This is a genomic window from Microbacterium sp. SCPM-O-B-15248 (M128), from assembly GCF_058214835.1.
The window spans coordinates 170,402-226,062 of sequence record NZ_JBYQLI010000005.1; the positions used below are offsets into that span (position 1 = coordinate 170,402).

Annotated in this window: 57 protein-coding genes (2 of these 57 running past the window's edge); 40 read left to right on the forward strand and 17 right to left on the reverse strand. The window is 69.9% G+C overall.

What is annotated here, in order from left to right; translation table 11 throughout:
- Positions 1-1,147, forward strand: partial view of a class II 3-deoxy-7-phosphoheptulonate synthase gene (locus AC3E6M_RS10665; RefSeq protein WP_490529858.1) — the 3' portion only. It extends 191 nt beyond the left edge of the window; the window shows 1,147 of its 1,338 coding nt (coding positions 192-1,338); its start codon lies off the left edge, out of view; it ends in the stop codon at positions 1,145-1,147.
- Between the two features lie 66 nt (positions 1,148-1,213).
- Here the strand turns inward: AC3E6M_RS10665 and pknB are convergent, their stop codons facing one another.
- The gene (gene pknB, locus AC3E6M_RS10670; RefSeq protein WP_138174855.1) at positions 1,214-3,157 is read right to left on the reverse strand and encodes a Stk1 family PASTA domain-containing Ser/Thr kinase; all 1,944 of its coding nucleotides are present in this window, start codon (positions 3,155-3,157) and stop codon (positions 1,214-1,216) included.
- Between the two features lie 54 nt (positions 3,158-3,211).
- Entirely contained in the window at positions 3,212-4,201 is a 990-nt protein-coding gene (locus AC3E6M_RS10675; protein WP_490529859.1) for a LysM peptidoglycan-binding domain-containing protein, read from the reverse strand.
- 136 nt (positions 4,202-4,337) lie between these two features.
- Here AC3E6M_RS10675 and AC3E6M_RS10680 point away from each other — a divergent pair, with 136 nt between their 5' ends.
- Positions 4,338-4,682, forward strand: a complete 345-nt coding sequence (locus AC3E6M_RS10680; RefSeq protein WP_138174859.1) for an Rv2175c family DNA-binding protein — start codon at positions 4,338-4,340, stop codon at positions 4,680-4,682.
- A 15-nt stretch (positions 4,683-4,697) separates the two neighbouring features.
- Here the strand turns inward: AC3E6M_RS10680 and AC3E6M_RS10685 are convergent, their stop codons facing one another.
- Positions 4,698-5,789 carry a polyprenyl synthetase family protein gene (locus AC3E6M_RS10685; protein WP_490529860.1) on the reverse strand — a complete coding sequence of 364 codons (1,092 nt, stop codon included), beginning with the start codon at positions 5,787-5,789 and terminating at the stop codon, positions 4,698-4,700.
- Positions 5,790-5,853: 64 nt separating this feature from the next.
- Here AC3E6M_RS10685 and AC3E6M_RS10690 point away from each other — a divergent pair, with 64 nt between their 5' ends.
- From AC3E6M_RS10690 to AC3E6M_RS10780, 19 genes are all read left to right on the forward strand, one after another.
- Complete coding sequence (locus tag AC3E6M_RS10690; RefSeq protein ID WP_490529861.1) at positions 5,854-6,240, forward strand: SCO2097 family morphological protein; 387 nt, start codon at positions 5,854-5,856, stop codon at positions 6,238-6,240.
- A 352-nt stretch (positions 6,241-6,592) separates the two neighbouring features.
- The gene (mraZ, locus tag AC3E6M_RS10695; protein WP_128216332.1) at positions 6,593-7,024 is read left to right on the forward strand and encodes a division/cell wall cluster transcriptional repressor MraZ; all 432 of its coding nucleotides are present in this window, start codon (positions 6,593-6,595) and stop codon (positions 7,022-7,024) included.
- 96 nt (positions 7,025-7,120) lie between these two features.
- Positions 7,121-8,074, forward strand: a complete 954-nt coding sequence (rsmH, locus tag AC3E6M_RS10700; protein WP_490529862.1) for a 16S rRNA (cytosine(1402)-N(4))-methyltransferase RsmH — start codon at positions 7,121-7,123, stop codon at positions 8,072-8,074.
- A complete protein-coding gene (gene ftsL / locus AC3E6M_RS10705; RefSeq protein ID WP_138174867.1) occupies positions 8,071-8,700 on the forward strand; it encodes a cell division protein FtsL in 630 nt (209 codons plus the stop codon). Before rsmH ends, ftsL begins: the two co-directional genes overlap by 4 nt.
- A gap of 4 nt (positions 8,701-8,704) precedes the next feature.
- A complete protein-coding gene (locus AC3E6M_RS10710; RefSeq protein ID WP_138174869.1) occupies positions 8,705-10,498 on the forward strand; it encodes a peptidoglycan D,D-transpeptidase FtsI family protein in 1,794 nt (597 codons plus the stop codon).
- A 52-nt stretch (positions 10,499-10,550) separates the two neighbouring features.
- Positions 10,551-11,963: a UDP-N-acetylmuramoyl-tripeptide--D-alanyl-D-alanine ligase gene (locus AC3E6M_RS10715; RefSeq protein ID WP_490529863.1), complete on the forward strand. Its 1,413-nt coding sequence runs from the start codon at positions 10,551-10,553 to the stop codon at positions 11,961-11,963.
- A complete protein-coding gene (gene mraY, locus AC3E6M_RS10720; protein ID WP_138174873.1) occupies positions 11,960-13,066 on the forward strand; it encodes a phospho-N-acetylmuramoyl-pentapeptide-transferase in 1,107 nt (368 codons plus the stop codon). The genes AC3E6M_RS10715 and mraY overlap by 4 nt, the downstream gene beginning before the upstream one ends.
- Entirely contained in the window at positions 13,048-14,589 is a 1,542-nt protein-coding gene (gene murD / locus AC3E6M_RS10725; protein ID WP_490529865.1) for a UDP-N-acetylmuramoyl-L-alanine--D-glutamate ligase, read from the forward strand. Before mraY ends, murD begins: the two co-directional genes overlap by 19 nt.
- 11 nt (positions 14,590-14,600) lie before the next feature.
- Entirely contained in the window at positions 14,601-15,839 is a 1,239-nt protein-coding gene (gene ftsW, locus AC3E6M_RS10730; RefSeq protein WP_138174875.1) for a putative lipid II flippase FtsW, read from the forward strand.
- Positions 15,840-15,924: 85 nt separating this feature from the next.
- The gene (locus AC3E6M_RS10735; protein WP_138174877.1) at positions 15,925-16,998 is read left to right on the forward strand and encodes a UDP-N-acetylglucosamine--N-acetylmuramyl-(pentapeptide) pyrophosphoryl-undecaprenol N-acetylglucosamine transferase; all 1,074 of its coding nucleotides are present in this window, start codon (positions 15,925-15,927) and stop codon (positions 16,996-16,998) included.
- Positions 16,999-17,051: 53 nt separating this feature from the next.
- Entirely contained in the window at positions 17,052-18,458 is a 1,407-nt protein-coding gene (gene murC, locus AC3E6M_RS10740) for a UDP-N-acetylmuramate--L-alanine ligase (protein WP_490529866.1), read from the forward strand.
- Between the two features lie 3 nt (positions 18,459-18,461).
- Entirely contained in the window at positions 18,462-19,427 is a 966-nt protein-coding gene (locus AC3E6M_RS10745; RefSeq protein ID WP_490529867.1) for a cell division protein FtsQ/DivIB, read from the forward strand.
- Between the two features lie 151 nt (positions 19,428-19,578).
- Positions 19,579-20,757: a cell division protein FtsZ gene (ftsZ, locus tag AC3E6M_RS10750; RefSeq protein WP_138174883.1), complete on the forward strand. Its 1,179-nt coding sequence runs from the start codon at positions 19,579-19,581 to the stop codon at positions 20,755-20,757.
- A 66-nt stretch (positions 20,758-20,823) separates the two neighbouring features.
- Entirely contained in the window at positions 20,824-21,507 is a 684-nt protein-coding gene (locus tag AC3E6M_RS10755; protein ID WP_138174885.1) for a YggS family pyridoxal phosphate-dependent enzyme, read from the forward strand.
- A gap of 31 nt (positions 21,508-21,538) precedes the next feature.
- On the forward strand, positions 21,539-22,009 hold the full coding sequence (locus AC3E6M_RS10760) for a cell division protein SepF (protein WP_138174887.1): 471 nt from the start codon (positions 21,539-21,541) through the stop codon (positions 22,007-22,009).
- Between the two features lie 6 nt (positions 22,010-22,015).
- Positions 22,016-22,318, forward strand: coding sequence for a YggT family protein (locus tag AC3E6M_RS10765; protein ID WP_138174889.1), 303 nt, complete (start codon positions 22,016-22,018; stop codon positions 22,316-22,318).
- A gap of 122 nt (positions 22,319-22,440) precedes the next feature.
- Entirely contained in the window at positions 22,441-23,055 is a 615-nt protein-coding gene (locus tag AC3E6M_RS10770) for a DivIVA domain-containing protein (RefSeq protein WP_394529542.1), read from the forward strand.
- A 9-nt stretch (positions 23,056-23,064) separates the two neighbouring features.
- A complete protein-coding gene (gene lspA / locus AC3E6M_RS10775) occupies positions 23,065-23,658 on the forward strand; it encodes a signal peptidase II (RefSeq protein ID WP_490529868.1) in 594 nt (197 codons plus the stop codon).
- A 1-nt stretch (position 23,659) separates the two neighbouring features.
- Complete coding sequence (locus AC3E6M_RS10780) at positions 23,660-24,583, forward strand: RluA family pseudouridine synthase (protein ID WP_292900352.1); 924 nt, start codon at positions 23,660-23,662, stop codon at positions 24,581-24,583.
- A gap of 18 nt (positions 24,584-24,601) precedes the next feature.
- Here AC3E6M_RS10780 and AC3E6M_RS10785 read toward each other — a convergent pair whose 3' ends face one another.
- On the reverse strand, positions 24,602-25,075 hold the full coding sequence (locus AC3E6M_RS10785) for an NUDIX domain-containing protein (protein WP_138172537.1): 474 nt from the start codon (positions 25,073-25,075) through the stop codon (positions 24,602-24,604).
- A 99-nt stretch (positions 25,076-25,174) separates the two neighbouring features.
- On the opposite strand from AC3E6M_RS10785, the gene dnaE reads away from it, so the two are divergent.
- From dnaE to AC3E6M_RS10810, 5 genes are all read left to right on the forward strand, one after another.
- Positions 25,175-28,639: a DNA polymerase III subunit alpha gene (gene dnaE / locus AC3E6M_RS10790; RefSeq protein WP_490529906.1), complete on the forward strand. Its 3,465-nt coding sequence runs from the start codon at positions 25,175-25,177 to the stop codon at positions 28,637-28,639.
- Between the two features lie 96 nt (positions 28,640-28,735).
- A complete protein-coding gene (locus AC3E6M_RS10795; RefSeq protein ID WP_490529869.1) occupies positions 28,736-30,034 on the forward strand; it encodes a hypothetical protein in 1,299 nt (432 codons plus the stop codon).
- Positions 30,035-30,097: 63 nt separating this feature from the next.
- Positions 30,098-31,399, forward strand: a complete 1,302-nt coding sequence (hisD, locus tag AC3E6M_RS10800; protein ID WP_490529870.1) for a histidinol dehydrogenase — start codon at positions 30,098-30,100, stop codon at positions 31,397-31,399.
- Positions 31,400-31,411: 12 nt separating this feature from the next.
- Entirely contained in the window at positions 31,412-31,903 is a 492-nt protein-coding gene (gene nrdR, locus AC3E6M_RS10805) for a transcriptional regulator NrdR (protein WP_138172534.1), read from the forward strand.
- Positions 31,904-31,913: 10 nt separating this feature from the next.
- Positions 31,914-32,939, forward strand: a complete 1,026-nt coding sequence (locus tag AC3E6M_RS10810) for a quinone-dependent dihydroorotate dehydrogenase (RefSeq protein ID WP_490529871.1) — start codon at positions 31,914-31,916, stop codon at positions 32,937-32,939.
- Positions 32,940-32,987: 48 nt separating this feature from the next.
- On the opposite strand, the gene AC3E6M_RS10815 is transcribed toward AC3E6M_RS10810, so the two are convergent.
- Entirely contained in the window at positions 32,988-33,560 is a 573-nt protein-coding gene (locus tag AC3E6M_RS10815) for a DUF3043 domain-containing protein (protein WP_252370868.1), read from the reverse strand.
- A gap of 46 nt (positions 33,561-33,606) precedes the next feature.
- On the opposite strand from AC3E6M_RS10815, the gene AC3E6M_RS10820 reads away from it, so the two are divergent.
- The 6 genes from AC3E6M_RS10820 (at position 33,607) to AC3E6M_RS10845 (ending at position 39,466) form a co-directional block, all read left to right on the forward strand.
- Positions 33,607-35,001: a dipeptidase gene (locus tag AC3E6M_RS10820; RefSeq protein ID WP_490529872.1), complete on the forward strand. Its 1,395-nt coding sequence runs from the start codon at positions 33,607-33,609 to the stop codon at positions 34,999-35,001.
- A 71-nt stretch (positions 35,002-35,072) separates the two neighbouring features.
- On the forward strand, positions 35,073-35,438 hold the full coding sequence (erpA, locus tag AC3E6M_RS10825; protein ID WP_138172530.1) for an iron-sulfur cluster insertion protein ErpA: 366 nt from the start codon (positions 35,073-35,075) through the stop codon (positions 35,436-35,438).
- 167 nt (positions 35,439-35,605) lie between these two features.
- Complete coding sequence (gene ctaC / locus AC3E6M_RS10830; RefSeq protein WP_138172529.1) at positions 35,606-36,487, forward strand: aa3-type cytochrome oxidase subunit II; 882 nt, start codon at positions 35,606-35,608, stop codon at positions 36,485-36,487.
- 2 nt (positions 36,488-36,489) lie between these two features.
- Positions 36,490-38,253 carry an aa3-type cytochrome oxidase subunit I gene (ctaD, locus tag AC3E6M_RS10835; protein ID WP_138172528.1) on the forward strand — a complete coding sequence of 588 codons (1,764 nt, stop codon included), beginning with the start codon at positions 36,490-36,492 and terminating at the stop codon, positions 38,251-38,253.
- A gap of 3 nt (positions 38,254-38,256) precedes the next feature.
- Positions 38,257-38,673, forward strand: coding sequence for a cytochrome c oxidase subunit 4 (locus tag AC3E6M_RS10840; RefSeq protein ID WP_138172527.1), 417 nt, complete (start codon positions 38,257-38,259; stop codon positions 38,671-38,673).
- A 4-nt stretch (positions 38,674-38,677) separates the two neighbouring features.
- Positions 38,678-39,466 carry a PP2C family protein-serine/threonine phosphatase gene (locus tag AC3E6M_RS10845; RefSeq protein WP_138172526.1) on the forward strand — a complete coding sequence of 263 codons (789 nt, stop codon included), beginning with the start codon at positions 38,678-38,680 and terminating at the stop codon, positions 39,464-39,466.
- A gap of 36 nt (positions 39,467-39,502) precedes the next feature.
- Here the strand turns inward: AC3E6M_RS10845 and AC3E6M_RS10850 are convergent, their stop codons facing one another.
- The 6 genes from AC3E6M_RS10850 to ctaE form a co-directional block, all read right to left on the reverse strand.
- Entirely contained in the window at positions 39,503-40,447 is a 945-nt protein-coding gene (locus AC3E6M_RS10850; RefSeq protein WP_490529873.1) for an alpha/beta fold hydrolase, read from the reverse strand.
- 41 nt (positions 40,448-40,488) lie between these two features.
- Positions 40,489-40,896: a rhodanese-like domain-containing protein gene (locus AC3E6M_RS10855; RefSeq protein ID WP_490529874.1), complete on the reverse strand. Its 408-nt coding sequence runs from the start codon at positions 40,894-40,896 to the stop codon at positions 40,489-40,491.
- Between the two features lie 177 nt (positions 40,897-41,073).
- Positions 41,074-42,912, reverse strand: coding sequence for a cytochrome bc1 complex cytochrome b subunit (qcrB, locus tag AC3E6M_RS10860; protein ID WP_138172523.1), 1,839 nt, complete (start codon positions 42,910-42,912; stop codon positions 41,074-41,076).
- Positions 42,909-43,967 (reverse strand): cytochrome bc1 complex Rieske iron-sulfur subunit, encoded by a 1,059-nt coding sequence (gene qcrA / locus AC3E6M_RS10865; RefSeq protein ID WP_138172522.1) that lies wholly within the window; start codon positions 43,965-43,967, stop codon positions 42,909-42,911. Before qcrA ends, qcrB begins: the two co-directional genes overlap by 4 nt.
- 38 nt (positions 43,968-44,005) lie before the next feature.
- On the reverse strand, positions 44,006-44,815 hold the full coding sequence (gene qcrC, locus AC3E6M_RS10870; protein WP_138172521.1) for a cytochrome bc1 complex diheme cytochrome c subunit: 810 nt from the start codon (positions 44,813-44,815) through the stop codon (positions 44,006-44,008).
- A 16-nt stretch (positions 44,816-44,831) separates the two neighbouring features.
- On the reverse strand, positions 44,832-45,467 hold the full coding sequence (gene ctaE, locus AC3E6M_RS10875; protein WP_138172520.1) for an aa3-type cytochrome oxidase subunit III: 636 nt from the start codon (positions 45,465-45,467) through the stop codon (positions 44,832-44,834).
- A gap of 169 nt (positions 45,468-45,636) precedes the next feature.
- Between ctaE and trpD the strand changes: the two genes are divergently transcribed.
- Complete coding sequence (gene trpD, locus AC3E6M_RS10880; protein ID WP_490529875.1) at positions 45,637-46,698, forward strand: anthranilate phosphoribosyltransferase; 1,062 nt, start codon at positions 45,637-45,639, stop codon at positions 46,696-46,698.
- A gap of 2 nt (positions 46,699-46,700) precedes the next feature.
- Entirely contained in the window at positions 46,701-47,693 is a 993-nt protein-coding gene (locus tag AC3E6M_RS10885) for a PHP domain-containing protein (protein WP_490529876.1), read from the forward strand.
- An 11-nt stretch (positions 47,694-47,704) separates the two neighbouring features.
- On the opposite strand, the gene AC3E6M_RS10890 is transcribed toward AC3E6M_RS10885, so the two are convergent.
- Positions 47,705-48,622, reverse strand: coding sequence for a 5'-3' exonuclease (locus tag AC3E6M_RS10890; protein WP_490529877.1), 918 nt, complete (start codon positions 48,620-48,622; stop codon positions 47,705-47,707).
- Positions 48,623-48,705: 83 nt separating this feature from the next.
- Here AC3E6M_RS10890 and AC3E6M_RS10895 point away from each other — a divergent pair, with 83 nt between their 5' ends.
- Together AC3E6M_RS10895 and AC3E6M_RS10900 are read left to right on the forward strand one after the other, a co-directional pair.
- Positions 48,706-49,104 carry a YchJ family protein gene (locus AC3E6M_RS10895; protein WP_490529878.1) on the forward strand — a complete coding sequence of 133 codons (399 nt, stop codon included), beginning with the start codon at positions 48,706-48,708 and terminating at the stop codon, positions 49,102-49,104.
- Positions 49,105-49,244: 140 nt separating this feature from the next.
- Positions 49,245-49,910 carry an SDR family oxidoreductase gene (locus AC3E6M_RS10900; protein ID WP_138172515.1) on the forward strand — a complete coding sequence of 222 codons (666 nt, stop codon included), beginning with the start codon at positions 49,245-49,247 and terminating at the stop codon, positions 49,908-49,910.
- A gap of 49 nt (positions 49,911-49,959) precedes the next feature.
- Here the strand turns inward: AC3E6M_RS10900 and AC3E6M_RS10905 are convergent, their stop codons facing one another.
- Genes AC3E6M_RS10905 through AC3E6M_RS10915 form a run of 3 tightly spaced genes read right to left on the reverse strand, consistent with a single transcriptional unit; the run spans position 49,960 to position 52,114 of the window.
- Positions 49,960-50,616: an LON peptidase substrate-binding domain-containing protein gene (locus tag AC3E6M_RS10905; RefSeq protein ID WP_490529879.1), complete on the reverse strand. Its 657-nt coding sequence runs from the start codon at positions 50,614-50,616 to the stop codon at positions 49,960-49,962.
- A gap of 59 nt (positions 50,617-50,675) precedes the next feature.
- The gene (locus AC3E6M_RS10910; RefSeq protein WP_138172513.1) at positions 50,676-51,719 is read right to left on the reverse strand and encodes an FUSC family protein; all 1,044 of its coding nucleotides are present in this window, start codon (positions 51,717-51,719) and stop codon (positions 50,676-50,678) included.
- Between the two features lie 26 nt (positions 51,720-51,745).
- Positions 51,746-52,114 (reverse strand): winged helix-turn-helix transcriptional regulator, encoded by a 369-nt coding sequence (locus tag AC3E6M_RS10915; protein WP_292900374.1) that lies wholly within the window; start codon positions 52,112-52,114, stop codon positions 51,746-51,748.
- Between the two features lie 92 nt (positions 52,115-52,206).
- On the opposite strand from AC3E6M_RS10915, the gene AC3E6M_RS10920 reads away from it, so the two are divergent.
- Entirely contained in the window at positions 52,207-53,064 is an 858-nt protein-coding gene (locus AC3E6M_RS10920; RefSeq protein ID WP_138172511.1) for an SDR family oxidoreductase, read from the forward strand.
- Between the two features lie 16 nt (positions 53,065-53,080).
- Here the strand turns inward: AC3E6M_RS10920 and AC3E6M_RS10925 are convergent, their stop codons facing one another.
- Positions 53,081-53,431, reverse strand: a complete 351-nt coding sequence (locus AC3E6M_RS10925; RefSeq protein ID WP_138172510.1) for a DUF2834 domain-containing protein — start codon at positions 53,429-53,431, stop codon at positions 53,081-53,083.
- Positions 53,432-53,506: 75 nt separating this feature from the next.
- Between AC3E6M_RS10925 and AC3E6M_RS10930 the strand changes: the two genes are divergently transcribed.
- The 3 genes from AC3E6M_RS10930 (at position 53,507) to AC3E6M_RS10940 (ending at position 55,465) form a co-directional block, all read left to right on the forward strand.
- Entirely contained in the window at positions 53,507-53,848 is a 342-nt protein-coding gene (locus tag AC3E6M_RS10930) for a TraR/DksA family transcriptional regulator (RefSeq protein WP_138172509.1), read from the forward strand.
- Positions 53,849-53,868: 20 nt separating this feature from the next.
- Positions 53,869-54,084, forward strand: a complete 216-nt coding sequence (locus tag AC3E6M_RS10935) for an SCO4848 family membrane protein (RefSeq protein ID WP_138172508.1) — start codon at positions 53,869-53,871, stop codon at positions 54,082-54,084.
- Between the two features lie 127 nt (positions 54,085-54,211).
- Complete coding sequence (locus AC3E6M_RS10940; RefSeq protein WP_138172507.1) at positions 54,212-55,465, forward strand: MFS transporter; 1,254 nt, start codon at positions 54,212-54,214, stop codon at positions 55,463-55,465.
- Here AC3E6M_RS10940 and AC3E6M_RS10945 read toward each other — a convergent pair.
- Positions 55,447-55,661, reverse strand: the end of a protein-coding gene (locus AC3E6M_RS10945; RefSeq protein WP_490529880.1) for a YidC/Oxa1 family membrane protein insertase. The gene runs 517 nt beyond the window's last position; 215 of the gene's 732 nt are visible here — the last part of the coding sequence; the start codon falls outside the window, past its right edge — the gene reads right to left on this strand; it ends in the stop codon at positions 55,447-55,449. The two genes, AC3E6M_RS10940 and AC3E6M_RS10945, sit on opposite strands and share 19 nt — an antisense overlap.

The following is a 55,661-nucleotide window of genomic DNA, read 5'->3' on the forward strand; positions in this document are numbered from 1 at the left end:
CCTGCAGGGCGGCGACTGCGCCGAGACCTTCGCGGGCGCGACAGCCGAGCAGATCCGCAACCGCATCAAGACCGTCCTGCAGATGGCGGTCGTGCTCACCTACGGGGCGTCGATGCCGGTGGTGAAGATGGGGCGTATGGCGGGTCAATTCGCCAAGCCTCGCTCGAGCGACACCGAGACCCGGGGCGACGTGACGCTGCCGGCGTACCGCGGCGACATCGTCAACGGCTACGACTTCACCGAGGAGTCCCGCAAGGCCGACCCCGCGCGTCTGCTCAAGGGCTACCACACCGCCGCCTCGACGCTGAACCTCATCCGCGCTTTCACGCAGGGCGGGTTCGCCGACCTGCGCGAGGTGCACAGCTGGAACAAGGGTTTCGCGAGCAACCCCGCCAACCAGGCGTACGAGCGCATGGCGGCCGAGATCGACCGTGCGATCAAGTTCATGGAGGCCGCGGGCGCCAACTTCGACGAGCTCACGCGCGTCGAGTTCTACACGGGCCACGAGGGACTCCTCATGGACTACGAGCGCCCCATGACCCGCATCGACTCGCGCACGGGCCTGCCCTACAACACCTCGTCGCACTTCCAGTGGATCGGTGAGCGCACGCGCGAGCTCGACGGCGCGCACGTCGACTACTTCTCGAAGATCCGCAACCCCATCGGTGTGAAGCTCGGCCCGAGCACGACGCCCGAGGCGGCGCTGGCCCTCATCGACAAGCTCGACCCCGAGCGCGAGCCGGGTCGTCTGACGTTCATCACGCGCATGGGTGCCGGCAAGATCCGCGACGCCCTGCCGCCGCTGCTCGAGGCCGTCCGCGATGCGGGCGCCACGCCGCTGTGGGTCACCGACCCGATGCACGGCAACGGCATCACGACACCGACCGGCTACAAGACGCGCCGCTTCGACGACGTCGTCGACGAGGTGCGCGGGTTCTTCGACGCGCACCGCCAGGTGGGGACGCACCCCGGTGGCATCCACGTCGAACTGACCGGCGACGACGTGACCGAGTGCCTCGGCGGATCCGAGATGATCGACGAGGCCACCCTCGCGACGCGGTACGAGAGCCTGTGCGACCCGCGCCTGAACCACCGTCAGAGCCTGGAGCTGGCGTTCCTCGTCGCCGAGGAACTCGAGAACCGCTGACGCCCGACACCGAGATGCCCCCGACCGGAAAGGTCGGGGGCATCGTCGTGTGCGCGTGCGCGAGGGCTAGAGCGTCGGCGTCAGGGTGATCGTGCTGCCCTGGGGCGCCGTGGTGCCGGCCTTGGGGTTCGTCGCGCGCACCTTGTAGATGTCCCAGTACTTGAAGCCGAGCGGCAGGGTGCCGTCGTCGATGCCGGCGTTGACCTGGAAGCCGAGTCCCTCGAGCGTGCCGACGGCGTCGCGGATCGACATCCCCACGACGTTGTCGGGGATCTGCACCGGTCGAGGTCCGATGGACACGCGGAGGGTGACGGTGTCACCGGGGCGCCAGTTGCCGCCACCGTCGCGATCGCCGATACCGATCACCGTGCCGGAGGGCACCGAGTTGCTGTACTCCTCGGACCTGGTGGTCTGTAGCTGCACCTCGCTCAACGCCCGCTCGGCCTGGGCCGCCGTGAGGCCGGCGACGTCGGGGATCGGTCCGAGCGAGACCGTGAGCGCGGCGGAGTCGCCCTCGAGGACCGTGCAGCCCTGGGTGCAGTCGACGGCTTCGCCGCCGGCGCGCGGGGTGATGCTCGCGGACAGTACCGTGCCGGACGCGGCGTCGGTGAACTCCTGCGTCGTCCCGGACACGCCGACGAAGACGGACCCCAGGATGCCGGTGACTTCGTCGCTGCTCTTGCCGGCCAGCTCGGGGAGGTCGTGCGAGGCCGGTCCGATCGACACGAACACCGTCACCACGGTGCCCTTGTCGAGGCGGGCGTCGACATCGGGATCGGAGCCGACGGTCGTGCCCGCGGGGATCTCTCGGTCGGTGACCTCCTGGGCCTGGGCGCTCAGCTGCCGGTCGGTCAGGAGGGCTTCGGCGTCGGCGTAGCTCATGCGCGAGACGTCGGGGACGGCCACGAGAGATCCCGGACCGGAACCGAACCACCACCCGGTGGTGGCCGCACCGGCGGCGAGCATCAGGACGAGGGCGAACAGCCAGATGCCGCGCGTCGTGCGACGACGCGTGCGCTGGCGCAGGCGCGTGGCGTTGTCGACGTCGTCGGTCGGGGCGGCGCTGACCGCGGCGGTCTGCGGAAGGATCTTCGTCAACTCGCGGGAGTCCGCGGCGCTCGCGGTGACCCCCACGGAGACCGCGCGGGCGACCTGGGGCGCCAGCCCCAGCTCTTTCTCGACCTCGCGCACGCGGTCGAGCATCGCGGAGGCGTCGAGCGGCCGCTCGGCGGGCTCGCGCTCGGTGGCCCACAGCACGAGCTCGTCGAGCTGTTCGGGGACGCCGGGGTTCTTGGCGCTGGGGCGCGGCACCGAGTCGGTCGCGTGCTGATAGGCGATCTGCATCGGCTGCTCGCCCTTGTAGGGCTGCTCGCCGACGAGCATCTCGTACAGCATGATGCCGAGCGAGTAGATGTCGCTGCGGGCGTCCGCGGTGCCGCGGGTGACGAGTTCGGGCGCGAGGTACGCGATCGTGCCCATCAACTGCGCGCCGCTGGCGGTGTTGGCGGTGGTCGCCCGCGCGAGACCGAAGTCGCCGATCTTGATGCGGCCGTCCTCGGCGAGGAGCACGTTCTCGGGCTTGACGTCGCGGTGCACGATCCCGGCCCGGTGCGCCGCGGCGAGCCCCGAGAGGATGGCATCCATGATCGTCAGGGTCTGGTCGACCGTGAGGCGACGGTGCTCGCGCAGGAGTTCGCGCAACGTGATGCCGGGCAGGTACTCCATGACCAGGTAGGCCATCTCGCCGTCCTGGCCCTGGTCGAAGACGTTGACCACGTGCGGGTCGGACAGGCGGGCGGCCGAGCGCGCCTCCTGGATGAAGCGGCTCTGGAACACGGTGTCGTCGCTGAGGTGGCCGTGCATGACCTTCAAAGCGACCCGGCGTTCCAGGCGCAGGTCGGTGGCGACGTACACCGTCGCCATGCCGCCGCGCGCGATGCGCGCGCGGACCCGGTACCGGCCGTCGACGAGACGGCCGATCAGCGGGTCGGCCTGCTGACTCGTGCTCACGTGTCGAGTCTACGGAGCGCCCCCTGGGAGCCCCGGGAACGGCTCACCTTCGGGTCAGCCGAGAACGGCGATCCAGACGGATGCCGGAGACTCCCACTGCGCGTAGCGGTCGGGGTACGCCGATATCTGCACGGCCTGAGCGGCGTCGGCGTAGCCGAGACCCTCCCAGCCGGGGATGTCGAGCAGGCCGCGGGTCGCGGAGCCGTTCGGATCGGACGCGCCGCCGTAGAACACGCGCGTGGAGCGTTCGCGGTCCATGATCTGGTCGGGGCTGCCCCATCCGGAGCTCGGACGCTGCTGGAACAGGCCCAGCGAGTCCCGGTCGCCCCAGTCGAGGTTGCGGAGCCAGGACTCTTGCATCGCCGTGCCGAGGGCGATCGCGATCCCGCGGTCGGACACGCCGAGTTCGCGACCGATGCGGATGATCAGCCGGGCGTTCTCGCTCTGCTCCGCGTCGAGTCCGGGAGCCGTGGCGGGGCTCACGGATGCCGGTGCGGCGGCGCCCGTGCCGGCGGCGGGGATCTGCAACGTCTCGCCGGGGTAGATGATCGAGGCGCGGGTCAAGCCGTTCGCGGCGAGGACCGCGTCGAGGGAGACGCCGTTGGCCGCCGCGATCGCCGAGACGGTGTCCCCGACGCGCACCTCGTGCGTGCGGTCGCTCGTCGCCGGTGCGGGCGCCTCGGCCGGGGGCGGCGTCGGCGCGGCCGGGACGAGGGTCAGCACTTGACCGGGCCGGATGACGCCGGAGGCGTCGAGTCCGTTCGCCGTCAGCACCGCGGCCGTGTCGAGTCCGTGCGCCCGGGCGATGGCCCAGACGGTGTCGCCGGGCTGCACCGTGTAGGACGCGGGGGCCGCAGCGACCGCGAGCACGGGGGTGCTCAGGATGCGCGGGGCGGGCGGTGTCGTCGTCAACACCGGCGGCGCCGGGGGAGCGGCGTGCGCGGCGTTCTCACCCGAGAGGGCGAGGGCGATCGTGCCGGCCACGGCGGCGGGCCAGACGGTTCGGGCGCGAGGGCGCGCGAGAGGGGCGGGGAGTCGTCGCATGGTGGGGGATCCGTTCTTCCGACTGCCCGACACGGTCGCATGGCACGGGACGGATGTCAACGCATGAGGTGGGTGTGACGGATGTGAATGACGCGGTCGGGATGCCGACGCCCGCGGGGGATGAGATAGTGGCATCGTGACCGAGACGCCCCGCTACGCGACCGATTGGCTGACCCTTCCCGACCTCGTCGATGTCCTCGGGGAGACACTCGGGCGCGTCCGTCGCCTGCTCGACGACGGTTACCTCGTCGGCTCGCGCCGCGACGGCGTGCTGCGGGTCCCCGCGGTGTTCATCGTCGACGGTCGTCCTCTTCCGTCGCTGCGCGGCACCATCATCGTGCTGCACGACGCGGGGTTCGATCCCGATGAGACGATCGATTGGCTCCTGACGCCCGAGGAGACGATCGGGGTCGCTCCGATCGAGGCCCTGCTGGCCGGGCGCAAGAGCGAAGTACGTCGCGTCGCCGCGACTCTCGCCTGAGCGGACGCGGACCCGTCAGGACGTCCGCTGCGTGGCGGCACGAGCGAGGGTGCGCAGTTCCTCCACGGCACCGGCGCCCAGACGCGCGCCGTCGAGCGCGATCTCGGCCCGACGTTCGTAGTCGGTGATGAGCTCCTCGGTGCGCGCGAGCGCGCCGGTCTCGACGATGGTCTGCTGCAGATCGATGATGCGGTCGGCATCCAGTGTTCTGTCTCCGAGCATGGCGTCCAGAGCGGACCGCCGTTCCGCGGACAGGGCCTGACGGGCGTAGGCGACCAAGACGGTGCGCTTGCCCTCGCGCAGGTCGTCGCCCGAGGGCTTGCCGGTCACGACGCTGTCGCCGAAGACGCCCAGGACGTCGTCGCGCAGCTGGAACGCCATGCCGATGTCGTGCCCGAACCGCCCCAGGGCGTCGAGCTGAGCCTCATCGGCACCGGCGAGGGCCGCACCGATCTGCAACGGCTTCTGGATGCTGTAGCGCGCCGACTTGTACGAGGCCACGCGGAGGGCTCGCTCGGCGTGGGCGTCGTCGTCGTGCACGGCGTAGGCGGACTCCTCGGCGACGTCGAGGAACTGCCCGATCGTGACGTCGCGACGCATCTGCGCGTACTGCCGCCGCGTCGCACCGGCCGTCGGCAGCCCGTCGAGCGACTCCTCGAGCAGATCGTCGCTCCACGCCACGAGGAGGTCTCCCAGGAGCACGGCCGCCGACCGCCCGAAGGCTCCGGCGTCGCCCGCCCAGCCGGCGGCGAGGTGGACCGCCTCGAGGGCGCGGTGGGCGGCGGGGTTGCCGCGGCGGGTGTCGGAGTTGTCGATCAGGTCGTCGTGCACGAGAGCCGCGGCCTGGAACACCTCGAGGGACGCGGCGACCCCGATCGCGGCATCGTCGGGAGCGGCCGGACCGGAGGGCGAGAGCTCGTCGACGGCGCGGCGCCCCGACAGGAGGAAGCGTGCCCGCAGCCGTTTTCCGCCCTGCAACGATGCGGCCCCGGCGCGAGCCATCTTCTCCGCCTCGGACCCCAGGGCGGAGGCGTACGATATCTGTTCAGACACGAAGTTGTCGAGTCGCTGGGAAACAGCCTCGATCGGTTCCGGGGAGGTCGGCACGGGCCTAGCCTAGTGATCCACGCCCCGCGTAGAATCGATCGCACTGAGCAATAGAGGGGGATGCATGCCACTCTCCGAACAGGAGCAGCGCCTGCTGGACGAGATGGAGCGCCATCTCATGAGTAACGACGCCGACGTCGTCACGGCTCCGAATCGCGCGCTCAGTTATCGCAACATCGTGCTCGGCTCGATCCTCGTGCTCGCCGGTCTGGGGGCGCTCATCGCGGGCGTGTCCATCGGGTTCAACACCGGCGTCGTGGGGATCGCCGTGGGCGTGGTCGGATTCCTGCTCATGGTGGGCGGTGTCGTGTTCGCCGTGACGCCGACCCGCAATTCCTCTCGCGTCGCGACCGCGCCGCCGTCCGCTCCCTCTCGCGGTTCCCGAGCATCGGGCGGTTCGTTCATGGACCGCATGAACGAGCGCTGGGATCGCCGCAACGACGGGCGCTGACCCTCCTCCTCTCTCGAAAGACACCGGCTCCGCGGAGCCGGTGTTTTTTTGTGCCCGCGCGCTGACCGAATCCGCGTGATCGCTCACCGTGTCGATCCGACGCGCCGAGACGCGGGGGAGTGCCCCCGGATCTCGATCGCCTCCCTTTTCCTCCACCGGCGGGTCCCGTCGTGCGCGGTCGGTCGCTGCGGCCCCGAAAACACGGGAGTGTCCCGGCCGTCGCCGGAGGGAGGGCGGACTGTCCGCGCTGCGGTTCTCGTCGAGAAGATCCCGTTTTTCGATAGCAAAGTGGAGGATGGTGGAGTAAAGTGGGGGAAACTTCGCAGGCCGGACGAAGGGGGTGGATGCCCGAATGCTGCTCGGCACGCACACTCCCAAGCTCGACGACAAAGGGCGCGTCATCCTGCCCGCGAAGTTCCGTGACGATCTCGGCGCCGGCGTGGTGATCACCCGGGGGCAGGACCGCTGCCTCTACGTGTTCAGCACCGAGGAGTTCGAGCGCGTTCACGAGCGGATCCGCGAGGCGCCGCTCAGCAACAAGCAGGCCCGCGACTTCTTGCGCATGTTCCTCTCCGGGGCCAGCGCCGAGAAGCCCGATGGGCAGAACCGCATCACCGTCCCCCCGGCGCTGCGCGCCTACGCGGGACTGGACCGCGAGCTGGTCGTCACCGGCGTCGGCGCCCACGCCGAGATCTGGGACGCCACGGCCTGGAACACCTACGCCGAGAGCAACGAAGAGACGTACGCCGAGATGGAGCAGGAGGTGATCCCGGGACTGTTCTGATCGCCGGCTGTGATTCCCAGCCGCACGCCCTGACGCACTTCCCCGGCGCCAGGTCGAGCGGATGGGGATCAGAGCCCGCGACCTCGCCCCGTCATCATGGACATCCGCGACATCCACACTCCGGTTCTCCTCGAGCGCTGCGCCGAGCTGCTCGCCCCCGCCCTCCAGCGCGAGGGCGCGGTCTTCGTCGACGCGACCCTCGGCATGGGTGGCCATTCCGAGGCCTTCCTCGAGCGCTTCCCGACGGCCCGGCTGATCGGACTCGACCGCGACACCGATGCGCTGCGCATCGCGGGGGAGCGCCTCGCGCGCTTCGAGGGGCGAACCACTTTCGTGCACACGGTCTACGACGGCATCGCCGCGGCGGTGGCCTCGGCCGGCGTGCAGAAGGTCGACGGCATCCTGTTCGATCTGGGCGTCTCCTCGCTCCAGCTCGACGAGGCCTCCCGCGGCTTCGCCTACGCCCAGGACGCTCCGCTCGACATGCGCATGGACCAGACCTCCGGCGTCACCGCCGCCGAGGTGCTCGCCACCTACGGCGAGGGCGACCTGCGCCGCATCTTCGAGCGCTACGGCGAAGAGAAGCTCGCCGGACGCTACGCCCGCGCGATCATCGCGGCCCGCCAGCAGGCTCCGCTGGAGCGCTCCGGGCAGCTGGTCGAGGTGCTGCAAGCGGCGACGCCCGCGGCCGTCCTGCGCGAGCGGCACCCCGCCAAGCGCGTCTTCCAGGCGCTGCGCATCGAGGTCAACGCCGAACTGTCGGTCCTCGAACGTGCGATCCCCGCGGCGTTGTCGGTGCTCGGCGTCGGCGGCCGCATCGTCGTGCTGTCGTACCAATCGCTCGAGGACCGCCTCGTCAAGCGCGTGTTCGCCGAGGCCTCGGCATCCACCGCCCCCCGTGGGCTGCCCGTCGAGCTTCCCGAGCACGCGCCGAAGTTCCGGTTGCTCGTGCGCGGGGCCGAACTCGCCGGCGACGACGAACGCGCGGCGAACCCGCGAGCCACCCCCGTGCGACTGCGCGCGGCCGAGAGGATCCAGGAGGACGCATGAGCGCTCCCCAGCCCATCGACGCGTCCTTCCTGCCGGAGTTCCCCGTCCCGGTGCGCGAGCCGCGGCGCCTGCACGTCGTGGACGCCCCCGCCCGCCGGCGCGTGCCGCGCCGCGCGTTCGGCGTCATCGCGGTGCTGGGGGCCGTCATGATCGCGCTCGTGCAGATGGGCCTGTCGATCCTCACGACGCAGAGCTCGTTCGAGATCGCCTCGCTCACGCAGCAGCAGCGCGACCTGACGTACCAGAAGCAGATCCTCTACGACGAGGTCGCGGGCTTGAACTCGCCGCAGTACCTCGCCGCCAACGCCGCCGCACTCGGCATGGTCATCGACGAGACGCCGACGTACCTGCGCCTGAGCGACGGCGCCGTGATCGGTGCCGGGAAGCCCGCCGAGGGGGCCTCGTCGGTGGATGCCATGGGCCGGGGATCGGTGCGCAACGCCCTGATCTCGGGCGTCCCGCTGGTCACCGACCCGAAGAAGGCCGCCGAGCCCGCGCCGGCCGCCCCGGGGGGAACCGACGCCGCCGCCGGGACCACCACCGTCACGGACGGAACGACTCCGGCCACGGGTTCGGCGACACCCCCTCCGATCAGCGACGGTCTGCCGACGCCCGCGACACGATAAGCCCATGACGACGACACTCTCCCGCTCTCCGCGGCGTCGCACCGTGATCGCGCTGGCGGTCGTGCTCATCGTCCTGATCGCTTTCGTCGTCCGCCTGGTGGACATCCAGGTCGTCAACGCGCGCGAGCACGTGGACGACTCGCTGGCGATGGGCCTGCAGAACTCCCGCACCGAGTACGCCTCGCGCGGGGCGATCGTCGACGAGAACGGGGTGACGCTCGCCTCGAGCGTCCACCGCTACGACGTCGAGATCGATCCGCACCTCGCCGTCCAGGGCGTCGCCGACCGCAGCGGAGACGACGTCGACGCCACGCGGACCTGGCCCGAGATCGCCGCGCAGATCGCGGCGATCACCGGGCAGGACGCCGCCGCCGTCGAGAAGATCGTCACCGACGCGGTCGCGGAGAACCCCGACTCGCGGTGGGCGCAGATCACCAAGGACGTCTCGACCGAGCAGTACCGCGCCCTCGCGGAACTCGGACTGCCCTTCTTGAGCTTCCCGCCGCAGGCGGGGCGCGTGTACCCGGACGGTGCCGTGGGCGGCAACCTCATCGGCTTCGTCGGCAGCGACGGCCAGGCCCTGGCGGGTCTGGAGCTGGCCGACAACGACTGCCTCTCGTCACAGAACGGCAAGGTCGTCTACCAGCAGGGCCGTGACGGCGTCGTGCTGCCGGGCACCGAGGTCGAGACCGAACCCGCGGTCGACGGCGGCACCCTGAAGCTCACGATCGACCGCGACCTGCAGTGGTACATGGGCCAGCTCATCGCCGAGCAGGTGCAGAACACCGGGTCGCTGCGCGGCACGATCACCGTCGTGGAGGCGAAGACCGGCAAGGTGCGCGCGCTGGCGGAGTACCCCACCGTCGACCCCAACGACCCCACGTCCACGCCCGCCGCCGATCGGGGCAGCAACGCCTTCTCGAGCCCCTTCGAGCCCGGGTCGACCTTCAAGGCCCTCACCGCCGCGATCGGCCTGGACAGCGGATCGTTCACCACCGACACGACGGTCACCGCGTCCTCCCGCGAAACCCTGGGCGGCGACGCGCGGGTCTCCGACTCGTTCTCGCACCCGGCGAACACCTACACGCTCACCGGTGTCCTCATCGACTCCTCGAACGTGGGTATCTCCAAGTTCGGCGAGAAGATCCCGAGGGACACCCGGTACGACTACCTGCAGAAGTTCGGGCTCGGGACCCCCAGCGCCATCGGCTTCCCGGGCGAGTCCGGCGGCATCCTTCACCCGGCCGACAAATGGGACGATCAGACGTTCTACAACACGACCTTCGGCCAGGGACTGTCGGTGACCGTTCCCCAGCTCGTCGGGGCGTACCAGACGATCGCCAACGGGGGAGTGCGGATGCCGCTCTCTCTCGTCGAGAGCTGCACGGCCGCCGACGGGACCGTCACCGATGTCCCCTCCGGCGAGGGACAGCGCGTGGTCTCGGCCGACACCGCCTCGAAGGTCTCGCTCATGCTGGAGAACGTTGCGACCCAGGGCACGCTCGCCTCGCAGGTCGCCGTGCCCGGCTACCGGGTCGCGATCAAGACCGGTACCGGTGAGAAGACCGACCCCGACACGGGCGCGTACAAGCCCGACGCGTACTTCACGACGATGATCGGCTTCGCGCCCGCGGACGACCCGCAGTACATCGTCGCGGTCAACCTCGATGAACCGCGAACGGTAAAGTCGTCTGCGGCCACGGCTCCCGCCTTCCAGAAGGCCCTCACCCAGGTGTTGAAGAACTACCGGGTGATCCCGTCCGGAACCACGACCCCCGAACTGCCCAAGTTCGGCTGAGACACCGGATGCCGGTCTCCTCCCGACACGGAAAGGGCGTCCGTACACAGCAATGATCTCCTCCAGCCTCTCCCACATCGCCGCCGTGCTCGGCGGCCGTCTGGTCCTGCGCGGCGACGACACCCCCGACACCGTCGTGGACGGTGACGTCGACACCGACTCGCGCCTCATCGAGCCCGGCGGCATCTTCGTCGCCAAACCCGGCGAGACCACCGACGGACATCTGTTCGTCCCGGCCGCGATCGAGCGCGGCGCGGCACTGGCCCTCGTCGAGCGCGAGCTCGACGACCCCGTGACCCAGATCGTCGTCGACGACGTGGTCGCCGCTCTCGCCGATCTCGCCCGCGACGTCGTCGCGCGCGTGCGTGCGACGGGCGATCTGCGGATCGTCGGCATCACGGGCTCCAACGGCAAGACGACGACGAAGAACCTCCTCGCGCGCATCCTGCGGGACGAGGGCGCCACGGTCTCGCCCCGCGCCTCTTTCAACAACGAGGTCGGCGCGCCGCTCACGATGCTGCGGGTGACCGAGGACACCCGGTTCCTCGTCAGCGAGTTCGGCGCGAGTGCGCCGGGGGCGATCGCCCGCCTCGCGGGCCTGGTCACCCCCGACATCGGGGTCGTGCTCATGGTCGGCATGGCACACGCCGGCGGCTTCGGGGGCATCGAGTCGACCTTCCACGCCAAGAGCGAGCTCGTGCGCGCGACCCGCGAGGGCGGCCTCGCCGTCCTCAACGCCGACGACCCGCGCGTGTCGGCGATGGAGCCCCTCGCCCGCGAGCGCGGCCTCGACGTGCGCTGGTTCGGCCGCGGTGACCGCGCGACCGTGCGGGCCGTCGACGTCGAGGTGGCGGCATCCGGTACGCGCGCCCACCTCGTCGTCGACGGAGACGAGCACACGCTCACGCTGCGCGTTCTCGGCGAGCACCACGTCATGAACGCTCTCGCCGCGATCGCCGCGGCCACGGCGCTCGGCGTCACGGCGGCGGATGCCATCGCGCGCCTGGAGACCGTCGAGATCGCCGAGCGGTGGCGCATGCAGCCGCTCGGTTCCGACCGCGTGCGGATCATCAACGACGCGTACAACGCCAGCCCCGACTCGATGTCGGCGGCTCTGCGGACGCTCGCGCAGATCACCGGTCCCGACGAGCGCACGGTCGCGGTGCTCGGGGCGATGAGCGAGCTGGGCGAGTACGCCGACGAGGAGCACGACCGGGTCGGGCTCCTCGCGGTACGACTGCGCATCCAGCGCATCGTCGTCGTGGGGCAGGAGGCACGCCGCATGTACCTCGAGGCGATCGCCCAGGGCTCGTGGGACGGCGAGGCCGTCTTCTTCCCGGATGCCGACGCCGCCTACGACTACCTCGTGGGTGAGCTGCGCGACGGCGACCGCGTGCTGGTGAAGTCGTCCAACTCCGCCGGGCTGCGGTTCCTCGGCGACCGTCTGGGAGAATCGTTCGCGTGAGATCACTTCTGACATCCGCGGGGATCTCGCTCGCCTTCACCCTGTTCCTCACACCGGTGTTCCTCCGGGGGTTCCGGAAGTGGGGTTGGGGACAGGTCATCCGCACGCCCGAGAACGTGCACAACCCCTCGCACGGGGCCAAGCGCGGCACGCCCACCATGGGCGGCACGATCTTCATCGCCGGAACGATCATCGGGTACCTCATCGGCGCCTACGCCGGCAACAATCCGCCCACCGTGTCGGGTCTGCTGGTCCTGTGGCTCATGCTGGGCTTCGGTGTCGTCGGCTTCATCGACGACTACATGAAGGTCCGGTTCCAGAACAGCCTCGGCCTGTCGGGCTGGCGGAAGATCGCCGGTCAGGTGCTCGTGACGGTGCCCTTCGCGATCGTCGCCCTGAACTTCCCGAACGCGTTCGGCCAGACGCCGGCGTCGGGGTACATCTCGATCTTCCGCGACATCCAGGTGCTGTCGCTGTTCGCGCTCGGGCCGATCCTCGGGTGGCTGCTCTACCTGGCCTGGATCTCGCTCATCGGCACCGCGGCATCCAACTCGGTCAACGTCGCCGACGGTCTGGACGGTCTGGCGGCGGGATCGGGGATCTTCGTCGTCGGGGCGTACAGCCTCATGGCCTTCTGGCAGAACAAGCAGATGTGCGCGGACGTGCTCGACCCGTCGGTGCAGGCCGGATGCTACGCCGTCCGCGACCCCTTCGACCTCGCGATCGTGTCCGCCTCGTTCGTGGGCGCGCTCGTGGGCTTCCTGTGGTGGAACGCGCCGAAGGCGAAGGTCTTCATGGGCGACTGCGGGTCGATGGCGATCGGCGGCGTGATCGCCGCCCTCGCGATCCTCACCCGCACCGAGCTGCTCCTCGTGCTCATCGCCGGCGTCTACGTCATCGCGTCGGGCTCGGTGATCCTGCAGCGGGCGTACTTCAAGATCACGCGCGGCAAGCGGATGTTCCTGATGAGCCCCCTGCACCATCACCTCGAGATGCGGGGCTGGCCCGAGGTGACCATCGTCGTGCGGATGTGGATCATCGCGGGCCTGCTCGCCGTGTCGGGCGTGGGCTTCTTCTACGTGGAATGGCTGGCTCGGGTATGAGCGCCGAGCGGGTGGCATCCCTGCACAGCTGGCACGCCGAGTGGAAGGACCTCCGGGTCGCCGTTCTCGGCCTCTCGGTGACCGGCTTCTCGGCCGCGGACACCCTCGCCGAGCTCGGCGCGGACGTGCTCGTCGTCACCGAGAAGGCCGACCAGGAGTACTCCCGGCTGCTGCCGGTCATCGGCGCCGCGCTCCACGTCGGCCCGCTCGACGCCGTCCCGGCCGTGCTCAGCGACTTCGCGCCCGACGTCGTTCTCGCCTCGCCGGGCTTCCCCCCGTCGCACCCGCTCATCGCGTGGGCGCAAGCGAGCGGCATCCCGCTGTGGGGAGACGTCGAGCTGGCCTGGCGCGTGCGCGACAAGGTCGTGCGACCCGACGGGCGTCCCGCCGACTGGATCCTCATCACCGGGACCAACGGCAAGACCACCACGACGCGTCTGACCGCCGAGATGCTCGTCGCCGGTGGGCTGCGCGCCGCACCGGTCGGCAACATCGGCACCCCGGTGCTGGACGCCGTGCGCGACCCGGCCGGGTTCGACGCGCTCGTCGTCGAGCTCTCCAGCCACCAGCTCTGGTACCTCAACCTGCAGGCGGGGCCCGACGCGCTCTCTCCGCACGCCGCGGTGTGCCTGAACCTCGCCGACGACCACCTCGAGTGGCACGGGAGCTTCGCCGCCTACCGCGACGCGAAAGCCGGGGTCTACGCCCGCACCCGCGTGGCCTGCGTCTACAACAAGGCCGACGACGCCACCCGCGAGATGGTCGAGGATGCCGAGGTCGTCGAGGGCGCCCGCGCCATCGGTTTCGATCTGGGCGTCCCCGGCCCGAGCGACCTCGGCCTCGTCGACGGCATCCTCGTCGATCGCGCGTTCCTCGAGGAGCGCGCGACCTCGGCGCTCGAGCTCACGACGGTCTCGGACCTCGCGGAGCACGGATTGGCGGCCCCGCACGTGGTGTCCAACATCCTGGCGGCCAGCGCGCTGGCGCGCTCGCTCGGCGTGGCGCCCGCCGACATCCACGACGCTCTCGATCGCTTCCGCCTCGACCCCCATCGCATCCAGGTCGTCGCCGCGCACCGCGGGATCACGTGGGTCGACGATTCCAAGGCGACGAATCCGCACGCCGCGGGCTCGTCGCTGGCGGCCTACCCGGGTGCGGTGTGGGTCGTGGGTGGTCTGCTCAAGGGCGTCGACGTCGCCGAGCTCGTGCGGACGCGCGGCGCAGCCGCCCGGGCCGCGATCGTCATCGGAACCGAGCGTGGCGACATCGTGGCCGCGTTCGAGCGACACGCCCCCGCGGTTCCCCTCTTCGAGGTCGACCACACCCAGACTGAAGACGTCATGGCACGGGTCGTCGAACTGGCGGCCGACGTGGCCCGGGACGGAGACACCGTTCTCCTGGCCCCCGCGGCGGCGTCGTTCGATCAGTTCGTCTCCTACTCCGACCGGGGCGAGAGATTCGCCGAGGCGGTGCGGGCGTGGATCGCCGGCCAGGACGACGGATCGGCTCGACGGCAGGACTAGGGGGACACCGCGTGACCACCACGGCACCCCCTCCCCGTCAGGCGCCCGAGGACGAGCCCGCTCGCCGCGGGCTGTCCGCTCGCGTCTCGCTCGGCCGCGCCTTCCAGCCGGTACCCAGCGAGTTCCTTCTCATCGCCTCGGCGGCACTCCTGCTCACGGGCTTCGGCCTGGTCATGGTGCTGTCGGCGACGTCCGCGCTGGACGGCGGCCAGAACCCCTTCGACCACGTGCTGAAGCAGGGCATCTTCGCGGTCGTCGGCATCCCGTTGATGTTCGTGCTCAGCCGGGCGCCGATGCTGTTCTGGAAGCGCATCGCGTGGCCCGTGCTGATCTTCGCGACACTGTTCCAGCTGCTGGTCTATGTTCCGGGCCTGGGAATCGAGTCCTACGGCAACCGCAACTGGGTGCAGATCGCCGGGTTCCAGTTCCAGCCCGCCGAGTTCCTCAAGCTCGCCCTGGCGCTCTGGATGGCGGCGGTGCTCTACCGCAAGCGTCGGCTGCTGACGTCGTGGAAGCACGTGTTCATCCCGGTCGTGCCCGTGGCCGTGCTCGTGATCGGGACGGTGCTCGGCGGCAAGGACCTCGGCACCGTGATGATCCTGGTGCTCGTGGTGCTGGGCGCCCTGTTCTTCGCCGGGATCAAGCTGCGCATGTTCATCGTGCCCGCGGTGCTCTCGCTGGTCGTGGTGCTCGTCTCGGCGCTCGGCAGCGAGAACCGCATGGCGCGCATCGCGAGCCTCTTCGACCCCGATGACGCCTCGTGCTACTACACCTCGTGCTACCAGTCGCTGCACGGGGTGTGGGGGCTGGCCAGCGGAGGACTGCTCGGGCTCGGTCTGGGCAACTCGAAAGAGAAGTACGACTGGCTCCCCGCGGCAGCCAACGACTACATCTTCGCCATCATCGGCGAGGAGCTGGGCCTGATCGGATGCCTCGTCGTGCTGGTCCTGTTCGCGATCTTCGCCGTGGGCGCCTTCCACATCATCCGCCGCACCGACGACGCGTTCGTGCGCATCGTCGCCGGGGCGATCACGCTGTGGATCGTCGGTCAGGCACTGGTCAACGTCGGCGTCGTGCTGCGCATCTTCCCGGTCCTGGGCGTCCCGCTGCCGTTCATGTCGCAGGGCGGCACGTCGCTGCTGTCGGTGCTCATCGCGTGCGGTGTCCTGCTGTCGTGCGCCCGGACGCTCCCGGATCGTCAGCCGGTCGCGCCGGCACCCGCACGCGTCGCGCGTCGCCGTCGAGGCTGATCCCCGCCGCGCCGGACGGGGTGCGGACCGGCGAAGCGGGGAGCCCGTGGCATCCGGTGTCGGCCGACGTGGTTAGGGTCGAGGGGTGACGACGACGCTTCTGGCCGGCGGCGGGACCGCCGGACACGTGAACCCCTTGCTCGCCGTGGCCGACGGACTCCGTGCGCGTGACGCCGGCGACGAGGTGCTGGTGCTCGGCACGCGCGAGGGTCTGGAGGCGCGCCTCGTGCCGCTGCGCGGCTACGAGCTGCTGTTCGTCGACAAGGTGCCCTTCCCGCGGCGCCCCGACCGTGCCGCCGCCGCTTTCCCGAGTCGGTTCCGGCGCGCGATCGCCCAGGTCCGCCGCATCATCCGTGAGCGCGGGGTCGACGTCGTCGTCGGTTTCGGCGGATACGCATCGGCCCCCGCCTACGTGGCGGCCCGCTGGGAACGGGTGCCGTTCGTCGTGCACGAGGCCAACGCCAAGCCGGGGCTCGCCAACGTCCTCGGTGCTCGAGCGGCGGCCGCGGTGGGCGTGGCGTTCGACGGCACGCCCTTGCGCGGTGCCCGCGTCGTGGGCATGCCCTTGCGGCGCGAGATCGTCGACCTCGACCGCGCCGCGCTGCGCGACGAGGCCGCCGCGCACTTCGGACTGGATGCCGACGCGCCGACGCTCCTCGTGTTCGGCGGGTCGCTCGGCGCTCAGCGCCTGAACGAGGCGTTCGGCGGCGCGTGGCGCGACGTGCTCGACGCGGGCTGGCAGCTGCTGCATGTGACGGGGGAGAAGTCCGACCTCGCCGACCCCGGCGTCGCGGGCTACGCCCTCGTGCGCTATGTCGACCGGATGGACCTGGCGTTCGCGCTGGCCGATGTGATCGTCTCGCGCTCCGGCGCGGCGACGGTGAGCGAGATCAGCGCGCTCGGCATCCCGGCCGTGTACGTGCCGTATGCCGTCGGCAACGGCGAGCAGAGCCTGAACGCGGCGTCGGCCGTGCGGGCGGGAGCGGCGCGGCTCATCGCGGACGCCGAGTTCACCCCAGATCGGGTGCGGAGCGAGATCGTTCCCCTGCTGCGCGACACGGGTGCGCGGGACGCCCTGCGCGCCGCCGCGGCACGGACGGGTACGCGCACCGGCACAGAGAACGTGATCGCCCTCGTGGACGCCGCGCTGGCGCGCTGACGCGGGCGCGCCGGGACCGGCCCGTCACCCCGGCGACGTAGGATCGCAAGGTCATGATCAGACCCGATTTGAGCCTCCCCATCCCCGAGACCATCACCTCCGCGCACTTCATCGGAGTGGGCGGCTCGGGCATGTCCGGACTCGCGCGCATGTTCCTCGACCGCGGCATCCGGGTGTCGGGTTCCGACCGCGCCGACAGTGCGGCCCTCCGCGATCTCGCCGCACGCGGCGCCACCGTCCACGTCGGGCACGACGCGTCTCACCTCGGCGACGCCGACACCGTCGTGCACACCGGCGCCATCTGGCCCGAGAACCCCGAGTTCGTCACCGCGAAGGCGCGCGGACTGCACGTGATCCACCGCTCGCAGGCGCTGCACTGGCTGATCGGCGGCCGGCGCCTCGTCTCGGTTGCGGGAGCGCACGGCAAGACGACCTCGACCGGCATGATCGTGACGGCCCTGCGGGCGCTCGACGCCGACCCGACGTTCGTCAACGGCGGGGTCATCGCGGACCTCAGGGCCTCCAGCGGCACCGGCTCCGACGACCTGGTCGTCATCGAGGCCGACGAGTCCGACGGCACGTTCCTGCTCTACGACACCTCGGTCGCGCTGATCACCAACGTCGATCCCGACCACCTCGACCACTACGGTTCGCGCGACGCGTTCGACGCGGCATTCGCCCGGTTCGCCGATCGGGCACGCGAGGCCGTCGTCGTTTCGGCCGACGACCCCGGTGCTCGCGCCGTCACCGCGCGCCTGAGCCACGCGAACGTCGTCACGTTCGGCGAAGACCCCGCCGCCGACGTTCGCTTGAGCGGCATCCGCACCGACGGGCCCGTCTCCTTCACGCTCGCCGCCGGTGATGAGAGCGTCGACGTGCGGCTCCGCGTGCCCGGAACCCACAACGCCCTCAACGCCGCCGGTGCCCTCGCCGTGCTGCGCGTGCTCGGCTACGGCCTCACCGAGGCGGCCCGGGCCGTCGAGGGATTCGGCGGCACCGTCCGTCGCTTCGAGCTGCACGGCGTCGAGCGCGGAGTGAGCGTCTACGACGATTACGCGCACCACCCGACCGAGGTCGCGGCGGCCCTGTCGGCCGCGCGCACGGTCGTGGGCGAGGGGCGGATCATCGCCATCCAGCAGCCGCACACGTACTCCCGCACGCAGGAGATGTACCGCGAGTTCGCCGAGGTGCTCGAGGAGCTGGCCGATCACACGGTGATGCTCGACGTGTACGGCGCGCGCGAGGATCCCGTGCCCGGGGTCACCGGCGAGCTGGTGAGCGGTGCCTTCGCCGACCCGGCGCACGTGCACTACGTGCCCGATTGGCAGAGTGCGGCCGACTACACCGCGCAGATCGCCCGCCCCGGCGACTACGTCATCACGCTCGGCTGCGGCAATGTGTACCAGATCATCCCGCAGGTGCTCGAGGCGCTCTCCCGCACCGAGGCCGCGGCGGTCTAAGTCGTGCGTCGGCCCTCGCCCCTGCCTCCGTCCCCGGGAACGCCGTCGGGCGGATCGGATCCCCGACGGGGAGCCGACGACGGTTTTCCCGTGACCGGGACGTCGCGGTCGCCCGGGGCGTCCGAGGGGGAGCCGGCCGAGGTCGTCCCGCTCCCGTTGCCCGATCGGGGCGCGGTCGGTGAGGATTCCGAGCCGGATGCCGCGGACACGGGCTTGCGTGACGTGTGGCGTGCCTCCCGTGCCCGTCGCCGCGCGCTGCGTGCCGAGGTCCGTCGCTTCACGGTTCGTCAGCGTCGGCGTCGACGCGTGTGGATCGGGGCCGGCATCGCGTTCGTGGTGATGGTGCTGGGTACCGTCGGGGCGGCGTACAGCCCGTTGTTCGCGGTGGAGCGCGTCGAGGTCGTCGGCACGTCGCAGTTGGATGCCGCCACGGTCGTCGATGCGCTGAGCGGACAGGTCGGCACGCCGTTGGCGCTGGTCGACGGCAGTGCCGTCAAGGCCGCGCTCGTGCGCTTCCCGCTCGTGGAGTCGTACACGCTCGAAGCGCGTCCCCCGCACGACCTCGTCGTGCGGATCGTGGAGCGCACCCCGGTGGGCGTCGTGCAGACCCCGGCTGGATACACCCTCGTGGATGCCGCCGGCGTCGTGCTCTCGACCACCCCCGATGCGCCCGCCGGGCACCCCGTGCTGGAGATCTCCGGGGGCACGGATTCGGAGCCTTTCCGTGCCGCGGGTCGGGTCGTGCGGGCGTTGCCCGATGGCATCCGGTCGCAGGTGACGGCGGTGTCCGCGTCGACGCCCGATGACGTCACGCTGACGCTCGGGTCGACCGGGACGCGTGTGGTGTGGGGGAGTGCGGAGCGTTCCGTCGAGAAGGCGCGCGTCCTGGACCTGCTCATGCAGAAGAGCCCGCCCGATCGCACGCGCGAGTACGACGTGACCTCGCCCGAGGCGGGCGTCGTGCGCTGATCCGTCGGGCGATAACCCGACACGCCGCGTGTCGAGCGGGCAGGGCCCCCGTTGCCACTTACCTTCGAGCTAAGGAATTGCATACCGGGCAATTCTTTAACCCTCAACATGAGGTTTAGAGTTTCGGGTTCGGGGATAAACGGAGGCCGGCATGAGCCACAACCAGAACTACCTCGCCGTCATCAAGGTCGTCGGTGTGGGCGGGGGCGGCGTCAACGCCGTCAACCGCATGATCGAACTGGGCCTGCGCGGCGTGGAGTTCATCGCGATCAACACCGATGCGCAGGCGCTGCTGATGAGCGACGCCGACGTCAAGCTCGACGTCGGACGTGAGCTGACGCGCGGCCTCGGGGCCGGTGCGGATCCCGAGGTGGGCCGCCGTGCCGCCGAGGACCACGCCGAAGAGATCGAAGAGGCGCTGCGCGGAGCCGACATGGTCTTCGTGACCGCGGGCGAAGGCGGTGGCACGGGCACCGGCGGTGCTCCGGTGGTGGCCAAGATCGCCAAGTCGATCGGCGCCCTCACGATCGGTGTCGTCACCAAGCCCTTCTCGTTCGAGGGTCGCCGACGCCAGAGCCAGGCCGAGGGGGGAGTGTCCCGCCTGAAGGAAGAGGTCGACACCCTCATCGTCGTTCCCAACGACCGACTGCTCGAGATCAGCGACCGCGGCATCTCGATGATCGAGGCCTTCGCCACGGCCGACCAGGTGCTCCTGGCCGGTGTGCAGGGCATCACCGACCTCATCACCACGCCGGGTCTGATCAACCTCGACTTCGCCGACGTCAAATCGGTCATGCAGGGTGCGGGCTCGGCGCTCATGGGCATCGGTTCGGCGCGCGGTGCCGACCGGGCGATCAAGGCCGCCGAGCTGGCCGTCGAGTCGCCCCTGCTCGAAGCATCCATCGAGGGCGCGCACGGCGTCCTGCTGTCGATCCAGGGCGGATCCAACCTCGGCATCTTCGAGATCAACGACGCTGCTCAGCTGGTGAAAGAGGCGGCGCACCCCGAGGCGAACATCATCTTCGGAACGGTCATCGACGACACCCTCGGCGACGAGGTGCGCGTCACCGTCATCGCGGCCGGTTTCGACGGGGGCGAGCCGTCGCTGCGCATCGACCCGGTCGGTGCTCAGCGTCCGGTGGCCGCGCCCGCGGTCCCGGCGATCCCCGCCGATGACGTCGCCCGAGACCTGGACGCGGCCGAGGAGCAGAAAGCCCAGTCGACCGAGCGCACTCCCGAGCCGGCGCCGGTGGCCGCGCGGGTCCCCGAGACGTCGTACGACTCGGGCTTCGCCGACGACGACCTCGACGTTCCCGACTTCCTCAAGTAAGCGCGAACGACTGACGCAGCGGGTCCGGTGTCCACCGGGCCCGCTGCGTCGTCGAAGGAGCACCGCATGGATACCGCCCTCGCCGACCGCCTCGCCGCCGTGGATGCGCGCATCGCCGACGCCGCCCGCACCGCCGGGCGCGATCCGGCCGCGATCACCCGCATCGTCGTGACGAAGTTCCACCCCGTGTCGCTGATCACCGATCTGTACGCGCTCGGGGTGCGCGATGTCGGAGAGAACCGGCAGCAGGAGCTCACTGCCAAGCACGGCGAGGTCGGCGCCCTCGACGGGCTGCGGTGGCATTTCATCGGTCAGGCGCAGACCAACAAGGCCCGCGCGGTGCGCGCGGCATCCGACGCGGTCCACTCGGTCGACCGTGCGCGTATCGCGGACGCCCTGGATGCCGCGGGCGCGGGCGACGTTCTGGACGTGCTGCTGCAGGTCAACCTCACCGATGACCCCGGCCGCGGCGGCGTTGCCCCCGCCGAGGTCGAGTCCCTCGCTGCCCACGTGCGGACGCTCCCGAGCCTGCGCGTGCGCGGAGTCATGGCCGTCGCTCCGCTCGAGGAGGCCCCGGCTCGGGCCTTCGAACGCCTGCGCGCGAGTGCCGACGACGTCCGCCGTGTCGTGCCCGACGCGACGTGGATCTCGGCGGGCATGACCGGGGACTTCCCGGAAGCGATCGCGATGGGCGCGACACACCTGCGGATCGGTTCCGCAATCACGGGTCCGCGCCCCCCGCGCGACTAGCCTCGAATCAGACGAGCGAACGGAGGATGCGATGTCGAACCCGCTCAAGAAGACGATGGTGTACCTGGGCCTCGCCGACGAGGAGGAGACCTATGAGGAGACCGCCCCGCAGCCGGTCGCGCGCAAGCAGTCCGCGCAGCCTGCGCCGGTCGAGAAGGCCGCTCCCGTGACCCCGCTGCACCGCCCCGCCGTGGTGCGACAGCCGGCCGCCGGGCCGGTCAGCGAGATCCTCACGGTGCACCCCAAGCAGTACCGCGACGCGCAGACGATCGCCGAGAACTTCCGCGAGGGGATCCCGGTCATCATCAACCTGTCGCAGATGAGCGACGCCGACGCGCGCCGCCTGATCGATTTCGCGAGCGGACTGTCGCTCGGCCTCTACGGGCGCATCGAGCGGGTCACGAGCAAGGTCTTCCTGCTCTCTCCCGAGAACATCGCCGTGTCCGGCGACGGTGCGATCGCGCAGGCCGACCCCGAGGGCGCGCCCTTCGCGTCGCAGTAAGCGATCGTGGCCGTCCTGAGCCTGGTCGGCTCCATCCTCAGCGCGCTCCTGTTCGTCTACATCGTTCTGCTGCTGGCACGGTTGGTGCTCGAGTACATCCCGATGTTCAACCGTGAGTGGCGTCCGCGCGGCGCCATGCTGGTGGTGGCCGAGATCGTCTATACGGTCACCGACCCCCCTATCCGCCTACTCCGACGGGTGATTCCGCCTCTGCGGATCGGTGGCATCGCCATCGACTTCGCTTTCGCGATCACGATGTTCGCCTGCTTCCTGCTCCTCAGCGTCACACGGTCGCTCGCGGCGCTGTGACACCAGCGACAGCCGCCGCCCTTCGACACCGGAGAAGGGCGGCGGCTATGCTGTTCCGAAGCGGTGTGCCCCGGTTCGACACCCCCCAGACCCCATTCAGAGCTCTCGAAAGAGGAAACACCATGGCACTGACCCCCGATGACGTCGTCACCAAGCAGTTCCAGCACGTGCGCTTCAAGGAGGGTTTCGACCCCGACGAGGTCGACGACTTCCTCGACGAGATCGTCGTCGAGTGGCGCAAGACGATCGCTGAGAACGAGGAGCTGAAGGCCAAGCTCGCCGCCCTCGAGAGCGGTGAGGCCGCCCCCGCGACCCCCGCCGCCGAGGCGCCCAAGGCTGAAGAGCCCGTCGTCTCCGAGGTGCCCGCTCCGGCCCCCGCGCCCGCCGCGGTCGAGTCCGACGCCGCCCCCGCCGCGCAGAGCGCCGGCATCATCGAGCTGGCCCAGCGCCTGCACGACGAGCACGTCGCCGAGGGCAAGGCCCAGCGCGACCAGCTCGTCTCCGAGGCTCAGGCCCAGGCCGCGTCGATCGTGGCCGAGGCCGAGAAGCAGGGCCGTGAAGAGCGTGCCCGTCTCGAGAAGGAGCGCACCACGCTCGAGGGCCGCATCACCGAGCTGCGCAACTTCGAGCGCGACTACCGCTCGCAGCTGCGTTCCTACATCGAGGGTCAGCTCCGCGACCTCGACACCGCCGGTTCGTCGTCGGGCTCGACGCCCGTCTCGGCGATCGGTCTGTAGGCCGACTCTTTGCGCAGTCGATCTCCTCTGCGTTCGGCGGCGGCCGGCGCCCTCGTCGCGATTCTCGCGGCGATGGTGCTGGCCGCCGACCAGTTGGCGAAGACGGTCGCCATCGAGAACCTTCCGCCGGAGCGCGTCGTCCCCGTGATCGGCGAGGCCCTGCAGTTCTATCTCGTGCGCAATCCGGGCGCGGCGTTCTCGCTCGGTGAGGGTGTCACGTGGATCTTCACGATCGCGCTGGCGGTCGTCGCCGGCATCATCGTGTTCCTCGCCGTCACCCGGGTGCGCTCGCGTCTGTGGGCCGTCGTCCTGGGGCTGCTCCTCGGCGGCGTGCTCGGCAACCTCACCGATCGCCTTCTGCGCGCCCCCGGCTTCCCGGTCGGCCACGTCGTCGATTTCATCTCGACGCCGTGGATGATGCCCGCGATCTACAACGTCGCCGACATCTTCATCGTCTCGATGATGATCTCGGTGGCTCTCCTCGTCCTCTTCGGTCTGCGGTTGGACGGCACGCGCGAGACGCGCGCCTCGCGTGAGGCGTCCGCGACCGAACCTGTGGCCGAGGGCACGGTCGAGGCCCCCGGCGAGCAGGGTGCCCGCTGACATGGACTCCCGGAGTCTCCCCGTCCCCGACGGGCTCGACGGGGCGCGCGTCGATCAGGCGTTGGCCAAGCTGCTCGGTTTCTCGCGGACATTCGCCGCCGACGTCGCCGACGCCGGCGGCGTGACCGTCGACGGGCGCACCGTCGGCCGTTCGGATCGCCTGCGTGCCGACACGTGGTTGAGCGTCGAGTGGGAGCCCAAGCGCGATCCCGAGATCGTGCCGGTGGCCGTGCCCGATCTCGGCATCGTGTGGGACGACGACGACATCGTCGTGGTCGACAAGCCGTCCGGCGTCGCCGCCCACCCCTCCGTGGGGTGGGAGGGGCCGACCGTCCTCGGGGCCCTCGCCGCCGCCGGCTTCCGCATCGCCACCAGCGGTGCGGCCGAAAGGCGCGGCGTCGTCCACCGCCTCGACGTGGGCACGAGCGGTCTCATGGTCGTGGCCAAGACCGAGCGGGCCTACACGGTGCTCAAGGCGGCGTTCAAGGACCGCACGGTCGACAAGATCTACCACGCGGTCGTGCAGGGACACCCCGACCCGCTCGCCGGCACGATCGACGCGCCGATCGGGCGGCATCCGCACCACTCGTGGAAGTTCGCTGTCACGCCCGACGGCAAGGACTCGGTGACCCACTACGAGACCCTCGAGGCCTTCCCCCGGGCGTCGCTCCTGGAGATCCACCTCGAGACCGGCCGGACGCACCAGATCCGCGTGCACATGGCCGCGCACCGGCACCCGTGCGCCGGCGACCCGCTCTACGGCGCGGACCCCACCCTTTCGGCGCGCCTCGGACTCACGCGGCAGTGGCTGCACGCGCACCGGCTCGCCTTCGCGCACCCGGCGACGGGGGAGTGGGCGAGCTTCGAGTCGCCGTACCCGGCCGACCTGCAGCACGCGCTCGACGTCCTGCGCGACGGCGTCTGACGCCCCCGGGGCGTCGGCTCAGCGGCCTCCCTCGAACCGCGTCGGTCCCGCGGTGAGGGCTGCCCGCACGCGCGCGGCCATATCGGCATCCAGGATCTCCTCGAGGGTGGAGACCGGATGCCATCCGACCTCGGTCATCTCGCCGTCGACCGGCTCGGGCTCGCCCTCGACCCACGTGCACGAGAACGTGAGGTCGAGGTAGTCGCTCTGGTCGCCGTTGGCGTAAGTGACACGGGGGATCTGGTGCACCCAGGCGAGGCGGTCGACGCGGATGCGCACCCCCGCCTCCTCCTCGGCCTCGCGCGCGGCGGCATCCGCGGGTTCTTCGCCCGGGTCCACGATGCCGGTGATCGGAGTCAGGCGGCCGTTGTCGCTGCGGCGACCGAGCAGCAGATCGTCGCCGCGCAGGATCACGGCGGTCACGCCGACGAGCGGCAGGGGGCGGGTGCCGACGTGGCGGCGCAGATCCAGGACGAAGTCGGGAGTGGGCACGCGCCCACGCTAACCCGGGCCGATGTCGGAGGGGGAACGTACACTCGACGAGTGGCAGCAGACTCCTTCGTTCACCTTCACGTGCACAGCGAGTACTCGATGCTCGACGGGGCCGCACGCATCGGCCCGATGGTCCAAGAGGCCGTCAAGCTGGGCATGCCCGCGATCGCGGTGACCGACCACGGCAACACGTTCGCCGCGTACGAGTTCTACAAGACGGCGAAGGACGCCGGGATCAAGCCGATCATCGGCATCGAGGCCTACGTCACGCCCGGAACCCATCGGTCCGACAAGTCGCGCGTGCGTTGGGGCACCCCCGAGCAGCAGAGCGACGACGTCTCGGGTTCGGGAGCGTACACGCACATGACGCTGCTGTCCGAGACGACCGAGGGCATGCACAACCTCTTCCGACTGTCGTCCCGGGCGAGCATGGAGGGCTACTACTTCAAGCCGCGCATGGACCGCGAGATCCTGCAGACCTACAGCAAGGGCCTCATCGCGACCACCGGGTGCCCGTCGGGCGAGGTGCAGACGCGCCTGCGGCTGGGGCAGTACGATGCGGCGCGCGCGGCGGCCGCCGAGTTCCAGGACATCTTCGGCAAAGAGAACTACTTCGCCGAGATCATGGACCACGGTCTGTCGATCGAACGGCGCGTCATGGGCGATCTGCTGAAGATCTCGAAGGATCTCGGCATCCCGCTCCTCGGCACGAACGACCTGCACTACACCCATCAGCACGACGCGACGAGCCACGCGGCGCTGCTCTGCGTGCAGTCCGGGTCGACGCTCGACGACCCCAAGCGCTTCAAGTTCGACGGCGACGGCTACTACGTCAAGTCTGCCGCCGAGATGCGACAGGTCTTCCGCGACAACCCCGAGGCGTGCGACAACACCCTCCTCATCGCCGAGCGCTGCGATGTGGAGTTCAATACGTCGGCGAACTACATGCCGCGCTTCCCGGTCCCCGACGGCGAGACCGAAGACAGCTGGATGATCAAAGAGGTCGAGAAGGGCCTCGGCGACCGCTACCCCGACGGCATCCCGGATGCCGTGCGGAAGCAGGCCGAGTACGAGACCGGCGTCATCCTGCAGATGGGGTTCCCGGGCTACTTCCTCGTCGTCGCCGACTTCATCAACTGGGCAAAAGACCACGGCATCCGGGTCGGCCCGGGCCGCGGTTCGGGTGCCGGATCCATGGTCGCGTACGCCATGAAGATCACCGACCTCGACCCGCTCCAGCACGGCCTGATCTTCGAGCGCTTCCTCAACCCCGACCGCGTCTCGATGCCCGACTTCGACGTCGACTTCGACGACCGTCGCCGTGGCGAAGTGATCCAGTACGTCACCGAGAAGTACGGCGACGAGCGCGTGGCGCAGATCGTGACGTACGGCACGATCAAGGCCAAGCAGGCCCTCAAGGACGCCGGGCGCGTGCTCGGCTTCCCGTTCAGCATGGGCGACAAGCTGACCAAGGCGATGCCCCCCGCGGTCATGGGCAAGGACATGCCGCTCGACGGCATGTTCAACCCCGAGCACCCCCGCTACAAAGAGGCGAGCGAGTTCCGCACACTCATCGAGACGGATGCCGAGGCCAAGACGGTCTTCGACACCGCCCTCGGGCTCGAGAACCTGAAGCGCCAGTGGGGCGTGCACGCGGCCGGCGTCATCATGTCGAGCGAGCCGTTGATCGACATCATCCCGATCATGCGCCGCGAGCAGGACGGCCAGATCGTCACGCAGTTCGACTACCCCGCGTGCGAGTCGCTCGGCCTGATCAAGATGGACTTCCTGGGGTTGCGCAACCTCACGATCATCAACGACGCGCTCGACAACATCGAGGCCAACCGCGGCCATCCGCTCGTGCTGGAAGACCTCGCGCTCGACGACGCGGCATCGTACGAGCTGCTCGCCCGCGGTGACACCCTCGGGGTGTTCCAGCTCGACGGTGGGCCGATGCGCTCGCTGCTGCGGCTCATGCGCCCCGACAACTTCGAGGACATCTCGGCCGTCCTCGCGCTCTACCGCCCGGGCCCCATGGGCGTGAACTCGCACATCAACTACGCGCTGCGCAAGAACAAGCAGCAAGAGATCGAGCCGATCCACCCCGAGCTCGAAGAGCCGCTGGCAGACATCCTCGACACCACCTACGGCCTGATCGTGTATCAGGAGCAGGTGATGGCGGTGGCGCAGCGCGTCGCCGGGTACACGCTCGGCCAGGCCGACCTGCTGCGTCGCGCGATGGGCAAGAAGAAGAAGAGCGAGCTCGACAAGCAGAAAGAGATCTTCTTCGGAGGCATGACCGAGCGCGGCTACGGCGAGGTCGCGCAGCAAACGCTCTGGAAGGTGCTGGAGTCCTTCGCCGACTACGCCTTCAACAAGGCGCACACCGCGGCGTACGGGCTCGTGTCGTACTGGACCGCCTACCTCAAGGCGCACTATCCCGCCGAGTACATGGCGGCGCTCCTGACGAGCGTCGGCGACTCGAAAGACAAGATGGCGGTGTACCTCAACGAATGCCGTCGCATGGGCATCAAGGTGCTGCCTCCCGACGTCAACGAGTCGATCCGCTACTTCGCCGCCGTCGGCGAAGACATCCGCTTCGGCCTCGGTGCCGTGCGCAACGTGGGTACCAACGTCGTCGACGGGATCGTCGCGGCGCGCCAGGAGGCGAAGTACACGTCGTTCCACGACTTCCTGTCGAAGGTCCCGCTGCACGTCGCGAACAAGCGCACGGTCGAGTCGCTCATCAAGGCCGGGGCCTTCGACTCGCTGGGGTCGACGCGGCGCGCGCTCGTGGAGATCCACGAGGACGCGTGCGAGGGCGCGGTGCTCGACAAGCGCCGCGAGGCCAACGGTGAGGTCGGTTTCGACTTCGACTCGTTGTGGGACGAGCCGCAGCAGGTGGTGAAGGTACCCGAGCGCCCCGAGTGGACGAAGAAGGACAAACTGGCGTTCGAGCGCGAGATGCTCGGTCTCTACGTCTCCGACCATCCGCTCGCCGGACTCGAGGTTCCGCTCGCGAAACACGCGTCCACGTCGATCCACGATCTGCTGGCTTCCGACGACGTCCAGGACGGAGACCAGGTCACGGTCGCGGGGCTCCTCACGAGCGTGCAGCACCGCGTCGCGAAGCAGAGCGGCAACCCGTACGGCATGGTCACCGTCGAGGACTTCAACGGCGAGGTGACCGTGATGTTCATGGGCAAGACCTACGCCGAGTTCGCCCCGGTCCTCCAGGGCGACGCGATCCTCGTCGTCCGCGGACGCGTCTCTCGCCGCGACGACGGGCTCAACCTGCACGCGCAGTCGGCCTTCGCCCCCGACCTCGAGGGCTTCGACGCGATGAGCGGCCTGACGCTCGTCGTACCCGAGCAGCGGGCCAACGAGACGCTGGTGGGGGAGCTCGCGCAGATGCTGCAGCGGCACGCCGGTGACACGGAGGTGACTCTCAAGCTGCACAAAGGTGGGACCGCCAAGGTCTTCGAGGTACCGATGCCGGTGCGCGTGACAGCCGATCTCTTCGGCGAGCTCAAGGGACTGCTCGGGCCCAACTGCCTGGGCTGAGATGCGGGACGCGTTGTCGACGCCGGGCTTCCCGGGGCGGCGCGGCCACTCTCACACTGACGACGGGCGCTCCGGTGCCCGAGGGAAAGGACCATCGTGACCGATCGCTACGACCACCCGCACGCCGAGCCCATGGGCGCGGCCGGGGAGGACGACTCCCTGCGGCAGTCGGCAGGGTACGCGCCCTCCGACCACCCGGACGCCCCGCGTGACGAGCGCGCGACCGGCGCCGCCACCGAAGACGCTGCGGGGCACGGCTCCGCCGTCCATCGCCCGGACGGCCCGAATGCCGGGGCCGACGTCGATGACACCGGCGCGGACGATCAGGTCACGGCGCGGGCCCAGGTCGGCGCGCGCTCGCACGTGAACGCGCGCCGTGCCACGCACACCGAGCTGCCGGACGCCGACGCGCACGGCGTCCCGGCCGGCGATGCGCCGCAGTACGGCGTCGGGCCGTTCTCGGTGCGCGAGGTCGCGCTGCTCGGCCTGTGGGCCGTGACGTTCCTCGTGTCGTTCTTCCCGACCAACAACCTCCCCGCCAACGTCCGCGTCCTCGGCGGCGGCTCCAACGTGTGGCTCTCTGGGTTGTGGTGGATCCCCACGGTCGCTCTTCCGACCCTCGCTGTCGGACTCCTCGTCCTCCGACGCCTCTCCCCGCAGGGGATCCGCCGGGTCGGATCGCTCGGCATCGACCAGTTCGCCTCGGTGGCGTTCTCGGTCGCAGCGCTCGTGTGGACGTCGTGGGTCTGGGACACCGTTTCGGTGGCGATCGAGACGGGCCTGTGGACGCGGACGTGGGTCGTCTGGGTCGGCGCCGTCTTCACCCTGGCGGGCGTCGTCCTCACGGTCTTCGCCCCCGTCATCCCGCCGTTCGAGCAGGACTTCCAGGGGCGGCCCGAGACCCCCGCGCACCGCAACGCGCGCCCCGTGCGCGCGGTCGTCCCGCGTCCTCCGCGTCCGCGGCCGGTGCGCACTGCGCCGGCTCCCGCCGCCGACGAGTCCGAGAACCCCGACACGTCCGGCGCTCCCGCCCCCGGCAGCTACACCGGGTCGACGGAGTTCCCGCACACCGCCGAGTCCGCGCCGGCGACCTCGGTGCTGCCCACCCATGACGACACCCACGACACCGACGTGATCTCCGCGGGCGCCGCTCCGGTCCACGAGGAGCGCACCGCCGAACACGAGAGCGCCCTGCGGCATCCGCATCCGCAGGCGTTCTGGGCGCTCTCGCCCGATGAGCGCGAAATCGTCGACGATTACGGCCTCCCGATCTTCCGCATCGGCCCCACCGCGTGGGCGCTCGTGATCGAGGACCGCGGCGAGACCTTCGTCATCCGGCACGACGACGGTCGCATCGGGTATCTGCACGATGTGACGGGCGTGACGCGCGGCTGAGCAGTGAGGGGGAAGCGCCCGACGGCGGGCGGGCGGTTCCCCCTCGACCGGTAGCCTGGAGGAATGCTCCGCACCATCGATCTGCGCGGCCGCGTGCTCTCGCCCGCCGAGTTCCTCGCCGCCGTTCCCCGCGCCGATGCCGCCCGCGACGAAGCGCTCGCGACCGCGGCCCGCATCGTCGACGACGTTGCTCAGCGGGGTGAGGAAGCGTTGCGCGAGCAGGCAGCGACATTCGACCGCGTCAGCGACCACGCGATCGCCGTCCCCACGGCGCACCTCGACGAGGCTCTCGCGGGCCTCGAACCCGGTATCCGGGCCGCGCTCGACGAGGCCATCCGCCGTGTCCGGACGGCGTCAGCCGCGCAAGTCCCCGCTCCCTCCGTCACCGAGCTGGGCCCGGGAGCGCGCGTCACGCAGCGGTGGCAGCCGGTCCGCCGGGTCGGCCTCTACGTCCCCGGCGGCAAGGCCGTGTACCCCTCGAGCGTCGTGATGAATGTCGTCCCCGCCCAGGTCGCGGGAGTCCGCGAGGTCGCGCTCGCCTCACCGCCGCAGGCCGAGTTCGGCGGGCGCGTGCACCCGGTGATCCTGGCCGCCGCGCGGCTGCTCGGCGTCACCGAGGTCTATGCCATGGGCGGTGCGGGAGCGATCGGCGCGTTCGCGTACGGCGTCTCCTCGCTCGGCCTGGACCCGGTCGACGTCGTGACCGGTCCGGGCAACAACTTCGTCGCCTCCGCGAAGCGCGCCGTGGCCGGCCGCGTGGGCACCGACTCCGAGGCCGGAGCCACCGAGATCCTCATCGTCGCCGATGCCACCGCCGATGCGGTTCTGGTCGCGGCCGACCTCGTCAGTCAAGCCGAGCACGATGAGCAGGCCTCGGCCGTCCTCGTGACCGACGCCCCGGACCTGGCGGATGCCGTGCGCGCGGCGCTCGAACCCCGTGTGACCTCCACGCGGCACTCCGAGCGCGTCCGCGCGGCATTCGACGGACCGCAGTCCGCGATCGTCCTCGTCGACGACGTCGCGCAGGCGACGGCGTTCAGCAACGCCTACGCACCGGAGCACCTCGAACTGCACCTGTCCGATCCCCGGCCGGAGGACTACGTCAACGCCGGCGCGGTGTTCGTCGGTCCCTACACGCCGGTGAGCCTCGGCGACTATCTCGCCGGCAGCAACCACGTCCTGCCCACCGGGGGCCAAGCCCGTTACGGGGCCGGGCTGTCGGCGGCGACGTTCCTGCGGCCCCAACAGGTCGTCGAGTACGACCGGGCCGCGCTGTCGGCGGTGCACGAGGCCATCGTCACCCTCGCCCAGGCCGAGGCGCTGCCCGCGCACGGCGAGGCCGTCGCGGCGCGCTTCACCGACTGATCGGGGTCCCTCATGCACTGCCCGTTCTGCCGCAACCCGGACTCCCGCGTCATCGACTCCCGCACGAGCGACGACGGGCTCAGCATCCGTCGCCGTCGGCAGTGTCCGAAGTGCGGCGGGCGTTTCTCGACGGTCGAGACGGCGAGCCTCAACGTCATCAAGCGCTCGGGTGTGGTCGAGCCGTTCAGCCGCGAAAAGGTGATGTCGGGTGTACGGAAGGCATGTCAGGGCCGACCGGTGACGGATGCCGATCTCGCGATGCTCGCGCAGCAGGTCGAAGAGGCGATCCGCCAGACCGGGTCCTCGCAGATCGAGGCGAATGAGATCGGGTTGTCGATCCTCGGTCCTCTCCGGGAACTCGACGAAGTCGCCTACTTGCGGTTCGCGAGCGTCTACCAGGCCTTCGAATCGCTCGACGACTTCGATGCCGCGATCGCCCAGTTGCGCGCTGACCACGCCGCGCGGGCGACCGCCGCGCCGGAGCCGGTCGACGACGTCCAGTAGCCTGACGGGGATGTATCCCCTTCTCTTCCGCTCGGTTCTGAGCCGCCTCGATCCTGAGTTCGCCCATCACCTGGGTGCCGCGGTGATCCGCGTCGCGGGCGTCGTGCCCGTGGCATCCGCGGTCCGTCGGCTCACCGCCCCCGCGCCGTCGTCGCGGGTGCGCGCCCTGGGGCTGACGTTCGATTCGCCCTTCGGCGTCGCCGCGGGCTTCGACAAGAACGTCACCATGGTGCGAGGCCTGGGTGCCCTGGGGTTCGGGCACGTCGAGGTGGGGACGGTCACGGCACTGCCGCAGCCGGGCAACCCGAAGCCGCGCCTGTTCCGTCTCATCGCCGATCGTGCGGTGATCAACCGCATGGGCTTCAACAACGACGGCGCCGCTGTCGCCGCCCGTCGACTGCAGGCACTGCGGCGTTCGCGTCGCCGCCCCGTCGTGGGCGTGAACATCGGCAAGAGCCGGGCGGTGGCCGTCGAGGATGCCACGACCGACTACGTCCGCAGCGCCCGTCTGCTGGCACCGCTCGCGGATTATCTCGTCGTCAACGTCTCCTCGCCCAACACCCCCGGTCTGCGGGGATTGCAGGCCGTCGAGACGCTGCGTCCGTTGCTCTCTGCGGTGCTCGAGGCTGCCGGGACGACGCCGTTGCTGGTCAAGATCGCGCCCGACCTCTCCGACGACGAGGTGGCGGACATCGCGCGGCTCGCCGTCGACGTGGGGCTTTCCGGCCTCATCGCCACGAACACCACGATCGGCCGCGAGGGGCTTCGCACCGCCGCGTCCACCGTCGAGGCCGCCGGAGCAGGCGGGCTGTCGGGGGCGCCGTTGAAAGAACGGGCGCTGGAGGTCCTCGACCTCGTGCGCGCCGCCGTGCCCGAGGAGTTCGTCGTGATCTCGGCCGGGGGAGTGGAGACCGCGGACGACGTGCGGGAACGTCTCGCGCACGGGGCGACTCTCGTCCAGGGCTACACGGCGTTCCTCTACCGCGGCCCGTTGTGGGCGCGCCAGATCAACCGAGGTCTGCGCCCCGGCGCATGAGAACGGCGGCGCGTCCCGAAGGACACGCCGCCGCCGACAGGGATCGGATCAGGCGGGGTACTGGCCGCGCTTGACCTGCGCCTTGGGCAGTCGCATGAAGCGCATCTGCACGGTGCGCATCGACGCGTACCAGCCGAGGCCCTTCTCGACCCGCCCCTCACCGAACTTCGCCTTCACGGCGCGCTTGACGCGGATCGAGGTGATGATCATGTCGCCGATGACGAAGAGGATGAAGATCCACAGCGCCACGAACGACCAGTACTGGAAGAAGCCATTGGGCACGAGCGTGAGCACGATGACGAGGATCATGAACGGCATCACGCCCTCGCCGAGGTGCCAGCCGGCGTCGACGAAGTCACGGGCGAACCGGCGCTGGTCTCCCTTGTCGCGCACGGGCAGGTAGCGCTCGTCGCCGGCGGCCATGCCGATGCGGGCCTTCTCGCGCTGGGCGGCGAGCTCGGCGCGCGCGCGAGCCTTCGCTTCTTTGGTGTCGGGGACCAGGGGACGCTTGCGGGCGGCCTCCTGCTCGGCCCGAGACGGCGTCGCGCGCCCCTTCCCCGCAGCGGTGGACTCCGCCTCGACGGGCGTGTCGTTGGGGACGGGTGCAGGGGACTTGGCCACGGATAACCTCGAGAGCTCACTGGATCGGAGACTTAAGATTACCCGCATGACCCTCGACCTGTCCCGGCGGGATGCCGTCCGCGCCACCGCGTCCGCCGGCATCCCCTCCGCCCTCGCCGATCTCGGCGCCCTCGTGCGCATCCCGTCCGTCGCCTGGCCCGCTTTCGACCAGGCCGAAGTGCAGCGCAGCGCCGACGCCGTCGCCGATCTGATGCGCGGAACGGGCGTGTTCGAGCGCGTCGAGGTCGCGCGCGCCGCGATCCCCGGCACGGACGAACTCGGCCAGCCCGCCGTCCTGGCATCCCGTCCGGCCCGCAACGGCCGTCCGACCGTGCTGCTGTACGCCCACCACGACGTGCAGCCGCCCGGTGACGAGGCCCTGTGGGAGTCGCCGCCGTTCGAGCCCACCGTCCGGGACGGCCGGCTGTACGGGCGCGGGGCCGCGGACGACAAGGCGGGCGTCATGGTCCATGTGGGGGCGATCCGTGCCCTGGTCGAGACGCTCGGCGACGACCTCGACCTCGGCATCGCCGTGTTCATCGAGGGCGAAGAGGAGTACGGTTCCCGCTCGTTCGCGCAGTTCCTCGTCGACCACGCCGACGTGCTCCGTTCCGATGTCATCGTCGTGGCCGACTCCGGCAACTGGGACGAGCGCACGCCCGGGCTGACGGTGTCGCTGCGCGGCAACGCGCGTTTCACCCTCACGGTCCGCACCCTCGCCCACGCCTCGCACTCGGGAATGATGGGCGGCGCGGTTCCGGATGCCATGCTCGCCACGGTGAAGCTCCTGTCGACGCTGTGGGACGACGACGGCGCGGTCGCCGTCGAAGGTCTGGCCGTGCGCGACGCCGACACGCCGCCGTACGACGAGGAGACCCTGCGCGCCGAGTCCGGCCTGCTCGACGGCGTGTCGCCCATCGGACGCGACAGCATCCTCAGCCGCCTGTGGAACAAGCCGTCGATCACGATCACGGGGTGGGATGCCACCCCCGTCGAGTCCGCATCGAACACCCTGGCTCCGCAGACCCGCGTCGTCCTCAGTGCCCGTGTGGCTCCCGGCCAGTCGGCGCAGGAGGCCTTCGCCGCGCTGGAGACGCACCTGCGCGCCCACGCGCCGTTCGGTGCGCTGCTGGAGTTCACCGACGTCGACTGCGGCGACGCGTTCCTGGTGGACACCGGGGGATGGGCCGTCGAGGATGCGCGCGAGGCCTTCGCCGAGGGGTATGGCGTGGATGCCGTCGACGTCGGCGTCGGGGGATCGATCCCGTTCATCGCCGACCTCGTCCGGGAGTTCCCCGGTGCGCAGATCCTCGTCACGGGTGTCGAGGATCCGCACGCCCGGGCCCACAGCCCGAACGAGTCCCTGCACCTCGAGACCTTCGGCAACGCGCTGGTCTCGGAGGCGCTGCTGCTGGAGCGTCTGAACCGCCGCACCGTCTGATCGAGCCGCGGGGGCGAGGCGGGCGTAGAATCGACTCGTCCCCGCGACCGAACGACCCGAAGGGCCACGCCATGACCGACACGACACTGTCGTCCGACGCCGTCACCCGCGAGCACGGAGTCGCCCTCACCGACGCCGCCGCCGACAAGGTGAAGAGCCTGCTCTCGCAGGAGGGACGCGACGACCTCCGTCTGCGCGTCGCCGTGCAGCCGGGCGGATGCTCCGGACTCATCTACCAGCTCTACTTCGACGAGCGCTATCTCGACGGCGACAAGGTCGTCGATTTCGACGGCGTCGAGGTCATCATCGACGACATGAGCGTTCCGTACCTCGACGGTGCGCACATCGACTTCAAGGACACGATCTCGGAGCAGGGCTTCACGATCGACAACCCCAACGCGCAGGGCTCCTGCGCCTGCGGCGACAGCTTCCACTGACGCCGGCCACGACGCTTCGGCGCCGATTCGACGACCCCCGGAAACCACGGATCACACCGCGGAATCCGGGGGTTTTCGATGCTTCGGTGCTGGACGAATGGCCAGAGAACCGTAAGAGCTTGCTCTAGACTGTCGAGAGCAACATCCACGACCCGGAAAGGTGCACTGTGCCCTCCAAACGTCGCCTTCGCTGGGCAGCTGTCCCCGTCGGGATCGCGTCCGTCGCCCTCCTCTCCGGCTGCACCACGTCGCAGCTCCACGGATTCCTCCCGGGATTCGTCGACGACGGAACACCCGCGACGAACCACACCGACATGGTCGCCGGCCTGTGGGTCAACTCGTGGATCGTCCTGCTCGCGGTGGGTGTCCTCACGTGGGGCCTCATGCTGTGGGCGGTCATCGCCTACCGGCGTCGCAAGGGCCAGTCGGGCCTGCCGGTGCAGCTGCGCTACAACATGCCGGTCGAGATCTTCTACACGGTTGTGCCGCTGATCCTCGTGGTGGGCTTCTTCGCCTTCACCGCCCGTGACCAGAACACGCTCGAGACGCAGTATGAGAACCCCGACGTCTCGATCACTGCGTACGGCAAGCAGTGGGCCTGGGACTTCCAGTACAACGGTGAGCGCGAAGACAACTCGGACGCGGTGTACTCCATGGGCGTCCAGGCCAAGGCAACCGGCGACGGGTACGACCTCCAGGACGTGCCGACGCTGTACCTGCCGGTCAACAAGACCGTCCAGATCGAGCTGCGTTCGCGCGACGTGATCCACTCGTTCTGGATCATCGACTTCCTCTACAAGAAGGACATGTACCTCGGCAAGGAGAACTACTGGTCGTTCACCCCGACCCGTGAGGGCACCTACGAGGGCAAGTGCGCCGAGCTGTGCGGTGAATACCACTCCGCCATGCTGTTCAACGTGAAGGTCGTCAGCGAGGGCGAGTACGAGGCCTACCTCGACTCCCTGCGCTCGGCCGGCGACGTCGGCGACATCAGTGATCTGTCCCGCCTGCAGAACCTCAGCACGGCCGGCACCGAAGGGAACGAGTGATCATGGCCACGACGCTTCCGCTCCAGGAGAAGGGCGCATCGCGCCCGACGACCCTCCCGCCGCGTCAAGCCGCTCTCCTCAGCAGCACCCGTGTGGAGCAGAAGGGCAACCTGGTCGTCAAGTGGATCACCTCCACCGACCACAAGACGATCGGGTACATGTACCTCATCGCCTCGGTGCTGTTCTTCATGCTCGGCGGTGTGATGGCGCTCATCATCCGCGCCGAGCTGTTCGAGCCCGGGATGCAGATCATCCCGACCAAAGAGCAGTACAACCAGCTGTTCACGATGCACGGCACGATCATGCTGCTCATGTTCGCGACGCCGCTCTTCGCCGGTTTCGCCAACGCGCTGCTGCCGCTGCAGATCGGTGCTCCCGATGTGGCGTTCCCGCGTCTGAACGCGTTCGCCTTCTGGCTGTTCCTCTTCGGCTCGACGATCGCCGTGTCCGGGTTCCTCACCCCGCAGGGTGCCGCCGGCTTCGGATGGTTCGCGTATCAGCCGCTGGCCAACGCGAGCTTCTCGCCCGGCGTCGGAGGCAACCTCTGGATGCTCGGCCTGGGCATCAGCGGTTTCGGAACGATCCTCGGTGCCGTGAACTTCATCACGACTGTTCTCACGATGCGGGCGCCCGGCATGACCATGTGGCGGATGCCGATCTTCTCGTGGAACACGCTCATCACGAGCATCCTGATCCTGCTGGCCTTCCCGGTCCTGGCCGCCGCGATCTTCGCCGCCGCCGCCGACCGCGTGCTCGGCGCTCAGATCTACAACCCCGAGAACGGTGGCGTGCTGCTGTGGCAGCACCTGTTCTGGTTCTTCGGTCACCCCGAGGTGTACATCATCGCGCTGCCGTTCTTCGGCATCGTCTCCGAGATCTTCCCGGTGTTCAGCCGTAAGCCGATCTTCGGATACAAGACCCTCGTCTACGCGACGATCGCCATCGCGGCGCTCTCCGTCGCGGTGTGGGCACACCACATGTACGTCACGGGCGGAGTCCTCCTGCCGTTCTTCGCCCTGATGACGATGCTCATCGCGGTTCCGACCGGCGTGAAGATCTTCAACTGGATCGGAACGCTCTGGCGAGGCTCGGTCACGTTCGAGACCCCCATGGTCTTCGCGCTCGGCTTCCTGGTGTCCTTCGTGTTCGGTGGCCTCACCGGCGTCATCCTCGCGTCGCCGCCGCTGGACTTCCACCTGTCCGACTCGTACTTCGTCGTGGCGCACTTCCACTACGTGGTCTTCGGCACCGTCGTGTTCGCGATGTTCGCGGGCTTCTACTTCTGGTGGCCGAAGTGGACCGGCAAGATGCTCAACGAGCGTCTCGGTATGGTGCACTTCTGGATGCTGTTCGTCGGATTCCACATGACCTTCCTCATCCAGCACTGGCTGGGCGTGGACGGCATGGTGCGCCGCTACGCCGACTACGCCGCGGCCGACGGCTTCACCTGGGGCAACCAGCTCTCGACCGTGGGATCGATGATCCTCGGCGCCTCGATGATCCCGTTCCTGCTGAACGTCTGGATCACGGCTCGCAAGGCACCTCGTGTGACCGTCGACGACCCGTGGGGGTACGGCGCGTCGCTCGAGTGGGCCACGTCGTGCCCGCCGCCGCGTCACAACTTCACGTCTATCCCGCGTATCCGCAGCGAGCGTCCTGCCTTCGACCTGAACCACCCCGAGGCCGGCGTGCCGGTCGGTGTGGGACCGGCCAAGGATGCGCCCGACGCGCCCGTGGTCGACGCTGCTGCCGGAGAGGTCAAGTAACCGATGCGTACCAACGTCAACCTCTGGTGGATTCTCACCGCCTTCTCGCTGTTCATCGCCGCGGTCTACGTGGTGTGGAACATCATCAGCCACGGCGAGCTGGAGTGGGTCGGAACGGTCGCTCTGGTCTTCATGGGCCTGATGAGTGCGATGATCGGCTTCTACATCGGCCGTGTGCTCAAGGCACAGCGCGGTGAGCTGCCCGAGGACTCGCTGACGGCCGACATCGACGACGGCGACCCCGAGATGGGTGAGTTCAGCCCGTGGTCGTGGTGGCCCATCGTCCTCGCCGGTTCCGCGGCCATCGCGGTGATCGGCCTGGCGGTTGGAAGCTGGCTCGTGCCCGTCGCCTTCGTCATCTTCGCGATCGCGATCGTCGGTTGGGTCTACGAGTACTACCGCGGGTATTTCGCGCGCTGATCCCGTGCCCCTTCGGTTGAACGCGGCCGCCGTCTCCGACGCTGGCGCGCATCGTCCTACCAACCAGGACGCCGCTTTTGCGGCGTCCTGGGGTGCGGCGGTCGCGGACGGCGTCGGCGGCGGCCCCTCCGGCGATCTTGCGTCGGCAGCGCTCGTGCACCGTCTGGTCGCCACGCGGGGATCGGATCTGGATGCCGACGGCCTGCTCGTCCGCATCCGTGAGGCCAATTGGGACATCCGAGCGCACGTCGAGCGCGACCCGGCCCTGGAGGGGATGGCCACGACTTTCACGGGTGTCTTCCTCGGTGCCGGTGCAGAACTTCTGCTGGCTCACACGGGCGACTCCCGCGCTTATCTTCTGCGTGATGGCGAGTTCTCCCGCCAGACGCGCGACGACTCGTACGTCCAGGCACTCGTCGACCACGGCATCATCTCGCCCGAGGCTGCGGCCGCGCACCCGCGTCGGAACATCATCACGGCGTCCCTCGCCGGTTCGGAGGGGGACGTGGTCTCGGTCGCCACCCACGCACCGCAGCCGGGCGACCGCTGGCTGCTGTGCAGCGACGGCCTCACCGACTACGTCCCGGAGGCGGATGTCGCGCGGCTCATCGCCGCGGCGGACGGCCCGCACGCGGCGGCGGCGTCGGCGGTGGCTCTCGCCCTGGAGGCAGGGACCCGCGACAACGTGACGGCGGTCGTGTGCGACGTGGTGGATGACGACGCGGTACCCTCCGATCCGATCTTCCTGGGCTCGGCGGCTCGCTGGTTCACCGAGGACGTCGAAACGGCCTGATATCGACGGGGCGGCCGGGGGCGCCCACCGGGCGGGTTATGACCGCCCGAACACGTCGATGGCCTCCGCGGCGATCTCCACGCTGCGCGACCCTCCGTGGCCGTCTTCTTCGACGATGTGCAGCACGCTGCCGGGCCAGGACCGATGCAGCTGCCACGCGGTGAATGCCGGGCCGCTGATGTCACGCCGGCCGTGGATCAGGACGCCGGGGATGCCGCTGAGCTCCGAGGCCCGGGCGAGGACGGCCTTCTCCGCGGGCAGGAAGCAGTCGTGGGCCCAATAGTGCGTCACCAGGGTGGCGAAATTGCGCTGCTCCCGTGCGTCTTCGTGCAGCGGGCCCGGACCGGCCTGCGGTCCCAGTGAGATGTGCGTGGCCTCCCAGGTATCCCACCGCTCCGCGGCATCCTGACGTACGGCGCGATCGGGAGAGCGCAGGAGTCGCGCATAGCCGTCGACCGTGCGTTCATCGGGCTCCAGCGGCTCACGGAGACGTTCGTGCGCCTCGGGGAACACCCGCGCGATCCCATCGGTGATCCAGTCGATCTCGGCGCGGCTCCCGCTGGTGACGGCGAAGTTCACGATGGCGGTGACGCGATCGGGGTGCTCGAGTGCATAGGCCAGTGCGAGGGTCGACCCCCACGAGACTCCGTGCAGCAGCCACCGCTCGATGTCGAGATGGCCGCGCAGCGCCTCGAGGTCCGCAATCAGGTCGTCCATGGTCTGCGTCTCGAGGGTCGCGAGGTCGTCGCACGCCCACGGGGTGCTCTTCCCGCACCCACGCTGGTCGAGACCCACGAGGAAGTACAGATCGGGGTCGAAACGCCGTCTGTACCCGCCGCGGCCCAGACCGCCGCCCGGACCCCCGTGCACGTACAGAGCAGGTCGGCCGTGGGGATTGCCGGACGTCTCCCAGAACAGGCGAGCGCCGTCCGGACGCTCGAGGAATCCTGTGGCGAACGGTGCGAGGGGAGGGTGGAGCATGTCGGAATCCTAGGCCAGGGGCTTCCCGCCTCCGCGTCGGCTCAGCGACGCACGACCATCACCGTCGGATCGAAGACGCGCTCGCACGGTCCTTCGTCGTTCTCGGAGGGCTGGCCTTCGCGCACCCAGTATTCGTACCCGCCGATCATCTCCCGGACGTTGTAGCCCAACTGGGCGAAGGCGAGAGCGCCCTTCTGGCCGGCGTTGCACCCCGGGCTCCAGCAATAGACGACGACGGGCATGTCGTAAGGGATCTCCGTCGGCGCGCGTTCCGTGATCTCCCGATAGGGCATGTGCACGGCGCCCGTGATGCGCCCCTGGTCCCAGGCGTCCTGGCCACGGACATCGACGAGCACGAACCGATCCTGCGCCCTCTGTGCGGCGTATACGTCGGACGGATCGGTCTCGTGCGCGAGGCGGGTCGAGAAGTACAGCGCGGCGTCGGTCATGTGACGACGCTAGCGCGCTCCGTCCGGCGGAAGAGAGGGAGCCGGATGCCATCGAGAGACGGCATCCTGCCATCTCGAGGGGAGTGCGGGGGAGGGGGAGCTCTGGAGCCGAGTGCGCCGACGCCGTGCCGGGAACGACGAAACCCCGGTGCCGCAGCACCGGGGTTTCGTCTGGGCTCACTCGCCCTTGTCTTCAGAGTCCTTCTTGCCGCCGAGACCCTTGGGGGCAGGGAACTCGACCTCGGTCCGCTCGCCGATCGCCATGTGGGGGCGACCCTCGGCATCGGCACGGGCGTTGGCGCCGGCGATCTCGTCGGTCTCCTCGTGGTCGATGTGGTCGAGCTCGTGGTGCTGGTGCGCGACCGCAGCGTCGATCTCGGCCTGAGTGACCGGAGTCAGCCGGTCCTCGAAGAACCACCGCGAGATCGAGGCGCGGAAGTTCTGGTGCCAGGGGATCTGGCCCTTGTCGTTCGGACGGACGACGAGCGGTTCGTAGGTCTCGTTGTCGACCAGCTTCCACCGCTCGTACTCGTCGACGGGCTGGTGCACCTCGATGTACTCGCCGCCGGGGAGACGGACGATACGACCGGACTCGTAGCCGTGCAGAGCGATCTCGCGATCCTTCTTCTGCAGCGCGATGCAGATGCGCTTCGTGACGAAGTAGGCGACGATCGGGCCGAGGATCAGCAGGGCCTGCAGGGCGTGGATGACGCCTTCCATCGTGAGGTGGAAGTGCGTCGCCATGATGTCGGACGAGGCCGCTGCCCACATAACCGCGTAGAACGTGACACCGGCGGCGCCGATGGCGGTACGGGTCGCGGCGTTGCGGGGACGCTGGGCGATGTGGTGCTCGCGCTTGTCACCGGTGATCCACGCCTCGATGAACGGGTAGATCAGCACGATGACGATGAACAGACCCAGGACGGCGACCGGGATGATGATGTTCCACGACCAGGTGTGTCCCCAGAGCACGAACTCGAGGTGCGGCGGGATCAGGCGCAGCATGCCGTCCGCGAAGCCGATGTACCAGTCGGGCTGGGTACCGGCGGACACGGGCGACGGGTCGTACGGACCGTAGTTCCAGATGGGGTTGATCGTCACGAGAGCGGCGATCAGGACGATCACACCGAACGTGATGAAGAAGAAGCCACCCATCTTGGAGGCGTAGACCGGGAGCATCGGGTAGCCCACGACGTTGCTGTTCGTCCGGGCGGGCCCGGCGAACTGCGTGTGCTTGTTGATGATCATCAGCATGAGGTGCACGGCCAGGAGCGCGACGAGGATCGCCGGCAGCAAGAGGATGTGCAGCGTGTACAGGCGGCCGACGATCGCCGTCCCCGGGAACTCGCCGCCGAACAGCAGGAACGAGGTCCAGGTGCCGATGATCGGCAGGCCCTTGATCATGCCGTCGATGATGCGCAGACCGTTGCCCGAGAGCAGGTCGTCGGGGAGGGAGTAGCCGGTGAAGCCCTCGGCCATCGCGAGGATGAAGAGGATGAAGCCGACGACCCAGTTCAGCTCACGCGGCTTGCGGAACGCGCCCGTGAAGAACACGCGGAGCATGTGCACGCCGATACCGGCGACGAAGACCAGCGCAGCCCAGTGGTGGATCTGGCGGACCAGCAGGCCACCGCGCAGGTCGAACGAGATGTGCAGGGCGGACTCCATGGCCGCCGACATCGCGATTCCGCGCATGGGCTCGTAGGCGCCGTTGTAGTGCGTCTCGACCATCGAGGCCTGGAAGAAGAAGGTCAGGAACGTGCCCGAGAGGAGCACGACGACGAAGCTCCACAGGGCGATCTCACCGAGCATGAACGACCAGTGGTCGGGGAAGATCTTGCGACCGAGCTCCTTGACGATGCCCGAGATGCTCGTGCGCTCGTCGAGGTAGTTCGCCGCGGCGCCGACGAACTTGCCGCCGAGGGGCTTGCTGCTGTCACGGCCGGTCTGGGGAGGACCCGAGTAGACCGCCGGCTCGGTGGTCACGTTCTCCGTGGGATGGGTGGCGGTGCTCATGAGCGCTCCCAGAAGCTGGGGCCGACGGGCTCTTCGAAGTCACTCTGCGCGACGAGGTAGCCCTCGGCGTCGACGGTGATCGGGAGCTGCGGCAGGGGACGGGCGGCCGGGCCGAAGATGACGGCCGCTCCGTTGGCGACGTCGAACTGCGACTGGTGGCAGGGGCACAGGAGGTGGTGGGTCTGCTGCTCGTACAGGGCGACGGGGCAGCCGACGTGCGTGCAGACCTTGGAGTACGCGACGATGCCGTCGTACGTCCAGTCCATGCGGTTGGTCTCGGGGTTCAGCTGCTCCGGCTGCAGGCGCATGAGCAGCACGATCGCCTTCGCCTTCTCCTCCAGGTACCCCTCGTCGTGGCCGAGGCCGGCGAGCTCTTCGGGGATCACGTGGAAGGCCGAGCCGAGCGTGACGTCGGCGGCGCGGATCGGACGACCCGAGGGATCGTGCGCGAGGCGCATGCCGCCCTCCCACATGGTGTGGCTGAGGAGCGCGACCGGGTCCTGGTCCTGGGGCGCGAGGCCGCGGAACAGGGTGATGCCGGGGATGACCGAGGCCACCAGCGCGGCGAACATCGAGTTGCGGATGATCTCGCGACGACCGAAGCCGGACTCCTCGTTCGCCTCGGCGAACACGTTGATCGCACCCTCACGGGTGACGTCGCGCCCACGGGTGGCGTGACGGTCCTCGATGTACTCCTTGTCGGACATCACGGACTTGGACCAGTGGATGGCGCCGATTCCGATCGCGAGCAGCGCGAAGGCGATACCCAGACCGATGAAGAGGTTGTTGTAGCGGATGTCGATCAGCGCGCCCGATTCGATCGGGAAGATCATGTAAGCGATGCTCGCCCAGATGCTCGCCGCGACCGAGAAGTAGAACAGCGTGTAGACCGTGCGGACCGCACGCTTCATCGCCTGCGGGTCCTGGTCCGTCATGCGCTGGCGGTGCCCCGGGAGACCGGGGTTCTGCACGGGGTCGGGAACCGCGACGGCGAGCCCGGAGCCGGGCTTCCATGAAGCCCTCTCGTGCTCGAGTGCGTCTTCCTCGTGTGCCATGGTGCTCCTCGTACGTTACGTAATGTCGATGACGACGATCAGTTGGACTTCGCCGTGATCCACACGGTGAGCGCGATGAGCGCTCCGATGCCGAAGATCCAGATGAACAGGCCCTCCGAGACCGGACCGAGCGATCCGAGTGCGTAGCCGCCGGGGGACTCGGACTTCTGAAGGAACATCAGGTACGAGATGACGTCGCGCTTGTCTTCGGGGGTGAGGTTGAGGTCGTTGAACACCGGCATGTTCTGGGGGCCGGTGACCATCGCCGCGTACATGTTGAGCGGCGTGACCGTGTGCAGGCCGGGGGCCCACTTGCCCTCGGTGAGTGCACCGCCGGCGCCGGCCACGTTGTGGCACATCGCGCAGTTGATGCGGAACAGCTCGGCACCGTGGGAGAGGTCGCCCTCTCCGTCGAGGGTCTCGGCCGACGGGTAGGCCGGCCCGGGGGCCGACGACTGCACGTAGGCGGCGATCGCGTTGATCTGCTCGTCCGTGAACTGCACCGGCTTCTGCGGGGCCTGCGGGCCCTGGGCCTGCAGCGGCATGCGTCCGGTCGAGACCTGGAAGTGGACCGAGAGCTCGCCGACACCGAAGAGCGACGGGCCCTGCTCGCTGCCCTGGAGGTCGAGACCGTGGCACGTGGCGCAGTTGGCCTGGAAGAGCTTTTTGCCCTCTTCGACCGAGCTGGCGGAGTTGGATGCGCTCGTGGGCGTGTCGGTCGCGGCCATGGCGGCCGACGCACCGGCATAGATGCCGCCGGTGAGGAGCAGGCCGATGCCGATCAGTGCGGCGGCGGCCAGGGGACTGCGGCGTCCGTTCGAGCGACGCGGCTTCTTCTCTCGTGCCATGTGAGGTGCAGCTCTCTTACTTCAGGAAGTAGATGACGAAGAACAGCGCGATCCAGACGACATCGACGAAGTGCCAGTAGTAGGACACGACGATCGAGGTGGTCATCTCTTTGCGACCGAAGTTCTTCACGGCGTACGCGCGGCCGATGACGAGCAGGAAGGCGATGAGGCCACCCGTCACGTGCAGGGCGTGGAATCCAGTGGTCAGGTAGAAGGCCGAGGCGTAGGGGTTCGCGCTGATCGGCATGCCCTCGGCCACCAGGGTCGCGTACTCCCACACCTGACCGGACACGAAGACCGCGCCGAGGATGAAGGTGAGGTAGAACCACTCGACCATTCCCCAGCGCTGCCAGAAGCTGTTCTTCTTGACCGTGTAGGGCTGGTAGCGCTCGGCGGCGAAGACGCCCATCTGGCACGTGACCGAGGACAGCACGAGGATGATCGTGTTGACGGTCGCGAAGGGCACGTTGAGCAGCTGCGTCTCTTCGGCCCACAGTGGCGCGGACGTGCTGCGCAGAGTGAAGTAGATCGCGAACAGGCCGGCGAAGAACATGACTTCGCTGCCCAGCCACACGATCGTGCCGACAGCGACCGGATCTGGTCGCTTCACGGCGCGCACGGCCTGGGAATACGTCGCTGGTGTCGTCACCATCCCATTATGCGCGATCCGAGAGGGCGATATTCCCACCTCCAGCTGGAGATATTCCATCGTCGAGACTTAGGGAAGCCTAAGAATCAGCAAGGAATCCCCGGTGCGGAACGGGTTCCCGGGCGGCCGCCCGCGGGGCGGCGCGACGGTACGCGTGTGGAAGGATCATGGCATGGCGGAACGCTTCACCTGGCCCGATCTGCTCACCTCGCTCCTGCAGGGCCGCGACCTCAGCGTGTCGGAGTCGACGTGGGCCATGCAGCGCGTCATGGCCGGAGAAGCGACGCCGTCCCAGCTGGCCGGATTCCTCGTCGCGCTGCGAGCAAAGGGAGAGACCGTCGAAGAGATCGTCGGCTTCCGTGACGCGATCCTCGAAGCCGCGGTGCCGCTTCCGGTGCGCGCCGAGGTGCTCGACATCGTCGGCACCGGCGGAGACCGCTACGGCACGGTGAACGTGTCGACGATGGCGGCGGTGGTGGCAGCGGCATCCGGGATCCCCGTGGTCAAGCACGGCAATCGCGCCGCGAGCTCGGCGTCGGGGTCGTCGGACGTGCTGTCGTCCCTCGGAATCGCGCTCACGCTGGACCCGGTCGCCGTCGCCGAGACGCTCGAACGCACCGGGATCACGTTCGCCTTCGCGGCCGCGTTTCACCCGGGATTCCGCCATGCGGGGCCGACGCGCGCGGAACTGGGCGTACCGACCGTCTTCAACTTCCTCGGTCCGCTGTGCAACCCCGCGCGCGCCGAGGCCAACGCGGTGGGCGTCGCGCACCTGGACCGGGTCCCGCTCATCACGGGCGTGTTCCGGACACGCGGCGCCACGGCACTGGTCTTCCGCGGGGACGACGGGCTCGACGAGCTGACCACGACCGGTCACAGCCGCGTCTGGGAGATCAGCCGCGGCGATGTGCACGAGCACGATCTGGATCCCCGGGATCTCGGCATCCCGCTCGCCGACATCGACGACCTGCTGGGCGGGAGTCCCGATCACAACGCCGAGGTGGTGCGGCGGACGCTGGCCGGCGAGACCGGTGCGGTGCGCGACATCGTGCTCTTGAACGCGGCCGCCGGGATCGTGTCGTACCGCTTGTTCCAGGATGCCGCGCAGGTGCAGCGTCCGATTCTGGAGCGGCTCGCCGAGGCGATGTCCGACGCCGCGGCGGCGGTGGACGACGGGCGCGCGCTGGCGAAGCTCGACCAGTGGGTCGCCACGACCCGGGAGCTGGCGGACTGACCGTGGACCCGCTCGACGCGCTCACCGAGGTCGCGTATCTGCTCGAGCGGGAGAGATCGTCGCGCTACAAGTCGAAGGCGTTCCGGACGGCCGCGGCCGCCATCCACGGGCTGAGCGACGCCGAGCTGCGCGACCCGGGGCTGCGGCGCCGTCCGGGCATCGGCGACTCGACGTACACGGTGATCCGGGAGGCGCTGGAAGGCGGTGTGCCCGAACGACTGGCCGCGTTGCGTGCCGCGGCGGGCGCGGCCGGCGGGGCCGCGCTTCGGGCGGTGCTGCGCGGCGACCTGCACAGTCACAGCGACTGGTCGGACGGGCTGACCCCGATCGAACCGATGGTGGCGGCGGCGCGCGGCCTCGGCCACGAGTACCTCGCGCTCACCGATCACTCGCCGCGGCTCACCGTCGCCAACGGGCTGTCGCCCGAACGCTTGCGGGCGCAGATCGATGTCGTCCACGGCTACACCGATGATGATTTCACGCTCCTGACCGGGATCGAGGTCGACATCCTCGACGATGGCGGCCTCGACCAGGAGGACGCGTTGCTGCGCGAGCTCGACGTGGTCGTGGCATCCGTTCATTCGAAGCTGCGGATGGAGAGTGCGGCGATGACCCGGCGTCTCCTGACCGCGGCCCGCGATCCGCGTGTGGACGTCGTGGGGCACGTGACCGGGCGGCTGGTCGAAGGGGCGCGGGGCACGCGCCCGCCGTCGGAGTTCGATGCGCGGGCCGTGTTCGCGGCGTGCGCCGCGGCCGGTGTCGCGGTCGAGATCAACTCGCGGCCCGAGCGCCAGGATCCGCCGGACGACCTGTTGGCGCTCGCGTTGGCCGAGGGATGTCTGTTCTCGATCGACTCCGACGCCCACGCTCCGGGTCAGCTGTCGCTGCTGGATCACGGGGCCGCGCGGGCCGAAGCGGCGGGAGTGCCCGCCGAGCGCATCATCACGACGTGGCCGCTCCCGCGCCTCCGGGAGTGGCTCGCGCGCAACCGCTGACGGGGGGGCGTTCAGCCGCGCAGGGCGGTGATGGCGCGGGTCATCGAGCCGCCGAGGTTCCATCGTTCGGCGAGGTCGGCCGCCGCGGCGGCGCGAGAGTCGTCGACCAGGATGCGGTCGTCGACGGTTCCGAGGTCGAGGTCGCGGGCGACGCGCACCACGGTCGGCGCGACGTCGAGGTAGTCGGTAGCGGCGAGGATCTTGGACCGCTGCGCGGGAGTGCCTGCGGCGCCGGCTTCCGCCGCGGCCCGGATGCCGTCGAGGTCGCCGTGCGCACCCAGGAGCGCGGCCGCGGACTTCTCGCCGATCCCCGCGACGCCGGGCAGGCCGTCGGAGGGGTCGCCGCGCAACGCGGCGAAGTCGGCGTACTGCGCCGAGCCGATGCCGTAGCGGGCTCGCACGGCTGCGTCGTCGATGATCTCGAGGTTGCTCATTCCTCGAGCGGTATAGACCACGCGGATGTCGCGATCGTCGTCGACGAGCTGGAAGAGATCGCGGTCGCCCGTGACGATGTCAACTGGCACGTCGGCGTGGGTGGCGAGCGTGCCGATGACGTCGTCGGCCTCGTGGTCGGGAGCGCCGACCACGGCGATCCCGAGCGCATCGAGGGTCTCGCGGATGAGCGGGATCTGCGCCGTCAGCCCCGCCGGCACCTCTTCGACGTCGGGAGCCCCGGCGACGGTCTCGACCACACGGTGCGCCTTGTACGTCGGGATCAGTTCCACGCGCCACTTCGGACGCCAGTCATCGTCCCAGCAGGCGACGAGTCGCGTCGGCTCGTACGTCGAGACCAGCTTGGCGATGATGTCGAGCAGTCCACGCGCGGCGTTCACCGAGGTGCCGTCGGGCGCGTGGACCCTGTCCGGCACGCCGTAGAACGCACGGAAGTAGAGCGACGCGGTGTCCAAAAGCATGAGTCGGTCGGACATGCCGGGCCTTTCCGGCGACGGAGCGGGGCCGCCTCCGCCCATCGTACGAGGACGGCGGGCGGCGAAGAACCTAGAGTGTCGGGGTGTCCTTCGGCGCTTCCTCCCTCCGTCCGTCCGCGTCCGCGCCGTGCCCGTGCGGACGCGCGGAGTTCCGCGAGTGCTGCGGCCCGCTTCTGGACGGTGGGTCGGCGCCGTCGGCCGAACGGTTGATGCGCTCGCGCTACACCGCCTTCGTGGTGGGCGACACCGCGCACCTCGCACGGACGTGGCATCCCTCGACCCGTCCGGACGACATCGACCTCGATGACGGCACTGTCTGGGACGGACTCGACGTCGAGGACGCGACCGAGGATGGGGATGCCGCGACGGTGACGTTCCGCGCCGCCTGGCGCCAGGGGAACGAACGCGGAGTGCTCGCCGAGCACAGCAGATTCGTGCGACGCGGGGGCCGCTGGGTGTACGTCGACGGCGACGTGGACTGACCCCGTCAACCCCGCGGGGCGTGTCGGCGGCCGCGCGTAGGCTCGCGACGGATCCCCGACAGGAGGACACGGGCGGCCCGGCGAGATCGGGCCGGCCGCATGATCCGAAAACGTCGACCGAGAGAGCCGGAGGGCAGGACATGGAACGCATCGTGATCATCGGAGGCCACGGGAAGGTCGCGCTGCACCTGGCGGGCCTGCTCGCCGAACGCGGCGACGAGGCGGTCTCGGTGGTGCGCAACCCCGACCACCGCGCGGACGTGGAGCAGGCGGGCGGTCGTCCGCTCGTGCTCGACGTCGAGAAGGCCGGCGTCGACGAGATGGCCGCGGCCTTCGACGGCGCCGACGCGGTCGTGTGGTCGGCGGGAGCAGGCGGGGGCTCGGCGGATCGGACGTACGCCGTCGACCGTGACGCCGCGCAGCGCGCGGTCGACGCCGCCGCGAAGGCTGGCGTGCGCCGCTTCGTGATGGTGTCGTGGATCGGCTCGACCCCGGATCACGGCATCCCGAAGGACGATCCGTTCTTCGCTTACGCCGACGCGAAGCTCGCCGCCGACGACCACCTGCGCGCCAGCGACCTGGACTGGACGATCCTCGGTCCCGGTACCCTCACGCTCGACCCGCCGACGGGGCGCATCACGACCGCACCGCAGGGCAAGGCAGAGGTCGGGCGTGCCGACGTCGCCGCCGCGGTGGCGGGGAGCCTCGTCCAGCCCGCGACCATCGGCCGCTTCATCCGGTTCGGCGCGGGAGAGACGCTGATCCCCGAAGCGCTGGCCGCCGCGCCCGAAGGAGCGAACTCGTGAGCGCGCCGTCGGCTGAGGCGCGTCCGGGTCAACGGTGAACTGACGGCGGTCAGTCCTCGTCCTCGGCGTCGTCTTCGTCCATGACGACGATCACGCCGTCGGGGACGGGGTCGCCCAGGAGCGGCTCGGCCGCAAGGGTGAGGTCGACGGTGGCGCGCAGCAACCCGCCCATCGTGGGGGAGCGCAGCAACTCCATCTGATCCAGTTCGCCGAGCGGCGCGATCGCGGCGATCTGCCACGCGCGTTCGAGTGGTTCCTCGGAGAGCTCCACGTCGGGATCCCAGCGCGTCGCGCCGAACTCCCGTGCCCGCCCGAGCACGCGGCGAACGATGCGCTCCGCCTCGTCGAGCAGGGGCGCGAGGGCGTCGCTCCACTCCAGATCGGGCAGCGCGCGGACCTCGGCGCGGGGATACGGTGCGTCGTCGAGCCACCGCACGATCTCGAAGCGCTGCTCCCCGCGCGCGACGATCGACATCTGTCCCGCCTGGGGGACGACGTGACTCAGACGCGCCATGGTCCCCAGGGTGAAACGCTGGTCGCCCCCGCCGGTCTCGGTGCCGCGCTCGATGAGCACCACCCCGAACTCGGGATCGACCTCGTCGAGCAGCATCCCCAGCATGACGAGATAGCGCTCCTCGAAGATCCGCAGCGCCAGCGGCGTGTGGGGGAAGAGAACGGCTCCCAGCGGGAACATCGCGGTACCCATGCGACCAGTCAACCAGCGCCCGAGCGCGCCGGGGCCGTGTGCGGCGGGTTGGGGCGGTGTCAGGGGGTGTCGTCGCGCAGGCTCTCGTGAATGCGGTGCAGATCCATCAGGAGCGAGCCCACGAGTACCCAGTGCTCGGTCGACGGGGTACGGATCTGCAGGGGCCGCGTCAGTGCGGGTTCCGGCTCCATCTGCTGCGGCTCGGTGCGCGGGTCCAGGCCGAAGCTCAGCCGCACGTCGTGCGCGGCGCGGTGGAGCTGCTCGGCGATCGCTCGCACCGACGGATCCTCGACGATCGACGAGGTGTAGCCGTCGTAGACGGCCCGGGTCATCCCGACCGCCTGCGTCACTACCGGGGTGAACCGGTCGAGCCGGGCCTGCATGACCGCGAGGTCGGCGCGGTGGCGGGAACTGCGTGGGTTCAGCGACAGCGAGTCGGCGCCGTCGCGGATCGCGTCGGCCGCGGCATCCCGAACAGGCCGGAGCAGCCGCGCCTCGAGCAGGAGACCTTCCAGCGACTCGCGGGTCTGCGGTGTCTCGAGCGCGTCGGCGAGGCGCTCCAGAGCCGCGGCGAGCTCGCGGCCGAGGACCTCGATCTTCTCGCGGGCGGGCGGCACGAGCACCGGCGGGACGAGGGCGGTGTTGATCACGATGCCGATGAGGGCGCCGATGATCGTCTCGAGAACGCGGTCCAGCGCATAGTTCGGCGTCGCCGTTCCCAGCGCGAGCACGAGGACCGCACTGATCGCGACCTGGTTCGTGGTCCCGGGGGACATGCGCAGCACCCACGCCACCACGAGCGAGACGCCCGCAGCCAGCAGGATGACCCAGGTCGGGGATCCCAGCACGATCCCGAGCACGGAGGCGATGACCACTCCAACGATCACGCCGACGCTGCGCTCGACGGCCCGGGTGAACGACTGGTTGATGCTGGGCTGCACCACGAGAACGGCCGCGATCGCGGCGAAGATCGGGGGCGGTCCGGGCACGAGCAGGTCGGCGACGATCCAGGCGGCCACCATCGCCGCGGCCGACTTGGCGACCTGGAGGAACGGCCCGCGACGTGGCGAGCGGAACGTCAGGGTTTCGCGCGGGAGTCGCATGTCTCGAGCGTAGGACGCCGCGCGGGTCAGGCGGATCGGTCGAGCATGCCGTCGGCGTGGTCGGCGACCCACGCCATGAGGGGCAGCATCCGCTCCATGAGGTCGCGACCGAGGTCGGTGAGCGCGTACTCGACGCGCGGCGGCACCTCGGGGTACGCCGTCCGCTGGACGAGACCGTCGGCCTCCAGGGTCTTCAGAGTGCTGGCGAGCATCTTCTCGCTGATGCCCGAGATACCGCGTCGCAGCTCTCCCCACCGCTGGGTCCCGTCGGAGAGCGTCACGAGCACGAGGACGCCCCATTTGCCCATGACGTGATCCAGCACCGTGCGGGTGGGACACCCGTCGGAGAAGACTCCCGGGTTGTCGGCCCGTAATTCCGAAAGACTCACCGTCATGTCAGTACCTAACCAGAAAGTGGGTACCTTCATTCCGGAATGTGAGGAGACGGTGGGCGTTGGCTCGGGCGTACCGATCGAAAGGACACCCCATGACCCTCCTCGTCACCGCCGCCAACGGACACCTCGGCCGCCTCGTCGTCGACGCGCTCCTCGCGCGCGGCATCGCGGCATCCGACATCGTCGCCGGCGTGCGCACTCCCGCGAAGGCGGACGACCTCTCGGCGCGCGGCATCCGCGTCGTCGAGTTCGACTACGCCCGACCCGACACTCTCGCCGCGAGCCTCGACGGTGTCTCGCGTGTTCTGCTCATCTCGGGCACGGACGCCGATCGCGTGTCGGGGCACCGCAACGTCATCGAGGCCGTCCGCGCGGCCGGTGTGGAGCGCCTCGTCTACACCAGCGCGCCGCGGGTCGACGAGATCGACTACGCCCTCGGCGCCGATCACCTGGCCACCGAGCGCGCGATCGCCGAGGCAGGGGTGGATGCCACGATCCTCCGCAACAACTGGTACACCGAGAACTACCTCGACGCCGTTTCGCGTGCGGCCGAGACCGGCGTGATCGCCGCCGCCGTGGGTGAGGCTCGCGTGGCGAGTGCCAGCCGCAAGGACTACGCCGAGGCCGCCGCCGTGGCGCTGACCACGGATGACCTGCGGGGACAGACGCTCGAACTCGGCGGAGACGTCGCGTGGACCTACGACGAACTGGCTGCCGCCGCCGGTGAAATCCTGGGCCGGGACGTCGCCTACCAGCCGATCTCGATCGAGGACCTCACGGCGGGGCTTCAGCAGGCGGGGCTGGATGCCGGAACCGCGGCGTTCGTGGCCGGCATCGACGACGCGATCGCGCGGGGCGCGCTCTCGCAGACCGACGGCACGCTGGCCCGCGTCATCGGGCGCCCGACGACCCCGCTCGTCGACGGGCTGCGCGCCGGTCTGAACCGCTGATCGGCACGGCCCGGGTTCACGCCGTCGCGCGGGCCCGGGCCGTCAGCTTCCGCTCCCGCATCGCCAGGAACAGCGGGAACGTGAAGGCGAAAGCCGTCAGCCCCGACAGCACGACGTAGAGCCAGGCGTGCCGCATGCCGACACGACGTCCCTCGATGAGGAGGAAGATGCTCCCGGCGATCGCGACGACGAGCAGGTCCACCGTGATCGACGACACCGCCGGCCCGCTGGAGACGAGGTCGCCGAGGAAGTCCGCCATCTGGACCACGGCCAGGATGTTGAAGGTCCAGGTGCCGACGAGGCCGAGGATCGACAGCACGAGGAACGCCACGGCCAGCGGGGTCCAGTGCTTGGTGAGGGCTGTCATGCGCCGATCCTGTCGGGTACGGTCCTCACGATCCACCCTCGCGCCGGTGTCAGAGGTGCGCGGTACCGTCGGAGGATGAATGCCGACCGTGCCCGCGCCCTGCTCGATGAGCTGGATCGCGCCGTCGAGCGCCGCCTGGGGCACCTGACCGACGACGCCGAAAGCCTCCGGCATGACCGCGCGGATGCCACCGCCGACGACGAGCACGACCCCGAGGGTTCGACACTGTCGGGGGAGTGGGCGCAGGTCGACGCCCTGGCGCGCGCGGCGCGCGGGGAGCGGGACGAGATCCGTGCGGCGCGGGAGCGCGTGGCATCCGGAACCTTCGGCGTGTGCGAGGTGTGCGGGCGCCCGATCGCGGACGCGAGGCTGGAGGCCCGCCCCACCGCGCGCCGCTGCATCACCTGCGCGGCGTGAGCCGCGCGTAGGCTCGAGGGGTGGAACCGCTCCTGATCGTCTTGCTGTTCGTCAACGCCGCGTTCAACGCGATCGTCTGGCCGCGGTTCTACCCGCGCATCGCGCAGGACCCGCGGGCACGGGATGCCGCGGGCAAGCCGACGCCGTTCCTCATCGTGCACACGGTACTCATCGCGATCGCCCTGGTGCTCGCGCTGGCCTCGCTCATCGCGGCGATCGCAGCGCTCGTCTCCTGACGCCGGACGCGCCCCGGGCCGCGGCCGGGACGCCGGGTAGACTGGGGGCGCGGGTTCGCCCGCCGCACCTCGTGCATCTACCTACCGGACCGGCAAGGCGGCACCGCCCCACGCCCCGGAGATCCGCATGACCACGTCCCACCCCGCCCCGTCCGTCGCGCCGCGCGCGCTGATCCACCACACGGGGTTCTGGTACTTCCCGGTCGCGTTCGTGGCCCGACTGCCGTTCGCGATGATGACGGTGGGTGTCCTCGCGCTCGTCGTGTCGGCACGCGGGTCGGTCGCCCTGGGCGGCTTGACCTCGGCCGCCGTCGGCATCGGCGTCGTCGTGGCCGGACCCGTGCTCGGCGACCTGGCCGATCGCTTCGGGCAGTCGCGCGTGCTCGTTCCGACGGGCATCGCCAACGGTCTCCTCCTCGCCCTCTTCCCCGTCGTCGTGGCATCGCCCGCAGCCGACGGCATCCTGCTGGCCGCGGCGGTCGCGATCGGCCTCACCGGACCGCAGACGGCGGCGATGTCGCGCAGCCGCGTCATGGCGTTGATCGGGGCCCGCATTCCGGCTGAGCGCCGCGAGCGCACGTTCTCGCGCGCGATGGCCTACGAGTCCGCGGCGGACGAGACCGCGTTCGTCATCGGGCCGTTCGTCGTCGGTGTGCTCGCCGCCGTGATCGCGCCGTGGGCTCCCATCGCGGCCGCGTCGGTGCTGAGCTTCGTCTTCGTCACCGCGTTCGCGCTCCACCCCACCGGACGGGTCGTGCCGGTGGCGGCGGAGCGTGGAGCGATGGCTCCCGCCCGCGAGCTGCTGCGTCCGCGGATGCTGATGCTCGTCGTGGCGGTGTTCGGCGTCGGGGCGTTCTTCGGCTCGACTCTGACGTCGTTGACGGCGTTCATGGAGGCCCGCGGCGCGCCCGAGGCCGGAGCGCTGCTGTACGGCGTCATGGGGGTCGGCTCGGCGGTGCTCGCCCTCGCGGTGGCCGTCCTGCCCGCGCGGTTCGCGCTGCGGTGGCGTCTGGTCGTGTTCGCGATCCTGCTGTTCGCCTCGGCGGGCGCGTACTCGGTGGGCGGATCGGTGCTCACGGTGACCGTCGTGCTGTGCCTCATGGGCATCGGCGTCGGGCCGTCGCTCGTCACGCTGTTCAGTCTGGCCGGGCACCGCGCCCCCGCCGGGCGCACGGCCACGACCATGACGCTGCTCGCCTCGGCGCTCACGCTCGCCCAGGCGCTCTCATCGGCGGTCACGGGCGCCGTGGCCGAGCGGGAGTCGGTGGAGACGGCGATGCTGTTCCCCGCCGCCGCCGCGCTCATCGTCCTCGCGATGGCGGCACTCAACGCGGTCCACGCCCGCCGGTGGGATGCCACCCGTCAGCCCTCGATCGGATAGATGCGCCGCAGGACCCAGCGCTGCCCGAACGTCCACACCGACGTGACGGCGAGATACAGTCCCGCGGCGAGCGGCACGAACAGCGCGACGATCGCGGTCGTGAACGGCAGGACGGCGACCAGACGTCCGGCCCACGCGGGGGCTGCGGGATCCTGTGGCGGTCGCAGGAAGCGGCGGGTCAGTTCTCCCGCCCCGG

Excerpts from the sequence above, each read along its gene's own strand:
- AC3E6M_RS10675 (WP_490529859.1), bottom strand. The coding sequence starts at position 4,201 with ATGCGACGACTCCCCGCCCCTCTCGCGCGCCCTCGCGCCCGAACCGTC.
- AC3E6M_RS10690 (WP_490529861.1), top strand. The coding sequence starts at position 5,854 with ATGCCACTCTCCGAACAGGAGCAGCGCCTGCTGGACGAGATGGAGCGC.
- mraZ (WP_128216332.1), top strand. The coding sequence starts at position 6,593 with ATGCTGCTCGGCACGCACACTCCCAAGCTCGACGACAAAGGGCGCGTC.
- rsmH (WP_490529862.1), top strand. The coding sequence starts at position 7,121 with ATGGACATCCGCGACATCCACACTCCGGTTCTCCTCGAGCGCTGCGCC.
- ftsL (WP_138174867.1), top strand. The coding sequence starts at position 8,071 with ATGAGCGCTCCCCAGCCCATCGACGCGTCCTTCCTGCCGGAGTTCCCC.
- AC3E6M_RS10710 (WP_138174869.1), top strand. The coding sequence starts at position 8,705 with ATGACGACGACACTCTCCCGCTCTCCGCGGCGTCGCACCGTGATCGCG.
- AC3E6M_RS10715 (WP_490529863.1), top strand. The coding sequence starts at position 10,551 with ATGATCTCCTCCAGCCTCTCCCACATCGCCGCCGTGCTCGGCGGCCGT.
- murD (WP_490529865.1), top strand. The coding sequence starts at position 13,048 with ATGGCTGGCTCGGGTATGAGCGCCGAGCGGGTGGCATCCCTGCACAGC.
- murC (WP_490529866.1), top strand. The coding sequence starts at position 17,052 with ATGATCAGACCCGATTTGAGCCTCCCCATCCCCGAGACCATCACCTCC.
- ftsZ (WP_138174883.1), top strand. The coding sequence starts at position 19,579 with ATGAGCCACAACCAGAACTACCTCGCCGTCATCAAGGTCGTCGGTGTG.
- AC3E6M_RS10755 (WP_138174885.1), top strand. The coding sequence starts at position 20,824 with ATGGATACCGCCCTCGCCGACCGCCTCGCCGCCGTGGATGCGCGCATC.
- AC3E6M_RS10760 (WP_138174887.1), top strand. The coding sequence starts at position 21,539 with ATGTCGAACCCGCTCAAGAAGACGATGGTGTACCTGGGCCTCGCCGAC.
- AC3E6M_RS10770 (WP_394529542.1), top strand. The coding sequence starts at position 22,441 with ATGGCACTGACCCCCGATGACGTCGTCACCAAGCAGTTCCAGCACGTG.
- AC3E6M_RS10780 (WP_292900352.1), top strand. The coding sequence starts at position 23,660 with ATGGACTCCCGGAGTCTCCCCGTCCCCGACGGGCTCGACGGGGCGCGC.
- dnaE (WP_490529906.1), top strand. The coding sequence starts at position 25,175 with ATGCTCGACGGGGCCGCACGCATCGGCCCGATGGTCCAAGAGGCCGTC.
- hisD (WP_490529870.1), top strand. The coding sequence starts at position 30,098 with ATGCTCCGCACCATCGATCTGCGCGGCCGCGTGCTCTCGCCCGCCGAG.
- nrdR (WP_138172534.1), top strand. The coding sequence starts at position 31,412 with ATGCACTGCCCGTTCTGCCGCAACCCGGACTCCCGCGTCATCGACTCC.
- AC3E6M_RS10810 (WP_490529871.1), top strand. The coding sequence starts at position 31,914 with ATGTATCCCCTTCTCTTCCGCTCGGTTCTGAGCCGCCTCGATCCTGAG.
- AC3E6M_RS10820 (WP_490529872.1), top strand. The coding sequence starts at position 33,607 with ATGACCCTCGACCTGTCCCGGCGGGATGCCGTCCGCGCCACCGCGTCC.
- erpA (WP_138172530.1), top strand. The coding sequence starts at position 35,073 with ATGACCGACACGACACTGTCGTCCGACGCCGTCACCCGCGAGCACGGA.
- ctaD (WP_138172528.1), top strand. The coding sequence starts at position 36,490 with ATGGCCACGACGCTTCCGCTCCAGGAGAAGGGCGCATCGCGCCCGACG.
- AC3E6M_RS10840 (WP_138172527.1), top strand. The coding sequence starts at position 38,257 with ATGCGTACCAACGTCAACCTCTGGTGGATTCTCACCGCCTTCTCGCTG.
- AC3E6M_RS10850 (WP_490529873.1), bottom strand. The coding sequence starts at position 40,447 with ATGCTCCACCCTCCCCTCGCACCGTTCGCCACAGGATTCCTCGAGCGT.
- AC3E6M_RS10855 (WP_490529874.1), bottom strand. The coding sequence starts at position 40,896 with ATGACCGACGCCGCGCTGTACTTCTCGACCCGCCTCGCGCACGAGACC.
- qcrB (WP_138172523.1), bottom strand. The coding sequence starts at position 42,912 with ATGAGCACCGCCACCCATCCCACGGAGAACGTGACCACCGAGCCGGCG.
- qcrA (WP_138172522.1), bottom strand. The coding sequence starts at position 43,967 with ATGGCACACGAGGAAGACGCACTCGAGCACGAGAGGGCTTCATGGAAG.
- qcrC (WP_138172521.1), bottom strand. The coding sequence starts at position 44,815 with ATGGCACGAGAGAAGAAGCCGCGTCGCTCGAACGGACGCCGCAGTCCC.
- ctaE (WP_138172520.1), bottom strand. The coding sequence starts at position 45,467 with ATGGTGACGACACCAGCGACGTATTCCCAGGCCGTGCGCGCCGTGAAG.
- trpD (WP_490529875.1), top strand. The coding sequence starts at position 45,637 with ATGGCGGAACGCTTCACCTGGCCCGATCTGCTCACCTCGCTCCTGCAG.
- AC3E6M_RS10890 (WP_490529877.1), bottom strand. The coding sequence starts at position 48,622 with ATGTCCGACCGACTCATGCTTTTGGACACCGCGTCGCTCTACTTCCGT.
- AC3E6M_RS10900 (WP_138172515.1), top strand. The coding sequence starts at position 49,245 with ATGGAACGCATCGTGATCATCGGAGGCCACGGGAAGGTCGCGCTGCAC.
- AC3E6M_RS10905 (WP_490529879.1), bottom strand. The coding sequence starts at position 50,616 with ATGGGTACCGCGATGTTCCCGCTGGGAGCCGTTCTCTTCCCCCACACG.
- AC3E6M_RS10910 (WP_138172513.1), bottom strand. The coding sequence starts at position 51,719 with ATGCGACTCCCGCGCGAAACCCTGACGTTCCGCTCGCCACGTCGCGGG.
- AC3E6M_RS10915 (WP_292900374.1), bottom strand. The coding sequence starts at position 52,114 with ATGACGGTGAGTCTTTCGGAATTACGGGCCGACAACCCGGGAGTCTTC.
- AC3E6M_RS10920 (WP_138172511.1), top strand. The coding sequence starts at position 52,207 with ATGACCCTCCTCGTCACCGCCGCCAACGGACACCTCGGCCGCCTCGTC.
- AC3E6M_RS10925 (WP_138172510.1), bottom strand. The coding sequence starts at position 53,431 with ATGACAGCCCTCACCAAGCACTGGACCCCGCTGGCCGTGGCGTTCCTC.
- AC3E6M_RS10930 (WP_138172509.1), top strand. The coding sequence starts at position 53,507 with ATGAATGCCGACCGTGCCCGCGCCCTGCTCGATGAGCTGGATCGCGCC.
- AC3E6M_RS10940 (WP_138172507.1), top strand. The coding sequence starts at position 54,212 with ATGACCACGTCCCACCCCGCCCCGTCCGTCGCGCCGCGCGCGCTGATC.